The sequence below is a fragment of the Polaribacter sp. 2305UL8-11 genome, from assembly GCF_058147165.1.
Genome location: NZ_JBYVJW010000009.1, coordinates 115344 through 173014, shown reverse-complemented (window position 1 = coordinate 173014; position 57671 = coordinate 115344). Strand labels below are relative to the sequence as shown.

General features: G+C 28.8%; 51 protein-coding genes and 1 pseudogene (2 of these 52 cut by a window edge). 35 read left to right on the top strand and 17 right to left on the bottom strand.

Annotation, left to right across the window (positions count from 1 at the left end):
* The 14 genes from ACY2RW_RS10230 to ACY2RW_RS10165 all read left to right on the top strand — a co-directional run.
* A protein-coding gene (locus ACY2RW_RS10230; RefSeq protein ID WP_490122628.1) for a DUF1800 domain-containing protein crosses the window boundary here: on the top strand, window positions 1–124 show its 3' portion. Its footprint begins 1499 nt before the window's first position; 124 of the gene's 1623 nt are visible here — the last part of the coding sequence; its start codon lies off the left edge, out of view; its stop codon occupies window positions 122–124.
* Window positions 125–126: 2 nt separating this feature from the next.
* Window positions 127–1704, top strand: a complete 1578-nt coding sequence (locus ACY2RW_RS10225; protein WP_490122627.1) for a T9SS type A sorting domain-containing protein — start codon at window positions 127–129, stop codon at window positions 1702–1704.
* Window positions 1705–1785: 81 nt separating this feature from the next.
* A complete protein-coding gene (locus ACY2RW_RS10220) occupies window positions 1786–2736 on the top strand; it encodes a GSCFA domain-containing protein (RefSeq protein WP_490122626.1) in 951 nt (316 codons plus the stop codon).
* A gap of 70 nt (window positions 2737–2806) precedes the next feature.
* Window positions 2807–3511, top strand: coding sequence for a DUF6498-containing protein (locus tag ACY2RW_RS10215; RefSeq protein WP_490122625.1), 705 nt, complete (start codon window positions 2807–2809; stop codon window positions 3509–3511).
* A 75-nt stretch (window positions 3512–3586) separates the two neighbouring features.
* Window positions 3587–4666, top strand: a complete 1080-nt coding sequence (locus ACY2RW_RS10210) for a hypothetical protein (protein WP_490122624.1) — start codon at window positions 3587–3589, stop codon at window positions 4664–4666.
* 5 nt (window positions 4667–4671) lie between these two features.
* The gene (locus ACY2RW_RS10205; protein ID WP_490122623.1) at window positions 4672–5070 is read left to right on the top strand and encodes a hypothetical protein; all 399 of its coding nucleotides are present in this window, start codon (window positions 4672–4674) and stop codon (window positions 5068–5070) included.
* 2 nt (window positions 5071–5072) lie between these two features.
* A complete protein-coding gene (locus ACY2RW_RS10200) occupies window positions 5073–6071 on the top strand; it encodes a hypothetical protein (RefSeq protein WP_490122622.1) in 999 nt (332 codons plus the stop codon).
* A 75-nt stretch (window positions 6072–6146) separates the two neighbouring features.
* Window positions 6147–6626 (top strand): DUF6252 domain-containing protein, encoded by a 480-nt coding sequence (locus tag ACY2RW_RS10195; RefSeq protein ID WP_490122621.1) that lies wholly within the window; start codon window positions 6147–6149, stop codon window positions 6624–6626.
* A 185-nt stretch (window positions 6627–6811) separates the two neighbouring features.
* Window positions 6812–8146, top strand: a complete 1335-nt coding sequence (locus ACY2RW_RS10190; RefSeq protein ID WP_490122620.1) for a hypothetical protein — start codon at window positions 6812–6814, stop codon at window positions 8144–8146.
* 7 nt (window positions 8147–8153) lie between these two features.
* On the top strand, window positions 8154–8453 hold the full coding sequence (locus ACY2RW_RS10185; protein ID WP_490122619.1) for a hypothetical protein: 300 nt from the start codon (window positions 8154–8156) through the stop codon (window positions 8451–8453).
* 13 nt (window positions 8454–8466) lie between these two features.
* Window positions 8467–10344 (top strand): ATP-binding protein, encoded by a 1878-nt coding sequence (locus ACY2RW_RS10180; RefSeq protein ID WP_490122618.1) that lies wholly within the window; start codon window positions 8467–8469, stop codon window positions 10342–10344.
* A 36-nt stretch (window positions 10345–10380) separates the two neighbouring features.
* Window positions 10381–12351, top strand: a complete 1971-nt coding sequence (locus ACY2RW_RS10175; protein ID WP_490122617.1) for a tetratricopeptide repeat-containing sensor histidine kinase — start codon at window positions 10381–10383, stop codon at window positions 12349–12351.
* Window positions 12352–12398: 47 nt separating this feature from the next.
* On the top strand, window positions 12399–13052 hold the full coding sequence (locus ACY2RW_RS10170; protein WP_490122616.1) for a response regulator: 654 nt from the start codon (window positions 12399–12401) through the stop codon (window positions 13050–13052).
* Between the two features lie 72 nt (window positions 13053–13124).
* Entirely contained in the window at window positions 13125–13496 is a 372-nt protein-coding gene (locus ACY2RW_RS10165; protein ID WP_490122615.1) for a hypothetical protein, read from the top strand.
* Between the two features lie 8 nt (window positions 13497–13504).
* Here the strand turns inward: ACY2RW_RS10165 and ACY2RW_RS10160 are convergent, their stop codons facing one another.
* Window positions 13505–13819 carry a rhodanese-like domain-containing protein gene (locus ACY2RW_RS10160; protein ID WP_490122614.1) on the bottom strand — a complete coding sequence of 105 codons (315 nt, stop codon included), beginning with the start codon at window positions 13817–13819 and terminating at the stop codon, window positions 13505–13507.
* On the bottom strand, window positions 13819–15576 hold the full coding sequence (locus ACY2RW_RS10155) for an aromatic amino acid hydroxylase (RefSeq protein ID WP_490122613.1): 1758 nt from the start codon (window positions 15574–15576) through the stop codon (window positions 13819–13821). The genes ACY2RW_RS10160 and ACY2RW_RS10155 overlap by 1 nt, the downstream gene beginning before the upstream one ends.
* Before the next feature lie 195 nt (window positions 15577–15771).
* Here ACY2RW_RS10155 and ACY2RW_RS10150 point away from each other — a divergent pair, with 195 nt between their 5' ends.
* From ACY2RW_RS10150 to ACY2RW_RS10125, 6 genes are read left to right on the top strand one after another with little or no spacing between them, the layout of a single operon-like run.
* On the top strand, window positions 15772–16038 hold the full coding sequence (locus ACY2RW_RS10150; RefSeq protein WP_490122612.1) for a hypothetical protein: 267 nt from the start codon (window positions 15772–15774) through the stop codon (window positions 16036–16038).
* Window positions 16039–16084: 46 nt separating this feature from the next.
* Entirely contained in the window at window positions 16085–17602 is a 1518-nt protein-coding gene (gpmI, locus tag ACY2RW_RS10145) for a 2,3-bisphosphoglycerate-independent phosphoglycerate mutase (RefSeq protein WP_490122611.1), read from the top strand.
* A 17-nt stretch (window positions 17603–17619) separates the two neighbouring features.
* On the top strand, window positions 17620–18147 hold the full coding sequence (locus tag ACY2RW_RS10140; protein WP_490122610.1) for a thioredoxin family protein: 528 nt from the start codon (window positions 17620–17622) through the stop codon (window positions 18145–18147).
* Window positions 18147–18548, top strand: a complete 402-nt coding sequence (locus ACY2RW_RS10135; RefSeq protein ID WP_490122609.1) for a BT0820 family HAD-type phosphatase — start codon at window positions 18147–18149, stop codon at window positions 18546–18548. The genes ACY2RW_RS10140 and ACY2RW_RS10135 overlap by 1 nt, the downstream gene beginning before the upstream one ends.
* Before the next feature lie 56 nt (window positions 18549–18604).
* On the top strand, window positions 18605–19414 hold the full coding sequence (map, locus tag ACY2RW_RS10130; protein WP_490122608.1) for a type I methionyl aminopeptidase: 810 nt from the start codon (window positions 18605–18607) through the stop codon (window positions 19412–19414).
* A gap of 3 nt (window positions 19415–19417) precedes the next feature.
* On the top strand, window positions 19418–20188 hold the full coding sequence (locus ACY2RW_RS10125; protein ID WP_490122607.1) for a class I SAM-dependent methyltransferase: 771 nt from the start codon (window positions 19418–19420) through the stop codon (window positions 20186–20188).
* Here the strand turns inward: ACY2RW_RS10125 and ACY2RW_RS10120 are convergent, their stop codons facing one another.
* Both ACY2RW_RS10120 and ACY2RW_RS10115 read right to left on the bottom strand, forming a co-directional pair.
* Complete coding sequence (locus ACY2RW_RS10120; protein WP_490122606.1) at window positions 20189–21478, bottom strand: hypothetical protein; 1290 nt, start codon at window positions 21476–21478, stop codon at window positions 20189–20191.
* 76 nt (window positions 21479–21554) lie between these two features.
* The gene (locus ACY2RW_RS10115; RefSeq protein ID WP_490122605.1) at window positions 21555–22562 is read right to left on the bottom strand and encodes an FAD:protein FMN transferase; all 1008 of its coding nucleotides are present in this window, start codon (window positions 22560–22562) and stop codon (window positions 21555–21557) included.
* A 102-nt stretch (window positions 22563–22664) separates the two neighbouring features.
* On the opposite strand from ACY2RW_RS10115, the gene ACY2RW_RS10110 reads away from it, so the two are divergent.
* The 3 genes from ACY2RW_RS10110 to ACY2RW_RS10100 all read left to right on the top strand — a co-directional run bounded on the left by ACY2RW_RS10110 (window position 22665) and on the right by ACY2RW_RS10100 (window position 24521).
* Window positions 22665–23510, top strand: coding sequence for an OmpA/MotB family protein (locus ACY2RW_RS10110; protein ID WP_490122604.1), 846 nt, complete (start codon window positions 22665–22667; stop codon window positions 23508–23510).
* Between the two features lie 181 nt (window positions 23511–23691).
* Complete coding sequence (locus ACY2RW_RS10105; protein ID WP_490122603.1) at window positions 23692–24081, top strand: helix-turn-helix domain-containing protein; 390 nt, start codon at window positions 23692–23694, stop codon at window positions 24079–24081.
* Between the two features lie 44 nt (window positions 24082–24125).
* Window positions 24126–24521 (top strand): VOC family protein, encoded by a 396-nt coding sequence (locus tag ACY2RW_RS10100; protein WP_490122602.1) that lies wholly within the window; start codon window positions 24126–24128, stop codon window positions 24519–24521.
* A 149-nt stretch (window positions 24522–24670) separates the two neighbouring features.
* On the opposite strand, the gene ACY2RW_RS10095 is transcribed toward ACY2RW_RS10100, so the two are convergent.
* Window positions 24671–26590, bottom strand: a complete 1920-nt coding sequence (locus tag ACY2RW_RS10095) for an ABC-F family ATP-binding cassette domain-containing protein (protein ID WP_490122601.1) — start codon at window positions 26588–26590, stop codon at window positions 24671–24673.
* 54 nt (window positions 26591–26644) lie between these two features.
* Between ACY2RW_RS10095 and ACY2RW_RS10090 the strand changes: the two genes are divergently transcribed.
* From ACY2RW_RS10090 to ACY2RW_RS10080, 3 genes are all read left to right on the top strand, one after another.
* The gene (locus ACY2RW_RS10090) at window positions 26645–27025 is read left to right on the top strand and encodes a DUF983 domain-containing protein (protein WP_490122600.1); all 381 of its coding nucleotides are present in this window, start codon (window positions 26645–26647) and stop codon (window positions 27023–27025) included.
* Between the two features lie 105 nt (window positions 27026–27130).
* Window positions 27131–29158, top strand: a complete 2028-nt coding sequence (locus tag ACY2RW_RS10085) for an ATP-binding protein (RefSeq protein WP_490122599.1) — start codon at window positions 27131–27133, stop codon at window positions 29156–29158.
* Entirely contained in the window at window positions 29155–29787 is a 633-nt protein-coding gene (locus ACY2RW_RS10080; protein WP_490122598.1) for a response regulator, read from the top strand. Before ACY2RW_RS10085 ends, ACY2RW_RS10080 begins: the two co-directional genes overlap by 4 nt.
* A gap of 222 nt (window positions 29788–30009) precedes the next feature.
* Here the strand turns inward: ACY2RW_RS10080 and ACY2RW_RS10075 are convergent, their stop codons facing one another.
* From ACY2RW_RS10075 to bglX, 8 genes are all read right to left on the bottom strand, one after another.
* Window positions 30010–31050: an NAD(P)/FAD-dependent oxidoreductase gene (locus tag ACY2RW_RS10075; RefSeq protein ID WP_490122597.1), complete on the bottom strand. Its 1041-nt coding sequence runs from the start codon at window positions 31048–31050 to the stop codon at window positions 30010–30012.
* A 311-nt stretch (window positions 31051–31361) separates the two neighbouring features.
* On the bottom strand, window positions 31362–32216 hold the full coding sequence (gene porN / locus ACY2RW_RS10070) for a type IX secretion system ring subunit PorN/GldN (protein ID WP_490122596.1): 855 nt from the start codon (window positions 32214–32216) through the stop codon (window positions 31362–31364).
* An 18-nt stretch (window positions 32217–32234) separates the two neighbouring features.
* Window positions 32235–33764 carry a type IX secretion system motor protein PorM/GldM gene (gene porM, locus ACY2RW_RS10065; protein WP_490122595.1) on the bottom strand — a complete coding sequence of 510 codons (1530 nt, stop codon included), beginning with the start codon at window positions 33762–33764 and terminating at the stop codon, window positions 32235–32237.
* A gap of 45 nt (window positions 33765–33809) precedes the next feature.
* Window positions 33810–34454, bottom strand: coding sequence for a type IX secretion system motor protein PorL/GldL (gene porL / locus ACY2RW_RS10060; protein WP_490122594.1), 645 nt, complete (start codon window positions 34452–34454; stop codon window positions 33810–33812).
* 37 nt (window positions 34455–34491) lie between these two features.
* Window positions 34492–35865: a T9SS ring complex lipoprotein PorK/GldK gene (porK, locus tag ACY2RW_RS10055; RefSeq protein ID WP_490122593.1), complete on the bottom strand. Its 1374-nt coding sequence runs from the start codon at window positions 35863–35865 to the stop codon at window positions 34492–34494.
* A gap of 103 nt (window positions 35866–35968) precedes the next feature.
* Window positions 35969–37129, bottom strand: a complete 1161-nt coding sequence (locus ACY2RW_RS10050; RefSeq protein WP_490122592.1) for a formimidoylglutamase — start codon at window positions 37127–37129, stop codon at window positions 35969–35971.
* 37 nt (window positions 37130–37166) lie between these two features.
* A complete protein-coding gene (gene topA / locus ACY2RW_RS10045) occupies window positions 37167–39665 on the bottom strand; it encodes a type I DNA topoisomerase (protein ID WP_490122591.1) in 2499 nt (832 codons plus the stop codon).
* A 124-nt stretch (window positions 39666–39789) separates the two neighbouring features.
* Entirely contained in the window at window positions 39790–42096 is a 2307-nt protein-coding gene (gene bglX / locus ACY2RW_RS10040) for a beta-glucosidase BglX (protein ID WP_490122590.1), read from the bottom strand.
* A gap of 212 nt (window positions 42097–42308) precedes the next feature.
* Between bglX and miaB the strand changes: the two genes are divergently transcribed.
* The 9 genes from miaB (at window position 42309) to ACY2RW_RS09995 (ending at window position 54150) form a co-directional block, all read left to right on the top strand.
* Window positions 42309–43766, top strand: a complete 1458-nt coding sequence (gene miaB / locus ACY2RW_RS10035) for a tRNA (N6-isopentenyl adenosine(37)-C2)-methylthiotransferase MiaB (RefSeq protein ID WP_490122589.1) — start codon at window positions 42309–42311, stop codon at window positions 43764–43766.
* Window positions 43767–43849: 83 nt separating this feature from the next.
* The gene (locus ACY2RW_RS10030; RefSeq protein WP_490122588.1) at window positions 43850–45073 is read left to right on the top strand and encodes a sigma 54-interacting transcriptional regulator; all 1224 of its coding nucleotides are present in this window, start codon (window positions 43850–43852) and stop codon (window positions 45071–45073) included.
* A gap of 84 nt (window positions 45074–45157) precedes the next feature.
* Entirely contained in the window at window positions 45158–45655 is a 498-nt protein-coding gene (locus ACY2RW_RS10025) for an LptE family protein (protein WP_490122587.1), read from the top strand.
* An 88-nt stretch (window positions 45656–45743) separates the two neighbouring features.
* Window positions 45744–46523 carry a DUF8458 domain-containing protein gene (locus ACY2RW_RS10020; protein WP_490122586.1) on the top strand — a complete coding sequence of 260 codons (780 nt, stop codon included), beginning with the start codon at window positions 45744–45746 and terminating at the stop codon, window positions 46521–46523.
* Window positions 46520–46852 carry a preprotein translocase subunit SecG gene (secG, locus tag ACY2RW_RS10015; RefSeq protein ID WP_490122585.1) on the top strand — a complete coding sequence of 111 codons (333 nt, stop codon included), beginning with the start codon at window positions 46520–46522 and terminating at the stop codon, window positions 46850–46852. The genes ACY2RW_RS10020 and secG overlap by 4 nt, the downstream gene beginning before the upstream one ends.
* A 182-nt stretch (window positions 46853–47034) precedes the next feature.
* Entirely contained in the window at window positions 47035–47310 is a 276-nt protein-coding gene (locus tag ACY2RW_RS10010; protein ID WP_490122584.1) for a co-chaperone GroES, read from the top strand.
* Window positions 47311–47498: 188 nt separating this feature from the next.
* On the top strand, window positions 47499–49133 hold the full coding sequence (groL, locus tag ACY2RW_RS10005) for a chaperonin GroEL (RefSeq protein ID WP_490122638.1): 1635 nt from the start codon (window positions 47499–47501) through the stop codon (window positions 49131–49133).
* A gap of 136 nt (window positions 49134–49269) precedes the next feature.
* Complete coding sequence (locus ACY2RW_RS10000) at window positions 49270–51597, top strand: hypothetical protein (RefSeq protein WP_490122583.1); 2328 nt, start codon at window positions 49270–49272, stop codon at window positions 51595–51597.
* Window positions 51598–51681: 84 nt separating this feature from the next.
* On the top strand, window positions 51682–54150 hold the full coding sequence (locus tag ACY2RW_RS09995; RefSeq protein WP_490122582.1) for a hypothetical protein: 2469 nt from the start codon (window positions 51682–51684) through the stop codon (window positions 54148–54150).
* Window positions 54151–54214: 64 nt separating this feature from the next.
* Here ACY2RW_RS09995 and ACY2RW_RS09990 read toward each other — a convergent pair whose 3' ends face one another.
* The 4 genes and pseudogenes from ACY2RW_RS09990 to ACY2RW_RS09975 form a co-directional block, all read right to left on the bottom strand.
* Complete coding sequence (locus tag ACY2RW_RS09990; protein ID WP_490122581.1) at window positions 54215–54622, bottom strand: heavy-metal-associated domain-containing protein; 408 nt, start codon at window positions 54620–54622, stop codon at window positions 54215–54217.
* Between the two features lie 147 nt (window positions 54623–54769).
* Window positions 54770–57014, bottom strand: a pseudogene (locus tag ACY2RW_RS09985) (TonB-dependent receptor).
* A gap of 73 nt (window positions 57015–57087) precedes the next feature.
* The gene (locus ACY2RW_RS09980) at window positions 57088–57486 is read right to left on the bottom strand and encodes an HYC_CC_PP family protein (protein WP_490122580.1); all 399 of its coding nucleotides are present in this window, start codon (window positions 57484–57486) and stop codon (window positions 57088–57090) included.
* Window positions 57487–57530: 44 nt separating this feature from the next.
* Window positions 57531–57671, bottom strand: partial view of an exosortase F system-associated membrane protein gene (locus ACY2RW_RS09975; RefSeq protein WP_490122579.1) — the 3' portion only. Its footprint extends 291 nt past the window's final position; 141 of the gene's 432 nt are visible here — the last part of the coding sequence; its start codon lies off the right edge, out of view; the stop codon is at window positions 57531–57533.

Sequence of the window (57671 nt, the reverse complement as noted above, 5' to 3'; positions counted from 1 at the left end):
GACTATAGAATACTCAGATTATCTTGCAGATCCCTCAAATACAGCTCTGGCTTTATCAGTAGATAAAAAACTGCGTAATTTAGTTGCAGTGATGGTACAAATGTCTGAATTTCAAATTATGTAAAGATGAAAAAGACAAAAACATTAAATCGTAGAGACTTTATAAAACTGACTTCTGTTGCGTCTGCATCTTTACCAATTGCATTAAGTGGGTTCCCCCTTTTTGCAAATGAAAAACCAAAGAATTATCAATTTACAGAAGATAATGAAAACATCTTAGTTCTAATACAATTACAAGGTGGTAATGATGGTTTAAACACCGTTTTTGATTTGAATCAATATGATAATTTACAGAGCGTTCGTTCTAATATTATTATTTCAGAAGCAGATTTACTAACTGTAAATAGCACCACTCGATTTCATCCAGCAATGCAAGGTTTAAAGAATATTTGGGATGCAGAAAAATTAGCGATTGTCCAAAACGTTGGCTACCCAAACCAAAATAGGTCTCATTTTAGATCATCAGATATTTGGAATTCTGCCTCAGATGCAAATGATTTTATTTCTAGTGGTTGGATTGGTCGCTTTTTTGAAGAAAACAATCCTACTTTTCCAGAAAGTTACCCGAATGAAAATAATCCTGATCCTTTTGCAATAACCATTGGTAGAATTGTTTCAGAAACCTGCCAAGGAAATGTTTCTAATTTTTCTATGGCTTTAGAAGACCCAGAAAATCCTGGAACTGCTTTAGCTTCTAACACAGGAAGTATACCTGACAATTGTTATGGTAATGCTTTAAGTTTTGTAAATGACACCATTGCACAAACAAATGCGTATGCTAGTGTAATTAAAAAAGCGGCTGATTTAGGAAATAATTTATCTACTAAATATAACGAATCAAGTTTATCTGAAAAACTAAAAAACGTTGCAAAACTAATTTCTGGAGGTCTAAAAACAAAAGTGTACGTAGTACAAATAGGTGGTTTTGACACACATGATAATCAAGTTGTAGAAGGAGAATCTAATACAGGAAGACAAGCAGTTTTGCTACAAGAATTATCTGATGCGATTCATGCTTTTCAAGAAGATTTAGAATTGTTAAATATTGATAAAAAAGTTATTGGAATGACGTATTCTGAATTTGGAAGAAGAATACGTTCTAATGCTGGTTTGGGTACAGATCATGGTACAGCAGCACCATTATTTATGTTTGGAACCTGTGCCAATAATACTATTTTAGGAGATGCACCAGAAATTGATACAGCAGTAGATGAACAAGAAGGTGTGCAAATGCAATTTGATTTTAGAAATATTTACAGCACTATTTTAACAGATTGGTTGGGTGCAACAAAACAAGAATCTACAAATATTTTGTTTGATAATTTTGATGCCTTGCCTGTATTTAAATCAGGTTGTTCTGCAGCACTCTCTACCAATGATTTTTTACAAACAGAGTTAGGAATTGATGTATATCCAAATCCAGCTATACAGTTTATAAATATTAAATTTTTAGGTAATAATGAAACTGTAAAGATTTTATTATACAATAGCATTGGTGCCATTGTAAAACAAATTACTCATCAAAAATACAGTGCAATACAGCATATTTTAAAAGTTGATATTCAAAATTTACCAAAAGGAAACTATTTTGTGCATTATCAATCTAAAGGAATTTCTAAAACAAAAAAAATATTGAAATATTAGTTTTTCTCGCAAAAAAAGCTCAAAAAAATATACTTCTTAACGTGTTTGCAAAAAACAAAAAACATTGCATCTTTGTAAAACATGATATTACAAACAAAAATACCCATAAAAAAAGTAACCAGAAATCAGATTACCTACAACTCTAAATTACTACTGCTAGGTTCTTGTTTTTCAGAAAATATTGGCAATAAACTTAATTATTTTAAATTCCAAACTTTACAAAATCCATTCGGAATTTTATTTCACCCTAAAGCAATTGAAAACCTAATTACAAATGCAATCAACGAAAAAGCATATTCAGAAGATGATTTAATTTATGAAAATGAACGTTGGCATTGTTTTGATGCACACTCTGCTTTGAGTGCTGCAGATAAAGATGAGTTATTAGACAATTTAAATACTGCTATTTTAACTACTAAAAAACAACTTAAAGAAGCTACTCATATCATTATCACCTTAGGAACTGCTTGGGTTTACAGATTTATAGAAACTGATGCTATTGTAGCTAATTGCCATAAAATTCCGCAGAAAAAATTCTTAAAAGAAATCCTTTCTATTGATGAAATTACAGAAAATTTAGAGGCAATAGTAGCACTTTTAAAATCAGTAAATAAAAATATACATATTCTTTTTACAGCTTCTCCTGTTCGTCATTTAAAAGATGGTTTTATAGAAAATACCAGAAGTAAATCGCATTTAATTTCAGGAATTCATCACATAATAGATGTTAGAAAAAACATTCACTACTTCCCATCTTATGAAATTATGATGGATGAATTGCGCGATTACAGATTTTATGCAGAAGATATGATTCACCCAAATAATACTGCCATCAATTATATTTGGAACAGGTTTACTGAAACTTGGTTTGCTGATGAAACGAAACCCTTAATGAAAGAAGTAGACATTATTCAAAAAGGAATTGCTCATAAACCTTTTCATGAAAAATCTGAGCAGCATCAAAAGTTTCTTAAAGATTTAGAACAAAAAAAGGCACAAATCATAGAATCCTTTCCTTTTATAAAATTTTAAAAAATAAGTCATTTGTCGTATTTGTAATATACTATTAACATACTTATTTTGTATTTTAAAATAAAAATCAATGTTAAAAGAAATTTTATACCCAACTCGTGAAAATGCATTTATTTGGTTAAGTGCTATTTACTTACTTTTCTTATTGTATTTAGGTAAAGTTACACCAATAATAATACTTTTTGTTTATTTTTTAGAAACTGTTATCATTGGTATATTTAACGTGCTAAAAATGTTTTGGTGTATTCAATTTGGGAAATCAAAAGGTTTTGGTTTGATTCCTTTTTTTATAGTTCATTATGGTTTTTTTGTAGCAATTCAATCTATTTTTGGATTTGCACTTTTTAGCTTTGGTGGAGATTCTGTTATAAAAGAACCTTTTAATCTTTTAGAAAACTATGCAATTATTCTTAATTTAGAAGGAATAAAATATGCGTTACCAGCAATTATATTTACACATTTAGGAAAATTTGTAACAGATTTTACCAATAACAAAAAATATCAAAAATTTACTGTCTCAGAAATTATGTTTAAGCCTTATGTTCGCATTTTTATACAACAATTTGTAGTTATTATTTCTTTCTTTTTTATAGTGTTTTCCAAAACAGGTATTATAGCTGCAATATTGCTAATACTCATAAGACTTTTGGTTGATTTATTTTTAGAATCTATCAAAGAAAACTCAAAAAGCCTAGATTATGTAGCAGAGAAACTTGCCAATGAAAAAGCTACTAAAGAAGCAATAAAAAAACAACTTATCATTTTTACAGAATAAAATATACGTCATTTGACGTATTGTAGACACTTTCATTTTTTTGGAATTTTGTAAAAGAATCCTAAAAACAAAAAGATGAAAAATTTATTCTATTTATCAATAGCCATTTTCTTTACTTCTTTGGCTATGAACGCACAAGATATTGAAAATGTAAAAGTAAAAGCTAGCACTTTTGGTACTAGTAAGTTTAAAAAAGCACCTAAACGAATTTATATCAACTCATTTAATGTAAACTTTGAGTATTATAAAGAAGCAGTAGATTTTAAAGCTGGTGGAAATGGAGGTAGAATAGGTGGAAATACCAGTAATGCAACTGCAAGAGCTGCAGTTGGTTTAGGTGGCATAGATGCAAATAAAATGCAAGAAAAGGTAAATGAAATTTACAAAAACTATGTCAATCGTTTAAAAAATGAAGGATATACACTAATTGATGTAGAAGAAGTTGGCAAAACAGAAGCTTACTCAGATTGGGTAAAAGCAACTGGCCCTTATATGAAAGAAATATACACTGGTATTATAACACTTGCACCTAAAGATTTTAGCTTTTATTATAGAGGACTTAAAAAAAACGGAAAACTTAAAAAAAGTGTGTTTGGAGATGGTCTTGTTAAAAACAAATTATCAAAAGAGTTGGGCAATGCCATCATTGCAGACGTAAATTTATATGTTATGTTTTCTGAAGAAGGTAGTGATATGTTTAAGGGAAAAGCTGCTAAAGTAAAAATAAAAACCAATTTAAGATTGGCAAAAAACTATGCAATTTCCATTCCTGTTAAACCAAAGAAAAAGAAATCTACACTAGGCAAGTTGTTTGGTTCTGTATCTATAAAAGGTGCTGTAGATGTATATCCTGCAAGTTCTAATGTGTCATTTACCACAAAATTAGGTGGTGGTTTTACAGGTAATCTTAAAGATGATGTAGAAATTAATAATGTACTTAAAAAACAAAAAATTGTTGCTTACCAAAAACAAGGTTCTTTTGTACCTACATCTTTTTCTACTTTTTCTACCTATTTAGATGCTAAAGCAGATAGATTTTCTACAACAGCAAAATGGATAGATGTTGATGGCGATAAATTTGCAGAAGGCTTTTACAACGCATGCAACACCTTTTTAACTAAGAATTTAGATGCTTTTTTTAAGAAAATTAAATAAATAGTATGAAATCTATAAAATCTTATTTATTAATTGTTTTTTCTGTATTAATTTTTGCTTGTTCTGGTTATGGAGAAAAGTTACAATACCAAAAAACAGAAGTTTATTATACAAGTAAAGTTAAAAAAGCTGATGCAGAAAAGTTAGGAGATTTTTTAGTACGCTCTCAATTTGCAGATGAAAACAAAAAATCAATTCAGCTTTCTAAGAATAAAGAAAATGGAAATTACCAATTTAGAATGGTAACTACAAAAGAAGCTGCAGAAAGTGAAACTTACGAAACTATTTTTAAAATGTATGCCCAACAAATATCTGATTCTGTTTTTAACAAACAACCTGTAGATTTCCATATTTGCGACAACACTTTTAATACCTTAAAAGTAATTCCATTCGAAAGTAAATAATCATGAAAAAATACATTTACTTATTGGGGGTGTTTGTAATTACATCATTATTCATAGCAAACTCTGCACAACCAGGAGTTTGGAATGCTGGTGGCTCTGGTTCTTTTACGTTATTATATCCAGAAGATAGTATTGCTTATAAAAAAATTCAGATGAAATCTGAAGATATTTTTATGCAATTACACAAAGGTTTTGCAACTGTTAAAGGCAATTATTACTTTAAAAATACTGCAACAGATACTTTAAAAATAAAGGTAGGCTACCCAATAAATAATGTTTTTGAAAATATAGACTTTCATGATAATGTGAATGAAGTTAGAGTTGATGGTTTGTACAAAATTAAAGGTTTAATTAATGGAAATGAAGCACCTATATTCAAAAAACCAAATACAGAAAATGACAATTGGTATGTTTGGGAAATAGCTTTTCCTCCTAATAAAATCACAAAATTTACAGTATACTTTTTAGTAAACACAAACAACGCTAAGATTTTAGAAGGTTATAATTCTGATAAAAAAAATGCATTTATTTATTTAATAGAAACTGGATCTCTTTGGAAATCTCCCATAGAAAAAGGAAATTTTTACACTCAATTAATGGATAATATTTCTGTTGATAACATCAAAACAAGTTCTCCAAGTTCGTTATTTTTTGATAAAGAGAGCGCTATTTTAAAGTTCTCTTTATCAAATTATGGCAAAAAACCAGATCCAAACTTTATAATTACGTATGCAAAGACTCTAAAAAAGTTTAATTTTAAAGAAGTTACAAAAAAAAGCGACTTTTACTTTAATCAGATAGATGAGTTTTCTAAACTAGATTTTACAACTTTTAGTTTTGAAGCAATAAAATTACCTAACGCTTATAAAGTTGGTGGTATTTCTAATAAAACTATTGGACTTCTTTTTTACTTATCAATTTACGCTATTCCAATTTTTGCAACAATAATTATACTGCTTTTACTAATTATACTTTACAAAAAATTAAAAAAGAAAAAATAAATACGCCAAATGACGTATTGTACTGTTTTTTAAATATTTAAATATTTGTAATATCTAATTATAAAAATAAATATTATGAAAAAATTACAAAAAATTTTACTTTTTATTTCTGTAAGTATCCTTTTTTCTTGCAGCAATAGCTCTGATGAAGATTTAGGAATTTCTGGTGAAGGTTCACTTTCTGCAAAAGTAGACGGAAAAACTTGGACTTCATTAAAGGCAACTGTTAGTGGTATAGTAACAAATGGTGTTTTAGCTGTGCAAGGTTCTACCTCTTCTGGAGAATATATCAGAATTAACATTACAAGTTATACTGGTGTTGGTACTTACAAAACTGGTAATAATCTTACAAACGTTAATTCTATTTCTTACGGAACTGTAAGTCCTGTTGCTTCTTGGATTTCTACTTTTAATATTGGTACAGGAACCATAGAAATTACTGGAGATACTGCAACCACCATAACTGGTACATTTTCATTTACAGGCTTGAATGCTAATGACAATAATTCTTCTAAAACTATTACAGAAGGTACATTTAGCGCTCCAAAAAAATAAAATTTCTTTAAAAACACAAAAAATACGGCAGATGCCGTATTTTTTTATCATCCTAATTTTTAGAAGTTTGTATACAACAAAATATTAAGATTGTTTTTTAGGGTTACAGATGGTTGGCGTTTCTAGAACATCAGTCAACCATCTCCTTTAAAAACAATCAAAGTGTAACCTTAAAAACAAAAACAATGAAAAAATTATCTATTTTACTTCTATTAGCTACAGCCATTTCATTTAATGGTTTTAGCCAAACAGAAGCCTACAACTTAGCATCTCAAAACTTGCATAAAAATGTTCGAAAAACAATAGAACACTATTATACTTATGATACCAATAGTGGTGGTTTTGTAAAAAAATCTGTCAATATTAAAAGATATAATGATGATGGTTATTTAATAGAATCTTATTACTTATACAACAGTACTTATTCAGATTCTTCTCCAACTAAAAAGCTATACAATTATAACAATAAAGGTTTGTTAACAGGAACCAAAGATATTAGTGATTCTAGAGGAAAATATTCTACAGAATATGTTTTTAAATATGATAACAAAGGACATTTAATTGAAAGAGCCTCTGTTTATAAAGATGGTAGCAAATACAAATCTGTGTACACAAATGATAGAAAAGGGAGAGTTACTAGCAAAAAAGATTTTTCTAAAGCAGGTAACTTAACTGCAGAAGTAAGTTATACGTATAAAGGTGATAAAAGAACTGAAACCAGAACAAGTTATAATAGTAAAGATGGTAGTATTATTGGCACTTATGTAACCGTTTTTGATGATGACGTAAAAGAGTCTTATAAATCTGATAGTAAATATGGTAGTTCTAAAACTACTTATGAATATGATAAAGAAGGAAATTTATCTAAAACCTATTTTACAGGCAAGACTAGTTCTGTTTCTACTTATGATTATGTTTATGATAAAAAAGACAATTGGATAAAAAAACACAATAGATCTGGAAAATATCAGTATTTCTATTTCAGAGAAATTTATTTTAAAAACGGCGATGTTACTGGTAGTTCAGAATTTGACAGAACATTTATAAATAGACATGGTAATTTTGCCAATGTTGCTGTTGTACCACTTAAAAAGAAAGAGTTAAAGAAAAATAATTCGAATACTACTTATAATAATAGCAATTCTACTCCAATAATAAAAGGCAAAACATTTAATTACGATTATGCCTATATGAAAAAGAAATTGTACAAATTAACAGGTACTTTAAAAATAACTTCTCCAACAAGTAGTTACAAACTAAATACTGGAGATATGGCTTATTTTGCCATTAAGTTTGGTGGAAAAACCTACAACTATAATTTTACTTTAAGAGAATATAAAAACCTAGATGATAAACATCAATGGATTTTAAAAAATACTAATGGTAATAAAGTTGTGTATTGGCAACATAAATCTCCAAAGAAAATGAAAGATGATACAAGTGGAACTGTTATAACTGCTAATGGAACACTTACAGTTTATGAAGTTGGGCAAGATGATATAACTTTTTATTTTAAATAATATATAATTGATAAACAATTTAACCATAATACCAATTCTATTGCTACCTCTAGTATCACTATTTCTGCTATTTTTAGTATTGACTTTAATTATCTACAAGTCAAAAAATTACAAGTACTATAAAATAGCAGAAACTAATAAAATACTGGTTTTAAGTAGAGAAATAGAGAATGAAAAAAAAGTATCTAAACAACTAGAAAGTGTTCCTCAAGAAATAGCACTTCTATCTAAAAACACACAACAAAAACTACAAACGATTAAAGTAGATGTTTTAGATATTAATTTTACTTTGAGTGAAATTTTTTAATGAAATCTAACTTATGAAACTACAGCAAAAGTTACGGGTGGCATTGTTTATTTTTTGTTCCTACAGTGTCTCTGTAAATAGCCAACAAAACCTTGACAAAGAATTATTAAACGCGTATTTAAGTAAAGATTCATCTAATTATCTGTTTAAGAAAACGTACGCTAAATTAAATTCTGAAGCAGACACTGCTAACTATTTTTATTTTAAACTTTTTCAAAAAAACAAGTTAAATGAGCAAGACAGTGTTAATTATTATGCAAAAAAACTTATTCCACTTTTTCAAAAATTAGATACTGTAAATAGATTAAGAAAAGTACATGAAAGATTGTATTATCAAAATTTAAGGAATGGAAATTACGAAAATGCTCTGAAAGAAATTCAGACTACTTTGCAACTAGCAAAAAAACAAAAAGATACAGCGTTTATTTCTCTTCACTATTCTGACCTTGCTGTTTTGTATCATGATTTTAATTTTTTTGAAAAAGGAGTAGAATATGGTAAAAAGGCTTTTTCTGTAATGAGCAAAGCAAAAAACAAAGAGTATAAATATTTAATTTATGCCAACAATGCTATAGGAATTAATTTTGATGACTGGAACAAGTCAGATAGTGCACTTTTTTATCACTATAAAAATTTAAACTATTTAAAAAATGTAAAAGATTCTTTAAATTTTGCATTTATACATAATAATATAGCAAACACCAATTTAAAATTAAAAAATTATGCCAAAGCAAAACAATTTTTAAAAAGAGCTTTGGCTATCAATTTAATTAGAAATAGAGATTATAATCTAGCATCAAACTATACAAATCTTGCAACCATTGCTTACCAAGAAGACAAAACATCAGAAGCTAAAAAATATTTTAAAAAGGCAACGTTTCATGCCAATAAAAGTAATAGCATAGAAAAAATTAGAGACGTTTTAAAACAAGAATATCTATTCTATAAAAAAATTAAAGATTTTAAAAAATCTCTTGAAAAACAAGAAGAATTTTATGTTTTGCAAGATTCTGTATTTAATAAAGAACGAGCAGAAAAATTTTCTAAATTAGAAATAGAATACCAAACCGAAAAAAAAGAAAAAGAAATTGCCCAACAAAAAGAACGTCTTTTAGAGCAAGAATTAGCTATAAAAAACAGAGAAATCTACGCCATTTTATTAGCTGCTGCACTGCTTGTTTTAGGTATAATCTTTTTTAGTATTTACAAAAAAAATCAATTTAAAAGAAAACAATTGCAAAAAGAAGTAGACTTAAAAGATGCTTTAGCTACCATTAAAACTCAAAATAGGCTGCAAGAACAGCGTCTTAGAATTTCTAGAGATTTGCATGATAATATAGGGTCACAGCTAACTTTTATTATTTCTTCTATAGATAATTTAAAATTTATCTCGAAAGACGCCAATCAGAAATTAAAAGACAAATTAAGTAATATTAGCTCTTTTACGTCAGAAACTATTCATCAATTAAGAGATACTATTTGGGCTATGAATAAACCCGCAATTACTATAGAAGATTTGCATACAAGAATTTTATCTTTTGTAGAAAAAGCAAAATTAGCTACTACAGGTATTGAGTTTGAAGTGCATCAAAATATCAATAATCAACTTAGTTTATCATCTTTAAAAGGGATGAATATTTTTAGAGTCATACAAGAAGCTATAAATAATGCTATAAAATATGCAGAAGCAACTAAAATTTCTGTTTCCATATCCAAAGAAAACAATCAAATTATTGCAATTATTTTAGACAATGGTATTGGTTTTAAAATTACTGATGTAAATTTAGGTAATGGTCTAAGCAATATGGAAAAAAGGATGAGCGAAATTGGTGGTAAGGTTAAAATAAGTTCTATAATTGATAAAGGAACAGAAATAAAAATAATTCTGTAATTTAGGGTGCTTAACATTTCTTATTTTGAACAGTTTATGAAGAACAAGTATTCCTCTTTTAATTTTATCTTTTTATTTTTTTTAACACTATCAATAAATTCTCAAAATAAAAGACTTGATAGCCTTATCGTTTTATCAAAAAAAGCCAAAGACACTGCTCTTATTACTGTTTTAAACGAAATTTCTTGGGAGTATAAAAGTTCTAATCCAGATACAGCCTTATTTTTTGGTAAAAAAGCATTAAAAATTGCTCAAAACTTAAATCATAAAAAATCTATTGCAAAATCTTATAATAGTTTAGGCAGTGTTTATCAAGTAAAATCTAATATTGATAGCGCTTTATATTATCATAAGAAAAGTTTAGCTTTAAAAATAATTATTAAAGATTCTGTTGGTATTGCAGACTCTTATAACAATTTAGGAATTATTTTAGATGAAAGTGGTAATTATTTAGAAGCTCTAAAAAATTACTTTAAAGCTTTAAATATTTATGAAAAAAAATCGAAAAGCTTTGATCAAGTTCCAGCTGTTTTAGTAAATATTGGAATTGTATATAAGAAACAAAAAAAATATAAAAAAGTTTTAGAATACTATGAGAAGGCACTAAAAATTTATGAAGAAAACGACTTTAAAATTGGTATTACTATAATTACTGGTAATATTGGCTCTGTACTACTTAAACTTGACAGAAATATTGAAGCGATAGCATATTGCAAAAAAGCTAGAAAAATGTATACAGATTTAGGTTACATAAGATATGTACCTTATATGAATGTAAACATTGCTGCTGCAGAATTTAATTTAAAAAAATATAATGCCTCTATAAATAGGTACAAATCAGTAATTAAAGAATTTGAATCAGACAAAAATCTTTATGAACTTTCTAATGCAAAAATTGGACTTTCTAAACCTTTAATTGCAACTCAGCAATATTTTAAAGCAGAAAAACAATTAGAGCAAGCTTTAAAAATATCAAAGAAAAATAAATTTAAAGAGTTTGAAATTGATGCATTAAATTATTTATCAAAATTAAAATTTGATTCAAAAAAATATAGAGAAGCATATATATATCAAGAAAAATATAATTTAAAAAAAGATAGTGTTTTCGAAAAAACCAAAGTAAAAGATATTAATGAGCTTTTGGTAAAATACGAAACATCAAAAAAAGAAAAAGAAATTGCCATCCAAAAAGAGCAATTGCTAGAAAAAGAACTTGCTATAAAAGACAGAAACTTATACGCCATTTTATTAGCTGCTGCACTGCTTGTTTTAGGTATAATCTTTTTTAGTATTTACAAAAAAAATCAATTTAAAAGAAAACAATTGCAAAAAGAAGTAGACTTAAAAGATGCTTTAGCTACCATTAAAACTCAAAATAGGCTGCAAGAACAGCGTCTTAGAATTTCTAGAGATTTGCATGATAATATAGGGTCACAGCTAACTTTTATTATTTCTTCTATAGATAATTTAAAATTTATCTCGAAAGACGCCAATCAGAAATTAAAAGATAAATTAAGTAATATTAGCTCTTTTACGTCAGAAACTATTCATCAATTAAGAGATACTATTTGGGCTATGAATAAACCCGCAATTACTATAGAAGATTTGCATACAAGAATTTTATCTTTTGTAGAAAAAGCAAAAAGCGCAACTCAGCATACAGAATTTCAAGTCAATTATAACATTGATAAAAACACAACATTCTCTTCTTTAGCAGGCATGAATATTTTTAGAGTCATACAAGAAGCTATAAATAATGCTTTAAAATATGCAGAAGCTACTAAAATTGATGTTCGGCTAGAAAAACAAGATCATTTTTTTAAAATTACTATCAAAGACAATGGGATTGGTTTTGATATTAAAACTGTAGCATTAGGAAATGGATTGAGTAACATGGAAAAAAGAATGAGTGAGATTGATGGAAAGGTTAAAATAAATACAGAACCAAATACAGGAACAGAAATAATTTTAACTGTATCTTTAAAAAATACGTCAAATGACGTATAAATTAAGCTTTTGTTTATATGTAATTTAGTAAAAAACGAACCAACAGAATGAATTTAAAAATTTGCATTGCAGAAGACAACTACTTTTTAGTAAAAGCTATTAAAGAAAAACTTTCTTTTTTTGATGATATTTCCGTGAAATTTCATGCCAATAATGGTGCTGAATTAATTGGTAAATTAGAAGACAACCACAATATAGATGTTATTTTAATGGATATACAGATGCCAGAAATGGATGGCGTAAAAGCTACAGAGTTGGTTAAAAATAAATACCCTCAAATTAAAATAATAATGCTAACAGTTTTAGATGATGATGATTATATTTTTAAAGCTATAAAAGCAGGTGCAAATGGTTATTTATTAAAAGAAATAGATGCAGAAAACCTTTACAAAAGTATTTTAGAAGTTACAAAAGGTGGTGCTCCTATGACACCAAGTATCGCTCTTAAAACTTTAAACTTATTACGCAATCCTAAGACTTTAGATGTAGAAACTACAGAGACAGAAACTATAAAATTATCTAAAAGAGAAACAGAAATTTTAGTTCAGCTTAGCAAAGGTTTAAATTATAATGTTATCTCAGAAAATCTTATCATTTCTCCATCTACAGTTAGAAAACATATAGAAAATATTTACAAAAAATTACAAGTACACAGCAAAATGGAAGCTGTTATGAAAGCACAAAAACAAAATTTAATCTAAGTATTTATTTTTTATAAAATGATATAAAATAAAAATTGTAACTTTATAAAGTACAATCTCCCCTCTGCAAAAATGGTTTTAAAAATAAGTGTTGGTATAATTATGGGAAGTATTATAGGAGTTTGTGTAACTTCTTTATTTTTATTTAACAACCCAGAATTTTCAGAATTATTTTTTAGTAAAATAACGGCTACATCAATTATTACTGGAGTTTTGTGTGGTTTTTACTCACATCTTTCTACATCAAAATTACAAATTTTCTTAATTTCTATTATTATTGGTGCTGTAGTATTCTATTTAAAATACCTGATTACTGGTCATCACTTTGATCCTTTAACCATGGGCATTTTTGTAGGAGCAATGTTAGGATTAACTTTTGCTTTGATTAGAAAAATAGCAACATTTATTGCAATAGCTAGAAATCAAGACAAATTAAGAACGTAATATAGATGTTATTCTTCTAAATATTGACTTACATTTTGCCAAGGACCACCATTAATTACATCAACACCATTTTGAGCAAGAAATTGCGATGCTTGTCCACTTCTACCACCACTTCTACAAACTGCAATCACTGGCTTATTCCAAGATTTTATTTGTTCTATTTCTAAAGGAATTAAATTTAAAACAATGTGTTCTGCTCCATTTATATGAGCTTCTTCCCACTCATCTTTAGTTCTTACATCTAAAATTACAGCTCCTTTTTCCAAGTATTGTTTAATTTCTTCAGATTTATCTTTTTGACTAAACATCCCAAATAACCCCATTATTTTTTACTGTTTTGATGACACAAATCCAATCCGTTTTCAATTAACTTTGTGTAGTTTTTATGCTCTTTTAACTCTTCTAATCTTGATAAAATATCAGATTTAATAGAAAAATTTTCCTGCAAAGCTAATTCATATAATTCTAATAACAATAACCAATCTGCTTGAAAGTGCGTTTTTAACTGATTAAAAATTTCTGTTATTTTTTTATGAGATACATTTTCTTTTTCACGCATACTTCTAACATCTGCGTATAATTTATAAAGTTCTATTTGATTACTAGAATAAATTATTTTTTGTGTTTTGGTTTCAGATACTTTACCTAAAGTTAAAAAAGAATCTACATCTGCGGGTCCAGAATACGCAGAAACAACCTCTTTACCAATTGCCATATCATATAAACCCCATTCTGGTTTAAATAAAACTTCATCCTTATAAGTTACAGTGCAATCTTCTAAAGAAATAATTAAAATTTTACCTCTTAAATCTCTTGTTCCTGTTATTGCTCTTCCTTTAATAACAACCCCACTTTCAAATTCAAGAGTCATAAATTCGCCTTCATAAATACCATAAGCCTTTAAATCTCTAGGACTCATATCTTCTATAGGCAAATTAATTCCTTTTAATTTACCAACTGGACTTCCAAAACCATTAGGATGACGTGTAATTCCATGTCCAATTAATTCTTTATCTCTATTTGCTAAAGCAGTTGCACCTGTAGTTTGGAAATAAGCAACCTTGTTATTTTTATGCTGAATTACTTTTGTAAAAATACCAGAAATTTGAATTCCTGTTGTAAGCTCTATTGTACCTAAATTTTCTGAGTCTATTAATTTCTGAACACCATTTAAACCACCTTTTCTTAAAGCCATTGTATTTGCAAATTCATCTAAAACCAAACTTAAATACGCAAAATCTGGTGTTACAAATAATTGTGGTTGTGGTTTTGTAATATCAAAATTCACATTTGCTGCATCAATAGAATAGCTAACTTTTTTCACTTCATCTTGCATACACCATTTACTCTCTCCAATAGATGATAATAAACCTGCACCATAAATTTTAGGTTTTTCTAATGTACCAATTAAGCCATATTCTACTGTCCACCAATGCAAATTTCTTATTTGAGCCATTTCAGACAATTCTCCCATATTATTTTGAAGATATGTAACCTTTTCTTGCGCAGCTTCAATATCTTTTGCAGAAGAATTTGGGTTTTCTTTTAAAATAGATAAAAGACGTATTGCCTCATACATTTCATAATCTTTTGCAGATGAAATTGCTTTACTACCAATTTCTCCAAATCTTCTTAAATATTCAGAATATTCTGGATTTGCAATTATAGGTGCATGTCCTGCTGCTTCATGAATAATATCTGGTGCTGGTGTATATTCTATATGATCTATAGTTCTCATATCTGAAGCAATGACTAAAACATTGTAAGCTTGAAACTCCATAAAAGCATTTGGTGGAATAAAACCATCTACAGAAACTGCAGCCCAACCAATATCTTTTAAAATACGGTTCATGCCTTCCATATAAGGAATTTTATCAATAGAAATACCTGTTTTTTCTAATCCTGTTACGTACGATTTATGGGCAACTGTGCTCAAATAATTTACATTCATTTTCATCACATATCTCCAAACAGCCTGGTTTTGCGCTGTATATTCTTCATAAGGCTGTTGTACCACAAACTTGTGCAAATGTTTCGGAAGTTTCTTGGTAACATTGTTCAATTCAAAATGAGCATCCATAACACATAATTATAATATTCTTACAAAATTACACATTAAAATACTGATTTAATATTTTTTAACAGTCAAAAGTTTCTTTTTCTGCCTTTATAATAATTCCTTAAAAAATTAAGAATTGATTGTAATGGTAAAAATCAATTTTTGTAACATTTTTATATTTTTTAATACTTATAAATAACTCTTATATTTTCTATTATGCCAGGAGAAGGTTTTATTGCACACATGATTACAAGCTTAAAAGCGAATAAAAGGTCGCGTGTTTCTACTTTTGATAAAATAAAAGATTATAAGAAAAGTACCAAAAGCAAATTGTATTTTAAAAACAAAGCAACTCCAGAAGAAATTGCAAAACTTCGAGAAAAAATGCAGAAAGAAAATAATATCATTTTCTTTCGGAAAGTATTTGTAATAATTATTTTATTAGCAGTTATCCTTTACGCTATCGGTTTCGTAAAAAATTAAAAAAACAGCTAAAATATTTATTACTTTTACTGTATAATTTAAGAAAATGAGCAAGAAAGTTATATTAATGATTTTAGATGGTTGGGGAATTACGCAAGACCCAAAAGTATCTGCAATTTACAACGCAAAAACGCCTTACATTAATAGTTTATACGACAAATATCCGAATGCAGAATTAAGAACAGATGGAGAGCATGTGGGATTACCAGAAGGACAAATGGGAAACTCTGAAGTTGGCCACATGAATTTAGGTGCTGGTAGAATTGTGTATCAAAACTTAGCGCGTATTAATAAAGCTGTCAAAGAAAAGACTTTAGGTAATGAAAAAGTGTTGTTAGATACATTTAAATATGCAAAAGAAAACAACAAAAATGTTCATTTACTAGGGTTGGTTTCAAATGGTGGTATTCATGCTCACATAGACCATTTAAAAGGAATTTTAGATGTGGCAAAAGAAAATAATGTAGAAAATGTATTCTTACATGCTTTTACAGATGGTAGAGATTGCGACCCAAAATCTGGTACTTTTTTCATTAATGATATTCAAAATTATATGAAAGAAACTACTGGAGAATTAGCGACTGTTACTGGTCGTTATTATGCAATGGATAGAGATAATAGATGGGAACGTGTTAAAGAAGCTTATGATGGTATTGTAAATGGTGTTGGTGTAAAAACCACAGACATAATTGCAACAATGAATGCAAATTATAAAGATGGATTAACAGACGAATTTCATAAACCAATTATAGTTACAAATAAAGATGGTTTGCCAAAATCAAAAATAAAAGAAGGAGATGCTGTAATATTTTTTAATTATAGAACAGACAGAGGTAGAGAATTAACAAATGCATTGTGTCAAAATGATTTTCCAGAGTTTGGAATGAAAAAACTAGACCTGTATTACACTACAATGACATTATATGACGATACTTTTACAAAAATAAACGTTATTTATAACAACGATAATATTAAAAATACTTTAGGAGAAGTTCTGGCAAATGCTGGAAAAAAACAAATCAGAATTGCTGAAACAGAAAAATATCCTCACGTAACTTTTTTCTTTTCTGGAGGACAAGAAACTCCTTTTAAAGGCGAGTCTAGAATTTTACGAAATTCTCCAAAAGTAGCCACTTACGATTTAAAACCAGAAATGTCTGCCTATGAACTAAAAGATGCCTTGTGTGAAGATTTAGAAAAAGGGGAAGCAGATTTTGTATGTTTAAATTTTGCAAATGGAGATATGGTTGGGCATACAGGTATTATGCAAGCTGCTATAAAGGCTTGCGAAGCTGTAGATGAATGTGCAAAAGCTGTTATAGAAACTGGTTTAGACAATGGCTACTCAATTTTATTAATAGCAGATCATGGAAATTGCGAAACAATGATGAATCCTGATGGTTCTCCACATACAGCACATACTACAAACCCTGTCCCTTTCATTTTAATTGATAAAGAAATAAAATCGATAAAAAGTGGTATATTGGGCGATATTGCACCTACCATTTTAGATTTAATGGGTGTAGAACAACCTAAAGAAATGACACAACATTCTTTATTATAATTAAAAAAATACTGATAATGAAAAAACTTTTTTTACTTGCTTTTATAATTGTTTTATCATCTTGTAATGCACAACAAAAAGTTACTGCAGAAAAAAATAAAACAGGAGATTTGGTGGGTTTTGCTAACAAAGAATCTTTCAATCAAGCTCCATATAAATCTTGGTTTGACCAAAAATTTGAAGCTTACAAGCCTAACCCAGAATCAATCGCAACACTAAAAAAAGAATTAAAAGGAGTTACTATAAAAGGTTTTATGGGAACTTGGTGTGGAGATAGCAAAAGAGAAACTCCTCATTTTTACAAAATTTTAGAGCAAGCAAATTTTAACTTTAATAAGTTAGAGCTGATAACTGTAAACAGGAGCAAAAAAACTCCAGATAACTTACAAGAAGGTCTAGACATAAAAAGAGTACCAACATTTATCTTTTATAAAAACGGAAAAGAAATTGGTAGATATGTAGAGTATGCTAGAGAATCTTTAGAAAAAGATATGGTAAAAATTGTTTCTGGATCTCCTTACAAACATTCTTACGATAGAAATTAATGTTGCCCAATAATCCTTTAATTATTGCTGTCGATTTTGATGGTACTATAGTAGAAGATGCATATCCAAAAATTGGGAAACCAATGATTTTTGCTTTCGAGACTTTAAAAAAACTTCAGTCTCAAGGACATCGTTTAATTTTATGGACTTATAGAAGTAGTGAAAAATTAGAAGAAGCTGTTGCTTTTTGCAAAGAAAACGGATTGGAATTCTATGCTGTAAATAAAAATTTTCCAGAAGAAAATTACGACGAAAAATATAGTCGTAAAATTCATGCAGACGTATTTATAGACGATAGAAATGTGGGTGGTTTTTTAGGTTGGACAGCTATTTACAAACTTATCTTTAACCACGAACCTCCAGTAAAAAAGAAAAAAGGATTCTTTTCTTTTTTCAAATAATTCCTACTTAATTTAGTAATATAAATATAGTAACTTTGCGGTTCAATTTTTTTAATATGATTAAAATTAAAACCAGAGAAGAAATAGAAATTATGCGCGAAAGTGCATTAATCGTTTCTAAAACATTAGGTATGCTTGCTAAAGAAGTAAAACCTGGTGTTACTACATTGTTTTTAGACAAACTTGCAGAAGATTTTATTAGAGCAGAAGGTGCAATTCCTGGTTTTTTAGGACTGTACGATTTTCCTAATACACTTTGTATGAGTCCAAACTCTCAAGTTGTTCACGGAATTCCAAATAAAGAACCACTAAAAGAAGGAGATATTATTTCTATAGATTGTGGTGCTAAAAAAAACGGTTTTTATGGAGATCATGCATATACTTTTGCTGTTGGAGAAATTGAACCAGAAACCAAAAAACTTTTAGATGTAACTAGACAAAGTTTGTATGTAGGTATTCGCGAATTTAAAGCAGGAAATAGAGTTGGCGATGTTGGTTTTGCAATTCAAAAATTTACAGAAGACCATGGTTATGGTGTTGTAAGAGAATTGGTAGGTCATGGTTTGGGAAGAGAAATGCATGAAGATCCAGAAATGCCAAATTACGGTAAAAGAGGAAGAGGAAAAAAATTTGTAGAAGGAATGGTAGTTGCTATAGAACCAATGACAAACCTTGGAACTCACAAAATAAGACAACATGCAGATGGCTGGACAATTACTACTCTAGACAACAAACCTTCTGCCCATTTTGAACATGATGTTGCTATTGTTAATGGAAAACCAGAACTACTATCTACCTTTAAATACGTTCATGAAGCTTTAGGTATAGAAACTAATGAAGAAGATGAATTTAGAGTAAACTCTTAATTTGTGTCTATATTTAAATCCATATTAAACACTATACCAAGACCTTGGTTAATTAAGGTGAGTTACTTAGTTCGCCCAATAATTGCAATGTCTTTAAAAGGCGATAAATTTACAGATCCTATAGATGGAAAATCTTTTCGTAAATTTTTACCTTATGGATATGGAAAACAAAGAGAAAATGCACTTTCTCCTTCAACACTATCTTTAGAGAGACATCGTTTAATGTGGCTTTTTTTAAAAGATGAAACAGATTTTTTTACATCAACAAAAAAACTAAAAACCCTACACATTGCACCAGAACAATGTTTTTTAGATATTTTTAGGAAACAAAAAAATTTAGAATATATCACATCAGATTTAGAATCTCCAATTGCAGATGTAAAAGCGGATATCTGTAATTTACCTTTTGATGATAATTCTTTTGATATCATCTTTTGCAATCATGTTTTAGAACATATACCAGATGATACAAAAGCAATGCAAGAATTATTTAGAGTGATGAAAAAAGGTGGTTTTGGTATTTTTCAAATTCCACAAGACTTATCAAGAGCAACCACTTTTGAAGATGATTCTATCACAGACAAAAAAGAAAGAGCCAAAATTTTCGGGCAATATGACCATGTAAGAGTTTATGGTAGAGATTATTTTGACAAACTTCGTGCTGTTGGTTTTCAAGTAGATGAAATAGATTATACAAAAAAAATCGCTCCAGAAAAACTAGAACGATTTTGTTTGATGAAGAATGAAATTCTTCCTGTATGTTATAAGAAATAATTATTCTTTAGAGTTGTTTCTTAAAAAAACAGGTAGTTTTTCTAACTTTTCAGATCCTAAAATAATAACTCCATCTTGCTCAATCTGATAAGCGCCATTCTCTAATTTTGTTACTTTAGACAACCCTTTATAAGAACCAGATTCATCTTTTGCATCAGAAACTTTTGTTCCGTTTTGATTTATCCAAACCACTTCAGTTCCAGAAATTGCCTGAAATTTATTATTATGAAAAGCACCAATATATTGGTATTTAGAAGCCTCTATAAATTTACCATCTATAGAGCACAAAAATCCCTTTAAATCATACGTTTCTTCTCCAAACAAAGGATGAATGCCACCTCCTAAATGTCCGCCAAAACTATACCAAACTTTATTTATTTTAACTTCGCCATCTTTGTTGTATTTATCAATTTTATCAGACTTTTTTAAAGATTTTAACAACTCTTGTTCATTAGCAATTTTAATCGTTTTTTTAAGATTTAAATCGTACACAAAAGGCGCATAAGAATTATTTGGATAGGTTACTAAACGTCCATTTCCTCTAGGCAACATTACTTTTCCATAATGGGTAGATAGTGGGTTTATGTCTGATAGATTTGGCAATAAAAAACCTGTTTTATTATTGGTGTTAAAACAGTAAATTTTTGTTGGTTCAGTTTGTTTGTTTTGCATTAAAATAAAACCATCATATTGTATTGCTACTGGATATTCGTCTGCATTAACAATAATTTCTCCTTTATCGTTTATGACTCCAAACTTTCCTTTATCTTTAAATAAGGCTAAATTATTTTTATTAAAATTATATATGGAGTCTAGTTTTAAAGAAAGTGCGTCAGAGGTATTTTGCCATACAGTTTTTAAAGAATCTATTCTTTTAAGTTCTTTCTCTTTTTTAATACGTTCTTCTTCTAACCTTTTTTCTTCTGCTTCTTGCAATTCTATCTCCTCATCTATGGTTACAGACAATTCTAATTGATTTTCGTACTCTTCAGATTTTCTATTTTTTGCAAGTAAAAAATATTGTTTAGAATATTTTTTAGAAAGTTTATACTCCCCCAATTCAAAATATATTTCTGTACCTAATCTAGCAATTTTAGAATCTGTTATGGTATCCATATACTTCATTCCTTTTTCGAAAAGTACTTTGGCTTCTTTAAAATCGATACTTTCTTCTATGGCTTTTTCTGCTCTTTTTATATAAACACCAGCAATTTCATTTTTAGATTGCCCATTGGTTATAGTTATATTAAAAAAAAGCAAACATAAAAATGCAAGTAATATTTTCTTCATAGTAAAAATTAGTTGTTTTTAATAAGTAGGGATTGCAATATAACAAAATTAGTGATTATACAATGTATTATTCTACTCACTTATAGGTATAATTGGTATATTCTTGTAAATCTCCACTTTTATCAATATATAATAATATGACTTTTAAATTTTTATGCTTTTCTAAAAAAAGCTTTGTTTTTTCTAAACCCATAGCCATAAAAGTAGTTGCATAAGCATCTACATCTGCGCAATCTAAATTAGCTATAACAGAAGCACTTAGCAAATTGCTTTCTGTAGCATAACCTGTTTTTGGATTAATAGTATGCACAAACTTTTTACCCTCTTTGGTTACTCTAAATTTTCTGTAATTACCAGAAGTAGCCATAGATTTATTTGAAAGATTTATTGTTTTAAAACCATTATTAGTATCAGATTTAAGTGGATCTACCAATTTAATAAGCCAAGGTCTATCTTCTTGTTTTTTGCCTTTTGCTCTTATCTCTCCTCCTATTTCTACCAAATAATTGTGTATCTTTTTATCATCAAAAAATCTGGCAATAACATCTAAACCAAATCCTTTGGCTATAGAATTAAAGTCTAAATAAATAGTATTATACTTTTTATAAATTTTGTTATTCTTAAGAGTAACCATATCAAAACCCACAAGCTTCATCTGCTCTTTAACTTGTGCATCTGTCAAGTTATTTTTTTCTCTTTTAGGTCCAAAGCCCCAAGCATTTACTAAATTACCTACAGTTGGATCTAAATAACCATTGGTTTCTTTGTAAATTTTTTTTGATTTTTGAAAGACCTCTACAAACAAATCATCTACAATAACAGAAGAATCTCCTTTGTTAATTTTAGAAATATAAGACTCAGAAATATAGGTAGATAAAGATTTATTTACCAAATTAAATAGGCTGTCTATAGATTTTTGATAATTCTTTGTTGCTTGTAAATAAGTAATTTTATAAGTGGTTCCAAAAACATTTCCTTTTAAAGTATAATCATTTAACTTTATTTCTTTTTTACAACTAAATAAAGCTAATAAAAAAGTAAGAAAAATAACTTTTAAAACAGATATGGTTATCTTTTTAATCATAAAACAAAAATAGTGCATAAAGTTTTCATAAAAAAAAGCTATTTACCACTTTTGTTAATACATTTTGTTAAATTTGTGAACTGAATTTAATTTTTAATAAAAATGAAAAAAGTATCACTTGTATTATTGTTAACAATTTTAATAAGTTCTTGTGTTTCTAAAAAAGAATATGCTGCTTTAGAACAAAAACACGAAAAAACAGAAGCAGAGTTGCTTGCAGTTAAAACCAACTTACAAAAATGTTTAATTGAAAAAGAGAAAGAAGACACTAGAGTCTTTGCTCTTGAGGAACAAGTAAAATATTTAAAGCAAGACAAAAAACAAGCTTTAAAACAAGTTGAAAATTTAACTGTTTTAACACAGTCTTCTTCAGATAACATTAAAAATGTTATTTCTCAACTAAGTGAAAAAGATAAGTATATTAATGGAGTAAGAAAAGCGATGACTCAAAAAGACTCGTTAAACTTAGCTATTAAATACCACTTAACTAAAAACTTAACAGAAGGTATACAAGATAAAGATATAGAAGTAAATGTTGAAAAAACGGTTGTTTTTATCTCTATTTCTGATAAATTATTATTTAAAAGTGGAAGTTACAACGTAACTGAAAATGCATATACTGTTTTAGAAAAAATTGCAAAAGTAATTAACGACCAACCAAAGATGGAAGTTATGATTGAAGGTCATACAGATTCTAAATCTATTAAAACTGAATTTTTACAAGACAACTGGGATTTGTCTGCAATGAGAGCAACTTCTATTACAAGAATTTTACAATACAAATTTGGTGTTAAGCCACAAAGGTTAATTGCTGCTGGTAGAAGCCAATATGTTCCTTTAGTTGCCAATGACAGTCCAGAAAATATGGCAAAAAACAGAAGAACAAAAATTATTATCATGCCTAAATTAAATCAATTCTTTGATTTGTTAGAGCAAGATGCTGAGTAATTTTTCTGCTTTTTAAAAAAAACTAAAGCCATCTGATTTTTCAGATGGTTTTTTTGTTTTGCTTAGGTACAAATACCTATTGATTTTCTCGTTATAAAAATATAACTTCGCTAACTCATCATAAAGTGAATTAAAACTCACCTTATCATTAGAGTTGGCAGTAATGTAGGAAAACGAAATAATGACATCTTACGAAAGAGAAATAAATAGAATTAACAATATTATTTACTCAAACAAAGAGCAAATAGAAACTGTAATTGGTGTTCGGAATTATATTGATAACAACTATGACTCTGATTTGAATTTGGATTTATTATCTCATTTACGCTTTATTTCCAAGTTCCATTTATTACGCTTATTTAAAAAACATTATGGTCAAACACCAAGACAATACTTAATAGACAAGAGGATTGAAAAATCTAAAGAACATCTAAAAAATGGAATATCGGTAACTGAAACCTGTTTTGCTGTTGGATTTGAAAGTTTAGGTTCCTTTAGTACTTTATTTAAAACTAAAACAGGAAAATCACCAAGTGAATTTCGAAATGAGCAACTTTCAAGAAGTAAATAATATCAAAAGTTCTCAACTTTGAAAAACAATAAAAAATATCAAAGATGAAAGTAACACTAATTAGCATTCCCGTTCGAGACCAAGAAAAAGCATTAAAATTTTATACGGAAATACTTGGTTTCATAATAAAGAAAGACAAACCATTAGAAGGCGGAAATAGATGGGTAACTTTAGTTTCAAAAGAAGCTCAAGACGGACCAGAATTATTATTAGAACCAGGACCAAATCATTTTGAACCTTGTAAAATCTATCAAGATGCACTGATGGAAGCTGGAATTCCACACACTCAATTCAATGTTGAAAATGTTGATACGGAATATGAAAAATTGACAAAACTTGGAGTAGAATTCAGCATAAAACCATCAAAAATGGGAACGTGGAAATATGCAGTATTTAACGATACCTGTGGGAATAATATTGAATTAGTAGAAGACTTATAAAAAACACTACTGCCAACACCGTTTATAATTAATTGCTATGGCAAGTGCTTATTTGGAAAATTCCTTCGGAATTTTCTCTGGCAAGTTTTTGTTTACTAAATTAGAAGCTTAAACACGCCATTAATTATATACAAAACCGTTAGCGAACATTAAGAAAAACTAGAAACCAAATCTTCTACTTTTTCCCATTCTTCCATAAGTGTATCTAGCTTTGCTTTTTTAGCTTTGTATTTCTCAAAAAAATTAGGTCTTGCAGCAACTTCATCATAATTTTCAGCCAATTCTAAGTCTATTTTTTCAATTTCTTTTTCTAAGTCTGCAATTTCAGTTTCTATATTAGACAGTTTATTATTAAGTTTTTTTAATTCCTTTTCTTGCTCTCTAGAAAGTTTATGTGCTTCTTTTTTAGAAGTATCTTTCTCAACTTTTACAACCGTTTTCTTTTCTGCTTCTCGCAAACTTTCCATTTTATGTTGCTCTAAAAAATAGTCTATATCACCTAAATATTCTTTAATTTCTTTGTCTTTAAAGCCATACACAGTGGTTGTTAATCCTTGTAAAAACTCTCTATCATGAGAAACAACAATTAAAGTTCCATTAAAATTATTTAAAGCTTCTTTTAAAACTGTTTTAGATGCAATGTCTAAGTGGTTTGTAGGCTCATCCATAATAAGCACATTAAATGGTTGTAGCAATAATTTACAAAGCGCTAACCTGTTTCTTTCTCCTCCAGAAAGTACTTTCGCTTTTTTATCTACAGCATCTCCACCAAATAAAAAAGAACCCAACATGTCTCTAACACGCATTCTGTTAGAGTCTGTAGCTGCATCTTCCATAATTTCCAGAACCGTTTTTTCTGGTGGTAAATATTCTGATTGATTCTGAGCAAAATACCCAACTTCTACATTATGACCGAGTTTTAAATGCCCTTCAAAAGGAATTTCTCCCACCATCATTTTAGCTAAAGTAGATTTTCCTTGTCCATTTTGCCCAACAAATGCAATTTTGCTATTCCTTTCTATCAATAAATCTACACCTTCTAAAACATGTTTATCTCCATAACTTTTACAAAGATTTTCTGCTTCTACAATAATTTTACCAGGTTCTTTAGAAATGGCGAAACGCACATTCATAGCTGCATTATCATCTTGATCTACTTCAATCAACTCAACTTTATCCAATTGCTTCATTAAAGATTGTGCCATAGATGCTTTACTAGCTTTTGCTTTAAATTTATTAATTAAATGTTGTTTTTGTTTGATTTCTTTTTCTTGATTTTTCTGAGCCTGCAATTGTTTTTCTTTGATTTCTCCTCTTAATAACAAGAATTGAGAATAAGGCTTTTTGTAATCGTAAATCTGACCTAAAGAAATTTCTATAGTTCTGTTGGTTACATTATCTAAAAACATTTTATCATGAGAAACCAATACAATTGCACCTGCGTAAGATTTTAAGAAGTTTTCTAACCATATAATAGATTCGATATCTAAGTGGTTTGTAGGCTCATCTAAAAGTAAAATATCATTATTTTGTAAAAGTAATTTTGCCAATTCTATACGCATTCTCCATCCACCAGAAAAGGTATCTGTAAGCTTGTCAAAATCTTCTCTTTGAAAACCTAAACCTTGTAAAATTTTCTCTGTATCTCCTTGATAATTATAACCTCCTAAAAGTTCGTAACGTTCTGTTTTATCTGTTAAATCATGAATTAATTGTGTATAACCTTCACTTTCATAATCTGTTCTTGTAGCTAATTGCTCGTTTATTGTATCTAGTTCTAATTCTATTGCTTTTATTTCTTCAAAAGCTTGGTAAGCTTCTTCTAAAATAGTTCTTCCTTGTACAAAATCTATATCTTGTCTTAAAAAACCAATTTTTACATCTTTATCAAATGCCATTGTTCCTCCACTACTTTCTATGTCTTTAGAAAGCACTTTTAAGAGTGTAGATTTTCCTGCACCGTTTTTACCAATTAAACCAATTCTATCTCCTTTATTTAGTTTAAATGTAATGCCAGAAAACAGATCTGTTCCCATAAAGGAAACCGTTAAATTATGTACGTTTAACATTTATATTATGTAAATTTGTGGTCTGCAAAACTAACTAAAAAAAAGCAGTTACAAATGCTTAAAAAGGGATCTAAATTTTACAGTGTTTTTAAAGGAAAATGTCCTAAGTGCCAAGAAGGTAATTTTTTTAAATATAATTTTACTTTTAACCCTTCTAAAATTACAAAACTACATGATAATTGCCCAAACTGTAATTTAAAATACATGTTAGAACCTTCTTTTTTTTATGGTGCCATGTATGTAAATTACGGTATAACAGTAGCTTTGTCTATCATTATATTTATAGTTAGTAAACTTATTTTCAACCTTACTTTAGTACAAAGTTTTGTATTTATTATTATAGCTTTGTTTGTTTTAGCTCCTGTTAATTTACGTTTATCTAGAATTCTTTGGATAAATATGTTTGTTGCTTATGACAACAAAAAACAACATTAACTCATAGATTATTAAGCTTTTATATTTTACAATTTTTCATATTTGGGTATTAATACGATGGTATTTACACGTATTTTATAGATATTTGTATTTCAACCAACCAAAATGAAAAAAATTAGATTATTTCTTTTTTTAATATTTTTTAGCGGACATTTTTATGCTCAAAAAAAAGAGGCATACTTTCAAAAAATTATTGATACCACTAAAAATAAAGAGCTAAAACTGGCCTCTTTAGATAGTTTAATTTATAATCATAGAGAGCAAAAAGATTTAAATAAATTTGCTGATAGACTAGAAAAATATGTAGATCTAGCAATAGAACTTGGTAAATATGACGAAGCTTTTGAATTTACTATTAGAGGTTTTTACAATGTTAACAACAGATTAAATCAAAAAAAAAGAGCTCTTAAACTAATTGAGAAAGTAGAAAAATATAAAGATAAAATAACTGATTCTTATCTTATTGGTGGTTTTTATGTAAAAAAAGCAGCTTCTTATTCTGGTACCAAAGAGTATGAAAAATCTATAGAAAATTATACAAAAGCAATAGAAAATTATTCTAACAAAGATTCTGCATATATAGCAGACGCCATTTATTTTAGAGGAAATCAAAAGTTTAGTAATGGTAATTATTTAAATGCAATTCAAGACTACCAATTAGCGTCTAAATATTACGAAAATATTGGAGACAAACAATATTATTTTTATACAAAAGCAAGTATTATTAGTGTGTATGGTGTTAATGGTTTTGACAAAAAAACCATTGATGAGAGAGAAAAATTAATACAGAAAAAAATAAACGAGAACTATACTTCTGGACTTTATCTAGACTATTACAATCAATCTTTAAACTATAAAAAACTTGATAGCACCAAACTGCAAGAACAATCTCTATTAAAATCTAACGAGATTGTATCTAAATTAGGTGAAGGTGAAGTAAATCAAAATCATTTGCTTATATTAAAGAGTACAATTTCTAGCTTCTATTCTCTTCAAAATAATTTACCAAAAGCAAAAAAATTTTTAGATGAAGCTGAAAATGCTTATCAAAAAATTAATAAGCAAAGTATTTATGCCTCAGAATACTTAAGGGCAAAAGCCAGATATTATTTTAAATTAAAAAAATATAATATTGCCATAAAATTAGCTAACGATTCTTATAATATTGCCAAAAAAACTGCAAGTGTAACTTCTATGATGTATAGCAGCGAATTACTTTCCGATATTTACTCAAGCATTGGAAATGATAAAAACTCTTTACGTTTTTATCAAAAATACAGCAAAATTAAAGACTCTATTTTTAGTGTCTCTAAAACAAATGCGTTTTCTTATTATCAAACATTATATGAAACCGAAAAAAAAGAGAAAGAAATTAATGCACAAAAAGCATCTATAGAAATTTTAGATAAAGAAAACAAAGCAAAACAAAGATTATTATTATTTGGTGGCTTAGGTTTGGTTTTTCTTTTTACATTGATTTACTTGTATAGAAATAAGGTTCTATCAGAAAAGAAGAGAAAAATGCAAGAAGAATACTCACAAAAACTATTAATTTCTCAAGAAGAAGAACGTAAAAGAATTTCTAAAGATTTGCATGATAGTTTAGGGCAAAGTTTATTGCTTATTAAAAATAAAGTTTCTTTAAAAGACGACTCTAAAACCAAAGAATTGGTTAACAACGCTATAGAAGAAATGAGAAGTATTTCTAGAGTTTTACATCCTTTTCAGTTAGAAGAAATTGGTATTTCTAGAGCTTTAGAAAATTTAATTACTCAATTAGATGAAAACTATAAAGACATCTTTATATTTGGAGATATAGATAATATAGAAGGTTTATTAGAAACAGTTCAAGAAGTAAATCTTTTTAGAATTGTACAAGAGTGTTTGTCTAATATTATTAAGCATGCAAAAGCAGATTCTACTAAAATAACCTTAATAAACAACAAGAAAAATATTATTTTAACGATTAAAGACAATGGAATTGGTTTTGATTTTTCTGAAAAATATAACGACTTTAAAAGTTTGGGTTTAAAAACAATTAAAGAGCGTGTTAAATTTTTAAAAGGAACTTTGAAAATCGATTCTGAAAAAGATAAAGGAACCACTTTTACTATTCAATTTCCATTAGTTTGAAAAATTTAAAAATTTTTATTGCAGATGATCATCCTATATTGTTAAAAGGATTAGAAGATCTATTGCTTGAAAAACAGTTTAAAGTGGTTGGAAAAGCTACAGATGGACAAAGTGCTTTAAATTTTATTACAAAAAACAAACCAGATATTGCCATTTTAGATGTGCAAATGCCACTAAAAACAGGAATAGAAATAGCCAAAGAGTGTAAAAAAAATAAAATTGAAACTAAAATTGTTCTAATTACACTCTACAAAGAAATTGATTTGTATTTAATGGCTAAAAAAATTGGTGTTTATGGTTACATCTTAAAAGAATTTGCTTTAGATGAAATTGAGAATTGTATAGAATCTGTTTCTGAAAACATCCCTTATTTTAGTGAGAAACTAAAAAAACATATAGGTTTTACAGAGGAATCTAAACAAATATTAAAAGATTTAACACTTTCAGAAAAAAGAATTTTAAAACTAATTTCTCAGCACAAAACAAATAAAGAAATTGGACGCTTGTTGTTTATTTCTTCTAGAACTGTAGAAAAGCATAGAAGTAAAATAATACTAAAATTAGATTTACCTCATGATACTGGCTCTTTGCTAACATGGGTTTTAAAGAACAAACACTTATTTAATTAGGGTATCTATACCTAACGTTTTTTCACTTTATTTCTTGAGATTTGCAATACACAATCAAAACTTAAATTTTTGAAATTATGCTACTCAACTTTATTTCAAAAAAAATTGCTAATTATAGACAAAGAAGACAGTTTAGAAAACAACGTAGAAGAGCTAATTCTATAAAAAGAATAAGGTATTATATTTCTGAACATGAAAAAGTAATCAATTATAAAGAGAGCACTAGATAAACCTATTAATATCTATTTCTTTATCTAAAGGTTCGTTATTTTCTAGATAATTAAAAAGATTTTTAGCTACAGTTGGTGCTATCATTACTCCACGAGTTCCTAAACCATTTAATACAATTAGTTGAGAATGTTCTGGGTGTTTACCCACCAAAGGTCTTCTACCTGCAACTGTGGGTCTTATTCCTGCAGTTTGGTCTACTATTATAAAAGGAATATTAATTACTTTTTTAAGTTTTTCTATCAACTCTTCTTTTCCTTCTTTTGAAGGATTAGAGGTTTTGTCTGTCCAATTAAAAGTAGCTCCAACTTTGTAATGATTATTGCCTAATGGAAGCACAAACAATGTAGATTTTAATAAAAAATCGATTTCCAATTCTGGAGCATAAATAGTTAACAGCTCTCCTTTTGCTTCATTTAAAGGTAAGTAGTTAAAATACGGATTTTGTTTGATGCCAAATCCTTCACAAAAAACAATTCTTTTGGCGTGGATATTTTTATAAACCAACCCTTTTTCTTCTAATACTATTTGTTGATGTTTAAATTGCTGGAAATAGATTAAATTTTTATCTGCCAAATATTTTCTGTAAGCTTCTACTAATTTTTTAGTGTCTATTCTACCTGCATTTTTTACATTTCCAAAATTAAAATCTGCAATTACTCCTTTGTAGTTATTATGATCTAACTTTGCATCTAAATAATCTACTAATTTCGGGTTGTCTAAAACAGAAAACCAATTATTTTGATCTTCTATAGATTTAAAAGCTTTTTTAATCGTAAATTTTTCGTCTATAGATATGTTTAACTTTTTTTCTAGATGTTCGTAAAAAGGTAGTGCAATTTCTAATTGTGCAGTAGCATTCCAAACTGGTGTAAATCTTTTTAAAATAACAGGATTATAAACACCACCAGCTACTAAAGAAGAGGTTTGAGAGTCATCTTCAAAAACTACAAAAGTTTTCTTAGCTGCAATGAGTTCTTCGCAAAATGCAAGACCAGCTAATCCTAAACCAACTATGATATAATCTACTTCCATAGGACAAAAATACGCAAGTTTACCTTTATTTTTCTTAGTATTCTAACAAGTTTGCAAACTGGCTTAACTCAAATTAAACTGAGTTTTTGAACTCATTTTTAATTGTCAGTTCGAGTAAATTTGTGAAGAATAAACAAACTTGTACCAAAAATAAGACTAAAACAAGTTTTGCACAAGAAGCAGGAAATAGATTCCATAAAAAAACGCTAGCTTTCGCTAACGTTTGTATTGTATATTTTATGGTTTCCTGTTTATAAAGAAGTGAAAACTTTAATTGAATGACGAGCTGAAACTCGTGCAACTTTTTTCAATTAATAGTTCCACATATCCATTTCTCGATTTCTAATATCTTCTTTAATTTTGTTAGCTTCTAGCAATTGAAATAAAGAATTACCACGAACATAATCTTCTATAGCTCTGTTACCATAAATATTTTCTTCTCTAACAATGGTTGAGCTAAATCTTCTAGCATTTAACATGTGATCGAATGAAATAGGTTGTGATGCATTTTTAGGGTTGAATACTTTTGCATCGTGTAAAACTTCTCTTGTAGATGGGTAAAATACCCAGAATAATTCGTATAAATTATCGTCTTCTATATCTTCTACACCAATAGTTTGTACATCTTTACCCATTGGTGCTAATGCCAATAGTCTGTACTTTAATTCTCCTTGACGTTTGTCAAAATACCACATTCCTTTAATCATATACCCTTCTACATCTTGTGTTTGAAGATTAAGAGTGTCTGTATAACCGTTTTCTTCTCTAATACTTACCAATCTAGAATCAATTTCATTTTGAGTGATTTTTGAAGTAAAGAAAGAGTCTGAGTAAGCGTCTTTAATTTTACCTTGTTTGATTCCTTTAATTAAAGTATCGAACAGAGATCTTCTATCACTAGAAATATTAGTGGTATCTATTGGAAAGTAATAAGGCAAGTTTATCTTTTGATTTAAATCGATAAATTCCCAAACTACTTTAGACCACATTACGTCTCTATCGTCTACATATCCGTAAGGAATAGGACCATCATTATCTGCAGCTAATTGCTGTTGACTTTTTACACCTATTTGATCTACACTTTTCGCATTCAATAAATTGGCTTGCGCATGTATTGAGCTACTTAGTAGTAAAGTGAAAAATAGTATGAAACAATTTTTAATCATATTTTATTTTTTTAACTTCTAGTTTGTTACTTCTATATTAACTGGCAAAACTCTTTTTAAATTGTATCCATTAGCTTTGGCTTTGATAGCGTAAATATTTACGATATCTCCTCTTTTTGCTTTTGATAGTTTTTGTTTGGCAGCTGCAGTTAATGTTGAACCATTTACAACAATGGTTAATTGTCCTGGTATTTTTATTTTGAAGCCTGTTACTTTAATATTTAAATCGAATTCAAAATCTGGAATACCAGCAGTTATAGGAGCTCTAGCTAATGCAGATTTTGGCATTCTAACAGTACCAAATTGTCCTCTAACCATTCCAGTAGCTGCAGGGATGTCTTTTATTCTAAATGTTGCTTTAGAGGTTACTGTTTTACCACTACTTAGTTTTGCGCTTACGTTTATTGTAGCAATATTACCAGCTCCAGGTCTTATTATAAAACCTTTACCTCTTTTTGTTAATTTACCACCTGAAGCAGAAACTCTTAAATCGTTTGCACCAACTCCTGGTAAAGACACAGATATTGGATTGTCTAAACCACGATATACCACATTCATTTTATCTGCAGATACAACTGCACTACTTGGTTCTGCAATTACAGAGTATTTACTTTCAAAATTTACTGGAACATCTTTTCCATTTTCTGTAAAGAAAATTGTTCCTTTTATAGTTTTTTCTCCAACATTACCTGCTGGCATATCTATAATAACTTGACCGTCTTTTACTTTATCTGTAGCATCTTTTCCATTTAAGGTAACTTTGTTTGGCACTAAAGTTGCGTCATAACGTCCTAAAACTACTTGACCTGTGACCTTCTCTCCAGCAAAATAGGCAGTTTTATTTAAACTTACTATACCTTCATAGTTGTTTAAAGATAGAGCTTCTTCTATTTTACCTCCTAATAAATCTGCAACAATATCTGCTTCTGTATTTTTAACATCGGCTTGCATTTGAGTAATATTTGTAAGAGAGGCTACTAAAGGAAAACCTTTAAACCTATAATCTAACCAATCAATTGTTTTCCCATCTCTATTTTCCTCAGGTTCTGTTGAAAATCTTTTATTTAAAATTGGTACAAATTTGCTATCATTTCCTAAAACACTTATAACATTTCTTCTGTAACCATTAATTTTGTCTAAAAACTCTTGTCCTTCTGCAGTATAATTATCTCCTTTAAAAAAATATTCATCTAGAAAGTCTGTTTTATCCATTCTTTCATAATCTTTCTTATCTTCTACATCTGCAGTCATTTTAGTTTTTAAATCACCTAAATATGTATAAAAATCAGATGAATATCCTTTAATTTTATCTGCTTGTTTTTTTAATGGTCCAAATTTTGCAGCTTGTTCAGAAGCTTTTCTTGCTAAATTAGCATAGGCTTCATTATTTTTTTCTGTAGTAGATTTATTGTTTTCTACCAATTTTTCATTCATAAAACCAAAAGCAGATAATACTTCTTTACTCATATTTAATGCTAACATTGCAATAAATACAAGATACATTAAGTTAATCATCTTCTGCCTTGCAGACATTTTTCCTGACGCCATTCTAATTAGTTTTTAATTTGTTAAACATTTATTTTTAACTAATTATTATTTTGAAGACATTGCAGAAAGCATACCTCCATAAACTCCGTTTAAAGATGACATATTTTTTGCTAAAGCATCCATTTGTTCTTTTAATCTTTCTGTATTTTCTACAACAGCAGTGTTTAATTCTGCTTGTTTGCTAGAGTTTTCTACTTGTATTCTATATAAATTGTTTAAAGACTCCATTTGTAAGGCAGCTTTAGACATTTCTTCGTTATATTTATTGGTAGAAGCTACAGATTCTGATGCTGCAGACAAACCTTCTGCTGCACTTTGAAAGTTTTTCATACTGCTTCCTAAGCTTTCCATTAAGCTTGAGTCTATTTTTGCTTCTTGTAATAAATTGTCTAATTTTTGAGACAACATACCATCTGCACCTAGTTTTTTATCATCATTGTCTGATGATATTCCAGCATCTCCTAACTCTGGATATACTTTAGACCAATCTAAATCTTCGTCTGGTGTATCAAAAGCAGATATAAAAAATACAATTGCTTCTGCAATTAAACCTACTGTTAACATCATACCTCCAGTTATTCCAAAAATTTCGATATGCTGAATTTTAAATAAAGCTCCAATAATTACAATTGCTGCTCCAATTCCGTAAACGAAATTCATGTTTCTTTTGTATGCTCTTGACTGTGCCATAATATCTATTTTTAAAAATTTAGGGTTTTAAGTAAATTTATTTATTTGTTGTACCAATGTAGTTTTGTACAGTTCTAAAGCCTATGTAACTTCTTGCTGTATCTGCGTATTCAAAATCTCTAGAACCAACTTCTAAGAAATACGCAACGTCTTTCCAAGAACCTCCTCTAATTATTTTTCTTTTATTTTTTCTATCTTCTACATTTGGATTCATTGTAGATGCCATATAGTAAGAAGATAAGTTGTAAGCTGAATTTGTCCATTCAGAAACATTCCCAGCCATATTATATAAACCATAATCATTGGCATTAAAAGATTTTGCTTCCATTGTATACAAAGCACCATCTACTGCATAATTACCTCTTACTGGTTTAAAGTTGGCTAAGAAACATCCTCTATCACTAGTTGTACCTCCTGTACCCCAAGGATATGTTGCAAATTCTAAACCTCCTCTTGCTGCATACTCCCATTCTGCCTCTGTTGGTAATCTAAAATCAGGAACAGATGTTGCATTTTTTCTGCCTCTTAAATAATCGTTTTTCTTTTTTGTTCTCCAGTTACAAAATGCGTTTGCTTGCCCCCAAGTAACTCCTACTACAGGATAATCTCCATAAGATTGATGGTAAAAATAATCTTGGTGCATTGGATCATTATAAGAATAATTGAAATCTTTTACCCAAACTGTTGTATCTGGATAGATATTTAAAACTTCCGTTTTTACAAAATCTTTTCTATTACCACCTTTTCTTGCTGCATTGTCTCTATCAAACCAAGAGTATCTGTATTTTAAAAACTTTGTATTAAAAGTTCTGATACCATCTACTGCTTCTTCTCTAGGTATATATAAAGAATCCATAACCTCTACATAGTCTACATCAGGAAAATCTTCTTTTTTCCAAATAATATCTGCATCCCAATTTAAAGGTTTTATAGAATCTATACCATCTCCTAAACTCCAGTAGTTTTCGTACATGTATTTTTGGTAGGCTGTAGCATCTGTTGTGTCTGCAACTGCGAATTTAAATTCATGTATACCTCCAGAAAGAGGTGTACCATCAGGATTTGCTGTACTAGACATTTCTGCAAATTCTTGTTGGTATCCTAACCTTGTTCTAACTACAGAGTCTCTAACCCAATATACAAACTCTTTATATTCATTGTTTGTAATTTCTGTTTCATCCATGTAATAAGGTCTAACAGTTACTGTTTTAGGTGGTGTATTTAGTGTACCTAGAACATCTTGATCTTGTTTACCCATTGTAAAAGAACCTCCAGGAATTAAAGCCATCCCAAATGGTTTTTCTGAAAACCACTTCTTTTTCACTTTTACTCCCACCAATTCTCCTCTATCATTAGAGCCACAACTATAAATAACTGCTATTAAAAGTGCAAATACTGCTGCTTTTTTCATATTGTAATATATCTTTACTAAAAAGTTCGTAAACCTATTATTTTTTTTGCTAAAAAACAATCTTGAAATTGAATTTAACGTACTATTTTAAATATTTATTTAATTATAACAACTTTCTCATTGCTTTGTACCATTTTTCTGGCATTTTTTGATTGGTTGCTTCTACATAATCTTTATATGTACATGGTATTAACGCATGTCTTTTGTATTTATTATCTGATAAAATATTTATCTCCATCCACCATCTGCCAGATTTATTACTTTTATAAAACACAATTGGATCATCATCTTCTAATAAAACCGTAAATTTTTGGTAATTTTCTTTTCCTGAAAAAGGATAATCTTTTACTCTAAAATTAACACCTTCTATAAAATACCATATCATTTGCGCTATTAAATTAGCGGTTTGATGATTGTTATCGTATTTAGAGTTGTACTCGTAAATACCAAATGATGATACTTTATCACTTAAACCTGCATACCTAGAAATGGCGCAAATTTCTTCGCCATAAAAACCATTTGGTGATGCATTATTGTTAGCAGGAGCTTCACTTTGCCTAACTGCACCTAAATCTATAGAAACAATATCTGCATTTCTAAAAGCGGGTTCTATGCTTTCTAATTCTTTTGCATTTCCTAACCTGTAGGCATCAAAAAATAAATTATCTAACAACTGAATTTCATCTTGAGGATTAAAATACGTTTGATACCCAACATTACTGTAATTAAACAAATTATTAGGTTCTTGCATAATAATTTTGCTCAAATAAGACTGTGAAGTTAGCTCATCATCTAAATTACCCAAATCAAACCTACTATCTACAGCTGTTATATTTACAGTTTGCTCTAAAGTATCATAAGCCCTGTAATTTACGTAAGTAATATCTTGACCTCCTCCAATAATAATTGGTATGATGTTCTTTGTTAAAAGTGCTGTTATGGTTTGCTGTACTGCAAAATAAGTATCGGAAACTGCATTTCCTTTTAAAATATTCCCTAAATCTGCAATTTCTGTATGCCAATTACCTGGAAATAATTGATACAATTTCCTTCTAATGAACTGTAAATTTTCTCCACATCCAAAATTATTTTCAGAGTTTCTGTCTTCTTGAACTCCAAAAATAGCAATTTGCACATTTTCTAAATCTGGGAAACCTTCTTGATTTGAGTGAAATCTAATTTTCTTTCCTAAGCATAAAGAAGACTGCAACACTAAATGTGCTACAACCGAATCTTTTATAGGGGTTAAAAAATCTTGGTTCATCAATTTTTTTTCTAATGGAATGCAATATAAGAAATACTTATTTCTTTTTTGTAGTTTTTTTAGCTGTTGTTTTTCTTTTTGTTACTTTTTTCTTTGGGGTTTTTGCCTCAATCATTTTAACAGCTTCTTCTTTAGAAAGTTTTTCGATTTTGGTAGTCTTAGGCAATTCTATCTTAATTTTTCCTTTTAAAACGTTAAAACGTCCCCATCTTGCTTTTTCTACACGAATACCAACATCTTCCCAATTATGGATAACTTTGTCTATTTCTTTCTGCTTTTTTACTTCGATTAACTCAACAATATCGTCTTCAGACAAATTATCAAAATCGTATTTTTTACTAACGTTGATAAACATTCCATTCCACTTAATAAAAGGCCCAAAACGTCCAACACCTTTTTGCACAGGCAATTCTTCATAATGCGCAATTGGTGCATCTGCTTTTTGTTTTGCAACAATTAGCTCTTGTGCTCTTTCTAAATCTACTTCCATTGGATTTTCTCCTTTATCTAAGGAAACAAATAGTTTACCAAAACGAATATAAGGTCCAAAACGTCCATTAGAAACAATTACTTCTTCGCCTTCGTAAGTTCCTAAGGTTTTTGGCAATAAGAACAACTCTAAAGCTTCTTCTAATGTTATTGTACCTAAATTTTGATCTTTATTTAAGCTAGCAAATTGCTTTTCTTCGTCTTCTGGAGCTCCAATTTGTGCAATAGGTCCAAATTTACCTAAACGTACCAAAACTGTTTTTCCACTTTGTGGATGTTTTCCTAAAATACGTTCTCCACTTTCTCTATCTGCATTCTCTTTTACGTCTTCTACATTATCATGAAACTTGGTGTAAAAACCTTTTATCATTTCTATCCAATCTTCATCACCTTCAGAAATATCATCAAAAGAATTTTCTACTTTGGCTGTGAATCCGAAATCTAAAATATTAGAAAAGTTTGCTACTAAAAAGTCATTTACAATATTTCCTATATCAGTAGGAACTAACTTATTTTTATCTGAACCTGTTTTCTCTGTTAAAGTTTGACTTTTTACATTTCCAGCAGATAAAATTAATTGTTCGTAATTTCTTTCTACGCCTTCATTTGTTCCTTTTTCTACATAACCTCTTCTTTGCACTGTAGAAATTGTTGGTGCATACGTAGATGGCCTACCAATACCCAATTCTTCTAATTGTTTTACTAAAGATGCTTCTGTAAAACGATAAGGTGGACTCGTAAAACGTTGTGTAGCATTTATAAATTCATACTCCAATTTATCATTTACCTTTAGATTTGGCAGCATTCCTGCTTGCTCTTCTTCCTCATTATCAGTCCCCTCTAAATACACTTTTAAGAAACCATCAAACTTTATCATTTCTCCATTTGCAGTAAAGATTTTATCGTTTTCAGAATTTTCAATCTTTACATTGGTTCTTTCTAATTGTGCATCACTCATTTGAGATGCCAACGTTCTTTTCCAAATTAAATCATACAATCTGTTTTGATCGTATTCTGTATCTATAGAATGCATTTTCATGTTTGTTGGTCTAATAGCTTCGTGCGCTTCTTGCGCTCCTTTTGCTTTCGATTTAAAAACACGTTGTTTGCTATATTCTTTTCCGTAAGAATTTATAATTTCTTCTGCTGCTTCGTTTCTTGCATCTACAGATAAATTAACACTATCTGTTCTCATATAGGTTATTAAACCTGCCTCATACAAACGTTGTGCAACTTGCATGGTTTTTCCTACAGGATACCCTAATTTACGTGATGCTTCTTGTTGTAAAGTTGATGTTGTAAATGGTGCTGCTGGCGATTTTCTTGCTGGTTTTTTGGTTAAATCTGCAATAGAAAAATTAGCGTTTGCACACGATTTTAAAAAGTCTTCTGCTGCTGTTTTAGAAGAGAAATTCTTTGGAATTGTAGCCTTAAACTTCTTCCCTTCATCATTTAAAAATTCTGCAACTACTTTATAATGTGTTTCTGCTTTAAATTCTTGAATACTTCTTTCTCTTTCTACAATTAATCTTACAGCTACAGATTGTACTCTTCCTGCAGACAAACCTCCTTTTACTTTACGCCATAAAACTGGTGAAAGCTCATACCCAACAAGTCTGTCTAAAACTCTACGTGCTTGTTGTGCGTTTACCATATTATAATCGATATCTCTTGGATTTTCGACTGCTTTTAAAATGGCTTTTTTGGTAATTTCATGAAAAACAATACGTTTTGTATTGGCATCTTTTAAATCTAACTGCTCTTTTAAATGCCAAGCAATTGCTTCTCCTTCTCTATCTTCATCACTTGCTAACCAAACTGTTTCTGCTTTTTTTGCTAAACTTTTTAGTTTTTTTACGACTGGTTTTTTATCATCAGAAATTATATATTTTGGACTAAAATCTCCTTCTACATCAATACCTAACTCTTTGGATGGTAAGTCTGCAATGTGCCCATAACTAGATTCTACTTGAAAATCTTTTCCAAGAAATTTTTCGATGGTTTTTGCTTTTGCTGGTGACTCTACAATTACTAAATTCTTTGCCATTTATCTTTCTTTTGTCGTAATTACTGCAATTAAAAACTGCGTGTTTTCGGATTGCAAAAGTATGTAGTTTTTTTTTATTAAAAATTTAAAGATTGATTTTTACATCACTTTTAACAGAAAAAAATTATTCTACAGTAATTTTTTGCATGAGATTTGTTAGCGAATTCCCACCAACAAAAAGATGAAAATCTCCAGATTCTACTTCCCATTTTTTGTTAATTGTATAAAATTGGAGTACTTTTTTATCAATCGTAAAAGAAACCGTTTTTGTTGTTCCTGCTTTTAATTCAATTTTTTGAAACCCCTTTAATTCTTTTACAGGTCTAATTATACTACCTACTAAATCTCTTATATACAACTGTACAACTTCTTCTCCTTTTATATCTCCTGTATTTTTTACATCTACAGAAAGTATGATTTTATCTTCTGGTGTCATTTTTTCTTTATCAACTTTTAAATTATCATAAGAAAAAGAAGTATAACTTAAACCAAAACCAAAAGGATATAAAGGTGTTTTTTTAGCATCATCATAGCCAGAATAAGTTACATGAACATCATTATTAGGTCTACCTGTATTTTTTTGATTGTAATATAAAGGTTCTTGCCCAACGTTTCTTGGAAACGAAACTGGTAATTTTCCTGACGGATTGTAATCTCCAAACAAAACATCTGCAATTGCATTTCCAGATTCACTCCCTAAATGCCAAGTAACTAAAATTCCTGGTAAGATTTTATGTACATTAGAAATATCCATTGGTCTTCCATTTGATAAAATTAAAACAATGTTTTTATTTACTTTGTAAACAGCCTCTATCAACTCATTTTGCAAGCCAGCAAAACCAATATTTGTATAACTTCTTCCTTCTCCAGATTGATATGCATCTTCTCCTACTGCTAAAAAGACAACCTCTGCTTTTTTAGCAATGCTAACTGCTTTAGCAATACCTGACTTATTTTTGGTATTTATTTTTAAAGGAATCATAAACTGATTATCTCCTGGTTTTACAGTGGGTATAGTTAAATCAATTCCTTTTTCATAATATACTTTTGTATTTTTACCAGTTTTATTTTTTACTCCCTCTAATAACGAAACTGCAGAATTGTAAACTCCTTTTCCACGCCAATTGCCTAACGCATTATTTTTATCATTTGCAAAAGGACCTATTACTGCAATACTTTTTATGTTTTTAGAAATTGGTAGAACATTGTTTTCATTTTTTAACAATACAATCGATTTTTTTGCAGCTTCTTTTGCAATTGCTAGATGTTCTTTGGTATAAATATTATTTTTTTCATTTTCTGCATCACAATATTTAAAAGGATCATCAAATAACCCTAATTTAAATTTTAATCTTAAAATTCTTCTAACTGCATCATCTATATAAGTGATGTAACTTTTATTTTCTGATACTAATTCTTTTAAATAATTTTCATAAGAATTAGATTCCATATCTACATCAGAACCCGCTTTTAAAGCAATTTCTGCAGCTTGTTTTTTATCTTTTGCAAAACCATGATCAACTAACTCACCAATAGAACCCCAGTCTGAAACCACAAAGCCATCCCATTTCCAATCTCCTTTTAAAATATCTCTTTGTAATATTTTATGACCTGTTGCAGGAATGCCATCAATATCATTAAACGCATTCATAAAAGTGGCAACACCAGCTTCTGCAGCAGCTTTAAATGGTGGTAAAATTGAATTGTGTAATTCAAATTCTCCTACAGTTATTGTATTGTATTCTCTACCAGCTTCTGCAAAACCATAACCTGCAAAGTGTTTTGCACATGCTGCTATTGTGTTTTTATTAGAAAGATCATTTCCTTGAAAACCTTGAATTCTTGCAACACCAACCACAGCATTTAAATACGGGTCTTCTCCTCCACTTTCCATTACTCTACCCCATCTTGCATCTCTAGAAACATCTACCATTGGTGCAAATGTCCAATTTAACCCTGAAGCTGCAGACTCTTTAGCTGCTATTTTAGAAGCTCTTTTAATCAATTCTAAATCCCAGCTTGCACTTTCTGCAAGCGGAATTGGAAAAATTGTTTTTAGCCCGTGAATAACATCAAAAGCAAAAATTAGTGGAATTTTTAAGCGAGATTGCATTGCTAATTCTTGAGCTTTGCGAACTTCTTTTACAGAAACCACGTTTAATACAGAACCCACCAACCCTTTTTTAATTTTATTGGCTTTAGCTTTATTACTTTTAGAAGATGAAGGCCCTGTTAAATCACCACCTGCAGAATACTGCACCATTTGTCCAATCTTTTCATCTAAATTCATCAAACTTAACACAGAATCTACTTTGGATTCTATTTTTGAATTTAAAGTAGCTTTTTTAGATTGTTTCGTAGACTTATTACAACTTATTACCACTAAAAAAACTAATAATAGCTTTACAATAATGCTTACTTTTTTATTCATTAATAGGGTTATTTTAGTTAAAATTAGGTATTGAAAAAAATCATCAATGCTTAAATGTATAAAAATCAAATCTATAAAATATTTACTTCAAATGATAAAAGTGCTTTCTTTTCTCCAAAAAATGAATAAAAAGAAATTTGTTTTCTGCCAATTTGTCATTAATTTTCATTTTTGGTTGTATATTTGCAAACCTTTTAATGATACATTGATAGATGGAACCCATAGAAAAAATTATAGACGAAAAAATACAAGGCAAAGCACTTGTAACCGAAAATAAAGAACAAAATTCTAAGAAGTTATTCATTGAAAGCTATGGCTGCCAAATGAATATGAATGACAGTGAAATTGTAGCTGCAATTTTAGATAAACAAGGGTATAATACCACTCAAATTTTAGAGGAAGCTGATTTGGTTTTGGTAAATACGTGTTCTATCAGAGAAAAAGCAGAAACTACAGTCAGAAAAAGATTGCAAAAATACAATCGTGTTAAACGAGAATCTAACAAAAAAATGAAGGTTGGTGTTTTAGGTTGTATGGCAGAACGTTTAAAAGAAAAATTCTTAGAAGAAGAAAAAATTGTTGATTTAGTTGTTGGACCTGATGCTTATAAAGATTTACCTAATTTATTAGAAGAAGTAAATGAAGGTAGAGATGCTGTAAACGTTATTTTATCTAAAGAAGAAACGTATGGAGATATTGCCCCTGTTCGTTTAAATTCTAACGGAGTTTCTGCATTTGTATCGATTACCAGAGGTTGTGATAATATGTGTACGTTTTGTGTGGTGCCTTTTACTCGTGGACGAGAAAGAAGCAGAGATCCAAAAAGTATTCTAGCCGAAATTCAATCTATGGTTGATCAAAACTTTAAAGAAATTACACTTTTAGGACAAAATGTAGATAGTTTTTTATGGTATGGAGGAGGCTTGAAAAAGGATTTCAACAAAGCTTCAGAAATGGCACAAGCTACAGCAGTTGATTTTGCACAATTGTTAGACATGTGTGCAACTCAATTCCCAAAAACACGTTTTCGTTTTTCTACTTCTAATCCTCAAGATATGAGTTTAGATGTGATTCATACAATGGCAAAACACAAAAACATTTGCAAATACATTCACTTGCCTGTGCAAAGTGGAAGTAATGCAATGTTAAAAGCAATGAATAGACAACATACGCGTGAAGAATATATGGAGTTGGTAGATAATATCTACAAAATTATCCCAGAAATGGCTTTATCACAAGATATGATTGTTGGTTTTTGTGGAGAAACTGAGCAAGATCACAAAGATACTTTAGATTTAATGGAATATGTAAAATATGATTTTGGTTTTATGTTTGCGTATTCTGAAAGACCTGGAACTTTAGCTGGTAAAAAAATGAATGATGATGTCCCAAATGATGTAAAAAAACGTCGTTTAACAGAAGTCATCGATTTACAACAAAAACACGCTTTATACAGAACACAACAACATTTAGGAAAAACGGAGGAAGTTTTGATTGAAGGGACTTCTAAAAAAGACCCAAATCAATGGAAAGGAAGAAATACACAAAACACTGTAATTGTTTTTCCTAAAGAACATTATAAATTAGGTGATTTTGTAAATGTTAAGATAGAAGACTGTACTTCTGCTACTTTAATTGGTAAAGCAGTTGGGTATTCTGATAATAATTAATTTTTAGAAAAGAGAAGCAAGAGATAAGAACAAAGAACGAATCTTTTCTCTTTATTCTTTTTTCCCTATTCTAAAGAAAAGAAATGGAAAATTTACAAGCTTTAAAACAACGTTTTGGAATTATCGGAAACGATATTCAGCTAAATCGTGCTTTAGAAAAAGCAGTAAGAGTTGCTCCTACAGATATTTCTGTTTTGGTTACAGGAGAAAGTGGTGTTGGTAAAGAAAATATTCCTAAAATTATACATTCTTTATCACACAGAAAACATGCAAAATATATTGCTGTAAACTGTGGTGCCATTCCTGAAGGAACTATAGACAGTGAATTGTTTGGACACGAAAAAGGAGCTTTTACAGGTGCAACACAAGATAGAAAAGGGTATTTTGAAGTGGCTGATGGTGGAACCATTTTTTTAGATGAAGTTGGGGAATTACCCTTAACAACACAAGTACGTTTACTACGTGTTTTAGAAAATGGAGAATTTATAAAAGTGGGGTCATCAAAAGTTTTAAAAACCAATGTTAGAATTGTAGCTGCAACCAACGTTAATATGCAGTCTGCTATTGAAAAAGAGAAATTTAGAGAAGATTTATATTATAGATTAAGCACAGTAGAAATTCACTTACCAGCGTTAAGAGAACGTAATGATGATATTCATTTGTTATTCAGAAAATTTGCTTCAGATTTTGCTCAGAAATACAGAATGCCATCTATCAGATTAGACGAAAATGCTGTAAATGTGCTATTAAATTATCGTTTTCCTGGAAACATCCGTCAATTAAAAAACTTGGCTGAACAAATTTCTGTAATTGAAGAAAATCGCACAGTATCTGGAGCTAAGTTACAACAATACTTACCTGATAATAAAGGGAATTTTCCTGCAGTAATTGGAGGTAAAAAAGAAAATGATTTTTCTACAGAACGTGATATCATGTACAAAATTTTGTTTGATATGCGTAATGATATTAACGATTTAAAGAAATTGACGTTAGATTTGATGAAAAATGGGAATGTTGAGGAGGTACAAGAAGAGCATCATCAATTGATAGAAAAAATCTATAGAAATCAAGAAAATCAAAAAACAAATATTGAAGTTTTAAATATCCCTCAAGAAACATCTACAGAAAAAAATTATGATTTTATTGAGACGATTGAAGAAGACGAATCTTTATCTTTACAAGACAAAGAAATAGAAATGATTAAAAAATCTTTAGAGAAAAACAATAATAAACGTAAGTTAGCAGCTAAAGAATTGGGAATTTCTGAAAGAACTTTGTATAGAAAAATTAAACAATACGATTTGTAGGATTAAGGTTTTCATTATAAGATTCAAAAATTTTTAAATTTGAATATAGAATTTTGAAACCCATTTTCTTTTGAATAAATAAAAATGAAAAAAATAATTTTATCATTACTACTAGTTTCAACATTTATTGGATGTGGTATATACTCATTTTCTGGAGTTAATATAGGAAATGCACAAACTGTACAAATAGATTTTTTCCCAAATCAAGCACCTTTAGTAGAACCAACTTTAAGTCAAACTTTTACGGAAAACCTGAGAGATTTATTTACAAGACAAACCAACTTAACTTTAACAAATTCTAATGGAGATTTATATTTTAGTGGAGAAATCACAGGATATCGAATTAACCCAATGAGTGCTACTGCAAACCAGACTGCTGCTCAAAATAGACTAACAGTAACTGTAAATGTTCGCTTTGTAAACAAATTAAACGAAAAAGATGATTTTGAAAAGCAATTCTCATTCTACTCTGATGTAGATGCTACAGTACAATTAACAGGTGGTATTTTAGAATCTGCTTTAGAAGAAATTTTAGAAAGAATAACACAAGATATCTTTAATGCTTCTGTAGCTAAATGGTAATAAAAGTTAGAAGTTAGAAGTTAGAAGTTAGAAGTTAGAAGTTAGAAGTTAGAAGTTAGAAGTTAGAAGTTAGAAGAAAAATACAAATTTGAATAAAAACACATTCATAGAAATCTTAGAAAAGAAGCAAAATATCCAGCAACTAGAAACTGTTGAGTTAAAATCTATTGTAGATGAATTTCCTTATTTCCAAGCTGCTAGAACTTTGTATTTAAAAGGATTAAAAAATCAAGATAGCTTTAAATACAACAATGAATTAAAACTAAGTGCAGCTTACACAACAGATAGAACAGTTTTATTTAATTATATCACTTCTGATGATTTTAACGCTCAAAAAGAAGATATACATCAGCAGATTTCAGAGAAAATATCCGAAGAAAACATTGTTGAAACTTCTTTAAAAGCCATCCATCCTTCAGAAAAAGAAACAGCAACAGCAACATCAAAACAATCTGTTTCTACTATTAAAGAAGCATTAAATATTGGAAAACCTATTACTTTCTACTCATCAGAAAATCATTCTTTTGGAGAATGGCTGCAACTCTCTACAAAAAAAACAATTGTTAGAACTGCCTCAAAACAGCATATAGAAACTGAGAAAAAAGAAGCGATTATAGATAAGTTTATAGAAAACAATCCAAAAATAGAACCTTTATCAAAAGATAAAAAAATAAGCATTCCTGTGAAAGCAAATAAGCAGGATGCTGCTTTAATGACAGAAACTTTAGCTAAAGTTTATTTAGAGCAAAAAAAATATGAAAGTGTTATTCAAGCTTACAGAATTTTAAGTTTGAAATATCCAGAAAAAAGTGGTTACTTTGCAGACCAAATTAAAAAAGTAAAAATTTTACAAAAAAATAAATCATGAGTTATAACTTATTTTTAGGTGTCATATTATTAGTAGCTGTGGTATTAATATTAATAGTTATGGTACAAAATCCTAAAGGAGGTGGATTATCTTCTTCTTTTGGTGGTGGTGGAGCACAATCTTTAGGTGGTGTTCAAAACACAAATAATTTCTTAGACAGAACTACTTGGACCCTAGCAATTGCTATGTTTGCATTAATTCTTTTATCAAACTTTGCAATAGAAAGAGGTGATGGAAATGGTTTTGAATTAAAAGACAAGTTAGATGGTGTAGAAACCACTACTCCTGTAGATAATACAATACCTTCAACAACAAAAGACAGCATTTAAACTTCGATTTAAATAATAAACTAGAGAATGCCAACGTAAATGACACGTTGGCATTTTTTTTATTCTATTTTTCTATAAAAAAATCAATCAAAGAAAAAATGTCAGTTTTGTATTCATGGCATAATTTCTGACTATTTATAGAGTGAAAACACAATTTAATTAATCAAAAAAAATTATATAAAATGAGTTTAAATATTAAACCTTTAGCAGACAGAGTTCTTGTAGAGCCTGCTCCAGCAGAGACAAAAACAGCTTCTGGATTAATTATTCCAGATAATGCAAAAGAAAAACCACAAAAAGGAACTGTAGTTGCAGTTGGTAATGGTAAAAAAGACGAGCCATTAACTGTAAAAGTTGGTGATACTGTTTTATATGGTAAATATGGTGGAACCGATTTAAAATTAGATGGTGTAGATTATTTAATGATGCGTGAATCTGATATTCTTGCAATTATTTAATAGCTTTTGGCTTTATGCCTTAAGTTATAAACATAGTTATGAGAGGTTTTAAAAGATTTAAATTATATTGATAAAACTACTTTTATCAAATTAAATCATGAAATTAATATAATTAAAAGAAAAATTAAAATAATAGCCAATTGTATAAAGCATAAAGCTTAGAGCAAATGGCACAAAGCGTAGTAAAAATGGCAAAAGACATAAAATTTGATATAGAAGCTAGAGATGGCTTAAAACGAGGAGTTGATGCTTTAGCAAATGCAGTAAAAGTAACTTTAGGACCAAAAGGAAGAAATGTAATTATCTCAAAATCTTTTGGTGCACCAACAGTAACTAAAGATGGTGTTTCTGTTGCAAAAGAAGTAGAATTAGAAAACGAGCTTGAAAACATGGGAGCTCAAATGGTTAAAGAAGTGGCTTCTAAAACCAATGATTTAGCTGGTGATGGAACTACAACTGCAACTGTATTGGCACAAGCAATTGTAAAAGAGGGCTTAAAAAACGTTGCTGCTGGCGCAAATCCTATGGATTTAAAACGTGGAATTGACAAAGCAGTTGAAGCAATTGTTGCAGATTTAGAAAAACAAACCCAAAAAGTTGGTAATTCCTCAGAAAAGATAAAACAAGTTGCAGCAATTTCTGCAAATAACGACAATACTATTGGAGATTTAATAGCAACCGCTTTTACTAAAGTTGGTAAAGAAGGTGTTATTACTGTTGAAGAAGCAAAAGGAATGGATACTTATGTAGATGTTGTAGAAGGTATGCAATTTGACAGAGGTTATTTATCTCCTTATTTTGTTACAGATGCAGATAAAATGATTGCAGATTTAGAAAATCCATATATTTTATTATTTGATAAAAAGATTTCTAACTTACAAGAAATTCTTCCAATTTTAGAGCCAGTTTCTCAATCTGGAAGACCTCTTTTAATAATTGCTGAAGATGTAGATGGACAAGCGTTAGCTACTTTAGTAGTAAATAAATTAAGAGGAGGCTTAAAAATTGCTGCAGTAAAAGCACCAGGTTTTGGAGATAGAAGAAAAGCAATGTTAGAGGATATTGCTATTTTAACTGGAGGAACAGTAATTTCTGAAGAAAGAGGTTTTTCTTTAGAAAATGCAACCTTAGATTTATTAGGAACTGCAGAAGGCATAACCATCGATAAAGACAATACCACAATTGTAAATGGCTCAGGTGATGCTTCTGCAATTAAAGCAAGAGTAAATCAAATTAAAACTCAGATAGAAACAACAACATCAGATTATGATAAAGAAAAACTACAAGAGCGTTTGGCTAAATTAGCTGGTGGTGTTGCAGTTTTATATGTTGGTGCTGCTTCTGAAGTAGAAATGAAAGAAAAGAAAGATAGAGTTGATGATGCTTTACATGCAACAAGAGCTGCTGTAGAAGAAGGTATTGTTGCTGGTGGTGGTGTTGCTTTAGTGCGCGCTAAAAAAGTGTTAGAAAAATTAGCTACAGATAATTTAGACGAAACCACTGGTGTGCAAATTGTAAACAAAGCCATTGAATCTCCTTTAAGAACTATCGTAGAAAATGCTGGAGGTGAAGGCTCAGTAGTTATCAACAAGGTTTTAGAAGGTAAAAAAGATTTTGGTTACGACGCAAAATCTGATGCTTATGTAGACATGTTAGATGCAGGAATTATTGACCCTAAAAAAGTAACTAGAGTAGCTTTAGAAAATGCAGCTTCTGTTGCAGGTATGATTCTTACAACAGAATGTGCTTTAATAGATATTAAAGAAGATGCTCCTGCTGGTGGAATGCCTCCAATGGGTGGTGGAATGCCAGGAATGATGTAACCCACAAGCGTGGGTTTGCAAGCATCTTACTCTTGCTAAAATTATATTTGAAAATAAAAATCCGATAGAATTTCTATCGGATTTTTTGTTGGTATAATTTTTGATATTAATTCAGAAATATAAACCAACCTATACTATGAAAAAAAACATCTCTATCCTACTAATCTTACTAAGCCTATCTATATTTAGTCAGCAAAAAATTGATGCATTATACAGTAACTATTTTAAAGATAACAGAGAAATTCCTTTCTTACATCTTAACAAAACCATTTTTATTGTTGGAGAAGAACTTTGGTTAAAAGCCTATGTTTTAAACCAAAAAAATAAAAAATTATCAGACTTTACTAGAAATCTTTACTGCCTTATTTACGATAAAGACGGAAAATTAAAGGATAAAAAATTACTGTATGTAGAAAATGGAATTGCTAAAGCTAATTTTAAAATAGATTCTACATTTACCAAAGAAACTTACTTTTTAAAAACGGCTACCAATTGGATGAGAAACTTTAAAGAAGACTTTTCCTATAACCAAAAAATTACAGTGTTCAACCCTAAAGATTTAGAAAATAAAAAAACAGAAAAAATTACTGATAATTATGAAATACAACTGCTCCCAGAAGGTGGTCATGCATTAGAAAATTTTAATAATAATTATGGTATTGTTGTAAAAAATAAATCCAACGTAGGTATTCAAATTAAAAAAGGAGAAATTTTAGATGAACAAGAAAATATAATTACAAAATTTAATACAAATAATTTTGGTTTAGCCAATTCAAGCTTCTACTACAAAGAAAATAAATCATATACTGCAAAAATTACCCTAAATAATGGAAAAATTATTAAAAAAGAAATTCCAAAAGCAGCAAAATCTGGAGTTTCCCTTCAAGTAGAGAATAAAGCAACTCCATTTATTAGAATTGCTGTAGGCACTAATAATAGAAGCTTAAGTAGTTTGAATGGTAAGCAATTCAAAATTTACATACACAACACAAATTCAGTACTAGAAAAAACTATTACTTTTAATAAAAAAGAAAATTTATATAATTTAATTATTGCCACCAATAAATTAAATAAAGGAATTAATATAATTACTCTTTTTGATGATAATAATAATCCTGTAGCAGAAAGACTGCTTTTTAACTATGATAAAGAAATTGTTGAAAATATAAAAATAGACTTTTTAAATAAAGAAAATGATTCTTTATCTATTTCATTAATTAAAAAAAACACGAAAGATGTTATTTATTTAAGTGCTTCAATTTTACCAGAACAAACTAAAGCATACAAACCTTCAAACTCTATTATTTCTCAATTTTTACTAAAGCCTTTTATAAAAGGTGATATCCAAAACCCTGCATATTATTTCACACAAACCAACAGAAAAAAATTAATTGAGTTAGATTTATTACTACAAACTCAAGGATGGAGCAAATATGATTGGAAAGATATTTTTTACTCGCCAATTAATTACCAATATGAATCTGAAAATGGAATTACTTTAAATGGAGTTTTAAATACTAAAAGAAAAGCAAAAAAAGTATACTTAATGGTTTCTGGTAACGATTCTTTAATTACTGAAAAGGTAAAAAACAACAGGTTTTCTTATAAAAACCTTTACTTAAAAGATAAGGATGATATAAATTTTATATCATCAAATGATTCTAAAATTATTAAAACAAAAGGATATATAAGGCAAAAAAATATTAACACACCATTTACAATAAATATCAAAAGAAGAGCAACTTCTAACCCTGATTTTAATTTGATTAAAGATTTAGAAATTTCTAAAGTTTTTGATGAAAAAAGAATTAAACTAGATGAAATTACTTTAAAATCTGAGTTAAACAAACCTAAGTTTAGACCTTTTTGGCTAAATAGTTTAAACAGAAGAATGGTTAAAATTAATGAGGATTATATGGGTACTTTAGACGTTTTTATATTTTTAAGGCAGTTAGGTTACTTTATACCTGCTATCCCTTATGGCTCTGATGGTAATATTGTAGTTTATAGATCTGCTGCAAGATCAAGATATGCTGGTGCTCCAATAACTTTATTTTTAAATAACATACCTCTTAGACTAGGGGCAGGTCTTTTACAAGATTTTAGAGTAACAGACTTTAGTGAAATCCATTATGGAGAAAACGAAATATTCTTTTACATAAACACAGAAGGCAGAAGAAGTAAAACTAAATTTGGAAAAATCTTAACATATAAAATACCTTTAGGTTTTACAGAAAGTAAAAAATATTACAGTCCAAAATACGATACAACCTCAAAAAGTTTTCAAGATTTTGGAGCTATTTATTGGAAATCAGATATAGAAATTTCTTCAAAAAAAAGCAATATTTCATTTAAAGTTCCAACACTAAATCAAGATAAAATGATTTTGTATTTAGAAGGTATAACAAGCTCTGGAAGGTTAATTTCAATTCAGAAAAAATTAGATATTCATTTAAATAACTAATAAAAAATCCGATAGAAAATTCTATCGGATTTTTTTGTGGCATAAAACTTGATACTTTTTTTCAAATTTAATCAACCAAAAATTATGAAAAAAACAACTACTTATTTTCTACTTTTCTTAAGCATTTCTCTTTTTAGCCAACAAAAATTAGACACATTATATAGTAAATACTTTGAAGCCAATAGAGAAATACCTTATTTACACTTAAACAAAACTACTTTTACAATTGGTGAAGAAATTTGGTTAAAAGCCTACGTTTTAAATCACAAAGATCAAAAATTATCTGACTTTACCAGAAATTTATATTGTCTTATTTATGATAAAGAAGGAAAACTGAAAGAAAAAAAACTACTTTACGTAGAAAACGGAATTGCTTATGGTAACTTAAAAATAGACTCAACATTTGTAGATGATTATTATTTTATTAAAACTGCAACCAATTGGATGAAAAACTTTAAAGAAGATTTTTCTTTCACACAAAAAATAACAATTATAAAATCTAATCATTCTAAAAAAGATAATCAGTTAACTGATGTAAAAATTGAAACACAAATATTACCAGAAGGTGGGAATGCTATCACTAATTTCAAGAATACTTATGGAGTTGTTGTTAAAAACAGCAATAATATTGGAATAAAAATAGACAAAGGTGAAATTATTGATGACAAAAACAATATCGTTTCTACTTTTACTACAAATAAATTTGGTTTAGGTAAAGTTAAATTTTACTATAATAAGGATAAGCAATACTATGTAAAATATACAATAGATAATAATACTGTAATTAAAAATAAAATACCAAAAGCAGAAAACTATGGTATATCATTTAATATAGAAAACAACGGAACTCCTTTTGTACGATTTATGGTTGGCACCAATTTTAAAAGTTTAAAAAATTTAAGTTCAAAAAAATTTAAATTATATATACACAATACTAATCAAGTCTTAGAAAGAACAATTCTATTTAATGAGAACGAAAATATTTACAATTTAGTTATCGCAAAAAAGAAATTAGCTAATGGAATTCAAATAGCAACATTATTTGATAACAACAATCAACCTATTTCAGAAAGGATATTTTTTAACTACAATAAAAACCTTCTTGAAGATATTCAAATTAAAACCTCTTCTATTAATAATGATTCTATAGAAATATCTTTATTAAAAAAGGAAAAAAATAATGATATTACTTTTCTGAGTGCATCAATATTACCTGCATCTACAAAAGCAACTAATTATGCAAATTCACTTATCACTCAATTTCTACTTAAGCCTTACATAAAAGGTAATATACAAGAACCTTACTATTACTTTACAAAAACGAATAGAAAAAAAATTAGTGAATTAGATTTATTATTACAAACCCAAGGATGGAGTAAATATAATTGGCAAAACATCTTTTATCCAACAAATAACTATTCTTATCTAAACGAAAATGGAATTACAATAAATGGTGCACTAAATATAAATAGAAAAAAAGATTCTGTAAAGGTCTATTTAATTTCACCTTCTAATAATTTATTAATTACAAAAAAAATAAAAGGAAATTCTTTTAGTTTTGAAAATCTTTTTCTTAAAGAAAACTCTAACCTAGCTTTTGCAGCATTCGAAAACAATAAGATAAAAAAAACAAAAGGATACATTAAAACCAATTCCTTTAATACAAGTGCTTTTAAAGTTATAGATAATTATATCAATGTAGAAAATAATTTAGCAAACAATATTAATAGTTATAAATTTGATAGTTTTAATAGAGTCTCTTTAGACGAGATATTTTTAAAAACAAAAATTAGCAAAACAAAATACAATCCTATATTTAATCGTGTTTCACGCAAAAATATTATCATAGACAAAAGTTATAAAGGCACAAAAAATTTATCTTTTCTATTAAGAAATTTAGGATTTTTACCTAGAAACTACAGAAATTTTAACAATACACAAGGAACAGCAAATATTGCAAGAGAGTTAGCTGCTGATGATATGGTAAGTCAAGGAATGAGTATAGAAACAAGAGAAAGATTTACAAATATTGGTGTTAATGACTTAAATGGTGAATTAAATCAAATATTACCTCTAACATTTGGTATAAATCCTACCCCTTTTGTTAGGTACAGAACAGCAACTAGTTTAAGAAAAAGAATTTATTTTGATGATGTTGATATTAGTTATGACCCATCTCAATTAAATGGAGTTAGCGTTGATGATTTGACCGAAATTCATTATTCTGATAAAGAAATTTATTTGTATACTAAGGACACTTATAGGTCTAAAAACAAGTTTAACAATAAGGTTTTACAATACAATCTTAAAACTGGTTATGTAACTTACAAAGAATATTATGATCCTCTTTACGATACTAATTCTAATTATTTTAAAAACTATGGATCTATATATTGGAGTGATGGTATAGAGATCGAAGCCCAAAAAAGTAAAACTAAATTTAAAACACCAACATTAGATCAAAAAAACATAATTATCTTTTTAGAAGGTATTACAAGCTCTGGAAAGTTAATTTCAATACAGAAAAAAATAAACTTGAACCTAAATAATTAACGCTAAAAAAATCCGATAGAATTTCTATCGGATTTTTTTATACATGTAAAATATCGAAATTAATTTACTGTTTTTTCTGCTTTTTTAAACCTCCTTCATGATCTAAAATAATTTCTTCATCTCTATATTTACAACAAGGATGTACAGAGTTATATGCTTCCGTTTTTGCTTCTAACTTTTTGTTCTCGGCTAAAATTACATCATGACCAACTTTTAAAATATTTTTTTGAACGGTTGAAACATCTGTTTTACGCTCGTCCATAATTAAATTTAGTTGATGTGTTTTTACACTCCATAAAGCAAACTTTACACCCTTTGTTTTTAAGGCAGCAGTTTCAATTCGCTTTTTACACATTCCGCAAATACCATCAACCTCAAAAGAAACTTTAGCGTTTTTTTTCTTTTTTATTTCTTGTGATTGAGTAGTAAAGACAATCAAGAACAAACTGAATATGAATACTATTTTTTTCATTTTTTATTGTTTTTTTTATGAGTCAATTCTAGTCTTTTATTTTATTGAGAAGGAAAAGAAAAAGTATTGAGAAAAGCAAAACTTCTCGATACAAATTTAATCGTTCCTCATAAATTAACTCGAAGCGACAATCTGTTAATTTATTATTTATTTTATTTTAAATCTTAATCCTGCATAAATTGCGCGTCCAAAAATGGGTGCATATACAATTGTGGTATCAAAATTCGAACCAAAAGGATTATCACTTGCTAAAATAGGATTTTTCTGTTGAACATTTGTTAGGTTCTCACCTCCTAAATATATTTCGAATTTATCTGAAAACACTTTAGTTATTTGCGCATTAAACAATTGAAAAGATGTTGCAAATTCTGGCAATTGATACTGAATAGGGTTTGTACTTGTATTTGGCAAACGTTGTTTACCAATATTATTAAAAGTTGTATCAAACTTCCACTTAGCTCCATTTTCTTTTGCTTCTGTTTCATAAGAAAGATTCGCAAAAAACCTATTTTGAGGCTGAATGGGTTTCTGCAAATTGCCACTTTTATAATCTGTAGAAATATCAAAATATTTATACGCTGTTCTTAAATTAAAAAAAGGTGCAATATTATAATTTAACTCTACTTGAAAACTATTGGCAATACTTTTTCCATCTAAATCATAAAAAAAGATTTCTTGCGAATTTTCCCAATCTACAACCACTTGATTTTGAAAATCAGTTTGATAAAAATCGAAGGTTATGTCTCCTTTTTTATCAAATAAATTAAATTTCTGCATATAAGAAACACCGTAATTCCAGGCAATTTCTGGATTTAAACCGTAAATATTTCCGCCAACATTATCAATATTTATTTGTCTTGAACTTGCAAATAATTGCTGGTTTTCAGCAAAAATATTGGCGCTTCTTTTTCCTCTTCCAACAGAAGCTCTAAAAACACTGTTCTCCCAAGGAACATATCGTAAATGCAAACGCGGAGTTAAAAATGTTCCTAATAAATTATGTGTATCTATTCTTAAACCAGCTGTAAAACTAAAATTGTCTAAATTATCAAAAGCATATTCAAAAAAAGCACCTAAAGAATTTTCATTTCTATCAAAATTATTTGCATTCACCAACTCATCATATTTATCATAGGTAAAACTTAAACCCGTTTTAAACTTGTTTCTGGTATCTCCAATTATCGAATTAAAAATCAAATTAGAATACACACTTTGATGATTGATATCATATCCATTCAGCCCAAAATAAGCATTTTGTTGATGGTTGCTATATGCCATTTGAAAACCAATACTTTGAAAAGGCAATTCTGGAAAAACATAGCCCAATTTTGCAGAAGCATCAAAACGTTTGGTTTTAATTTCGCTTCCCCAAGCATTGGTTGTTCCTCTATCTGTATCTGGATTAAAATTGAGTTCTCCAGTTTGTTTTTCATCATTTAAAAAACGAGCATTTATAAAACTTACCCATCCTTTTTCTGCATCTGTAAACTGCCAACGATTCATTACATTTATCTGGTTTGCTAAAGGAGCATCTAAAAAATTATCCTTATTTCTATCAAATTTTTCGCCTCTATAATTGCCATGAACATACAAACCTGTTTGCCATTTTTCTGATACTTTCTGATTAAAATGTGTATTTAATTCCAATCTTCCGTTTAAAGAAGAATAGGCGTTTAAAAAAAATTTATTATCCGAAAAAGGCTTTACCAACTTCTGCGTTTATCTGACCAGAAATACTTTCAAAACCATTAACAACAGAACCTGCTCCTTTGGTTATTTGAATACTTTCTACCCAAGTTCCTGGCGTAAAAGTCAATCCAAAAACTTGAGAAGCACCTCTTACAGAAGGAATATTTTCTTGCGTGATTAACAAATAAGGACTTGTTAAACCCAACATTTGTATTTGTTTTGTACCTGTTAAAGCATCAGAAAAACTAACATCTATAGAAGGATTTGTTTCAAAACTTTCTGCTAAATTACAACAAGCTGCTTTTAGCAATTCTTCAGAATTTACCGTAAACATATTTGCTGTAGTTAAAGTAGATTTAAAAGTCGCCTTTTTTTGAGCTCTTACTGTAACTTCTTCTAAATCGCTATCCAAAGTTAAAAAATGATGGATTGGCTTTAAACTATTTATTGTAATTGTATCTGTTTTATACCCTAAATAACTAACAACCAATTTCTTGTAAGATGCTTTATACGGAATTGTAAACCATCCTTTCTTGTTGGTAATTGCACTAACATTAGTATTTAGCCAATGTACACTTGCACCTTCTACTCCTAAATTATCTTTAGGATTACTTTTGTCCATAATCATTCCCTTAAAATCTGTTTGTGAGAATATTATGATTGGCATAAGTAGTAAAAAACTACTTATAATATATTTTTTCATTGTTTTTGTTTTTATTTAATAACGTAACTACTTATCATCTAAATAGATGAATTTTCTTGTTAAAAAATAAAAATCAAATTAAAAAAGATTGGAATAAGACCTGATAATCTTTTGGAATATCTGGTGGAGAAAAATCTCTGTAAAGAATATTTTTAGATTCATTTTTAATAAATAAATCTTTATACGATATAAAAAAGGCGGCAACAAACTGCTGCTTTTCTAAGTTAAAATCTTGCACAGAATTTTGCTGTAATTCATCTTGCCCTTCTATATGATGAACTTCGTCTTTACAGCAACTTTTCTTTTTTACAACTTTTTCCATTTGCATGCCACAATTATCAGCATCACCCATAAAAGAAACATCCATTAAAAACTCTCCACAATAATGTTTTTCTACAGTAAAAGAAAACGTAGAAAAAAGCACTAAAAAGGCTAATAAAGTAGATAATATTTTAGAAAAAGTTGATTTCATTTCTTCTGCAAATTTACAATAAGAAAAATTAAAATACTGTTAAATTATTGATTACTCATTTTTTGATAATAAAATGCAGGCAGCAATAACAATAAAAAAAGTGGATGAATTATAAACCTTCTAATATAAAAGATAAGTAAATAACCATTTTTAAATTTATCTTGAAATAAAAAGATAAATACTGC

What these genes read in the sequence shown, in the direction of transcription:
- ACY2RW_RS10225 (WP_490122627.1), top strand. Translation starts at nt 127, where the DNA reads ATGAAAAAGACAAAAACATTAAATCGTAGAGACTTTATAAAACTGACT.
- ACY2RW_RS10220 (WP_490122626.1), top strand. Translation starts at nt 1,786, where the DNA reads ATGATATTACAAACAAAAATACCCATAAAAAAAGTAACCAGAAATCAG.
- ACY2RW_RS10215 (WP_490122625.1), top strand. Translation starts at nt 2,807, where the DNA reads ATGTTAAAAGAAATTTTATACCCAACTCGTGAAAATGCATTTATTTGG.
- ACY2RW_RS10210 (WP_490122624.1), top strand. Translation starts at nt 3,587, where the DNA reads ATGAAAAATTTATTCTATTTATCAATAGCCATTTTCTTTACTTCTTTG.
- ACY2RW_RS10205 (WP_490122623.1), top strand. Translation starts at nt 4,672, where the DNA reads ATGAAATCTATAAAATCTTATTTATTAATTGTTTTTTCTGTATTAATT.
- ACY2RW_RS10200 (WP_490122622.1), top strand. Translation starts at nt 5,073, where the DNA reads ATGAAAAAATACATTTACTTATTGGGGGTGTTTGTAATTACATCATTA.
- ACY2RW_RS10195 (WP_490122621.1), top strand. Translation starts at nt 6,147, where the DNA reads ATGAAAAAATTACAAAAAATTTTACTTTTTATTTCTGTAAGTATCCTT.
- ACY2RW_RS10190 (WP_490122620.1), top strand. Translation starts at nt 6,812, where the DNA reads ATGAAAAAATTATCTATTTTACTTCTATTAGCTACAGCCATTTCATTT.
- ACY2RW_RS10180 (WP_490122618.1), top strand. Translation starts at nt 8,467, where the DNA reads ATGAAACTACAGCAAAAGTTACGGGTGGCATTGTTTATTTTTTGTTCC.
- ACY2RW_RS10175 (WP_490122617.1), top strand. Translation starts at nt 10,381, where the DNA reads ATGAAGAACAAGTATTCCTCTTTTAATTTTATCTTTTTATTTTTTTTA.
- ACY2RW_RS10170 (WP_490122616.1), top strand. Translation starts at nt 12,399, where the DNA reads ATGAATTTAAAAATTTGCATTGCAGAAGACAACTACTTTTTAGTAAAA.
- ACY2RW_RS10165 (WP_490122615.1), top strand. Translation starts at nt 13,125, where the DNA reads ATGGTTTTAAAAATAAGTGTTGGTATAATTATGGGAAGTATTATAGGA.
- ACY2RW_RS10160 (WP_490122614.1), bottom strand. Translation starts at nt 13,819, where the DNA reads ATGGGGTTATTTGGGATGTTTAGTCAAAAAGATAAATCTGAAGAAATT.
- ACY2RW_RS10155 (WP_490122613.1), bottom strand. Translation starts at nt 15,576, where the DNA reads ATGGATGCTCATTTTGAATTGAACAATGTTACCAAGAAACTTCCGAAA.
- ACY2RW_RS10150 (WP_490122612.1), top strand. Translation starts at nt 15,772, where the DNA reads ATGCCAGGAGAAGGTTTTATTGCACACATGATTACAAGCTTAAAAGCG.
- gpmI (WP_490122611.1), top strand. Translation starts at nt 16,085, where the DNA reads ATGAGCAAGAAAGTTATATTAATGATTTTAGATGGTTGGGGAATTACG.
- ACY2RW_RS10140 (WP_490122610.1), top strand. Translation starts at nt 17,620, where the DNA reads ATGAAAAAACTTTTTTTACTTGCTTTTATAATTGTTTTATCATCTTGT.
- ACY2RW_RS10135 (WP_490122609.1), top strand. Translation starts at nt 18,147, where the DNA reads ATGTTGCCCAATAATCCTTTAATTATTGCTGTCGATTTTGATGGTACT.
- map (WP_490122608.1), top strand. Translation starts at nt 18,605, where the DNA reads ATGATTAAAATTAAAACCAGAGAAGAAATAGAAATTATGCGCGAAAGT.
- ACY2RW_RS10120 (WP_490122606.1), bottom strand. Translation starts at nt 21,478, where the DNA reads ATGAAGAAAATATTACTTGCATTTTTATGTTTGCTTTTTTTTAATATA.
- ACY2RW_RS10115 (WP_490122605.1), bottom strand. Translation starts at nt 22,562, where the DNA reads ATGATTAAAAAGATAACCATATCTGTTTTAAAAGTTATTTTTCTTACT.
- ACY2RW_RS10110 (WP_490122604.1), top strand. Translation starts at nt 22,665, where the DNA reads ATGAAAAAAGTATCACTTGTATTATTGTTAACAATTTTAATAAGTTCT.
- ACY2RW_RS10105 (WP_490122603.1), top strand. Translation starts at nt 23,692, where the DNA reads ATGACATCTTACGAAAGAGAAATAAATAGAATTAACAATATTATTTAC.
- ACY2RW_RS10100 (WP_490122602.1), top strand. Translation starts at nt 24,126, where the DNA reads ATGAAAGTAACACTAATTAGCATTCCCGTTCGAGACCAAGAAAAAGCA.
- ACY2RW_RS10095 (WP_490122601.1), bottom strand. Translation starts at nt 26,590, where the DNA reads ATGTTAAACGTACATAATTTAACGGTTTCCTTTATGGGAACAGATCTG.
- ACY2RW_RS10090 (WP_490122600.1), top strand. Translation starts at nt 26,645, where the DNA reads ATGCTTAAAAAGGGATCTAAATTTTACAGTGTTTTTAAAGGAAAATGT.
- ACY2RW_RS10085 (WP_490122599.1), top strand. Translation starts at nt 27,131, where the DNA reads ATGAAAAAAATTAGATTATTTCTTTTTTTAATATTTTTTAGCGGACAT.
- ACY2RW_RS10075 (WP_490122597.1), bottom strand. Translation starts at nt 31,050, where the DNA reads ATGGAAGTAGATTATATCATAGTTGGTTTAGGATTAGCTGGTCTTGCA.
- porN (WP_490122596.1), bottom strand. Translation starts at nt 32,216, where the DNA reads ATGATTAAAAATTGTTTCATACTATTTTTCACTTTACTACTAAGTAGC.
- porM (WP_490122595.1), bottom strand. Translation starts at nt 33,764, where the DNA reads ATGGCGTCAGGAAAAATGTCTGCAAGGCAGAAGATGATTAACTTAATG.
- porL (WP_490122594.1), bottom strand. Translation starts at nt 34,454, where the DNA reads ATGGCACAGTCAAGAGCATACAAAAGAAACATGAATTTCGTTTACGGA.
- porK (WP_490122593.1), bottom strand. Translation starts at nt 35,865, where the DNA reads ATGAAAAAAGCAGCAGTATTTGCACTTTTAATAGCAGTTATTTATAGT.
- ACY2RW_RS10050 (WP_490122592.1), bottom strand. Translation starts at nt 37,129, where the DNA reads ATGAACCAAGATTTTTTAACCCCTATAAAAGATTCGGTTGTAGCACAT.
- topA (WP_490122591.1), bottom strand. Translation starts at nt 39,665, where the DNA reads ATGGCAAAGAATTTAGTAATTGTAGAGTCACCAGCAAAAGCAAAAACC.
- bglX (WP_490122590.1), bottom strand. Translation starts at nt 42,096, where the DNA reads ATGAATAAAAAAGTAAGCATTATTGTAAAGCTATTATTAGTTTTTTTA.
- miaB (WP_490122589.1), top strand. Translation starts at nt 42,309, where the DNA reads ATGGAACCCATAGAAAAAATTATAGACGAAAAAATACAAGGCAAAGCA.
- ACY2RW_RS10030 (WP_490122588.1), top strand. Translation starts at nt 43,850, where the DNA reads ATGGAAAATTTACAAGCTTTAAAACAACGTTTTGGAATTATCGGAAAC.
- ACY2RW_RS10025 (WP_490122587.1), top strand. Translation starts at nt 45,158, where the DNA reads ATGAAAAAAATAATTTTATCATTACTACTAGTTTCAACATTTATTGGA.
- secG (WP_490122585.1), top strand. Translation starts at nt 46,520, where the DNA reads ATGAGTTATAACTTATTTTTAGGTGTCATATTATTAGTAGCTGTGGTA.
- ACY2RW_RS10010 (WP_490122584.1), top strand. Translation starts at nt 47,035, where the DNA reads ATGAGTTTAAATATTAAACCTTTAGCAGACAGAGTTCTTGTAGAGCCT.
- groL (WP_490122638.1), top strand. Translation starts at nt 47,499, where the DNA reads ATGGCAAAAGACATAAAATTTGATATAGAAGCTAGAGATGGCTTAAAA.
- ACY2RW_RS10000 (WP_490122583.1), top strand. Translation starts at nt 49,270, where the DNA reads ATGAAAAAAAACATCTCTATCCTACTAATCTTACTAAGCCTATCTATA.
- ACY2RW_RS09995 (WP_490122582.1), top strand. Translation starts at nt 51,682, where the DNA reads ATGAAAAAAACAACTACTTATTTTCTACTTTTCTTAAGCATTTCTCTT.
- ACY2RW_RS09990 (WP_490122581.1), bottom strand. Translation starts at nt 54,622, where the DNA reads ATGAAAAAAATAGTATTCATATTCAGTTTGTTCTTGATTGTCTTTACT.
- ACY2RW_RS09980 (WP_490122580.1), bottom strand. Translation starts at nt 57,486, where the DNA reads ATGAAATCAACTTTTTCTAAAATATTATCTACTTTATTAGCCTTTTTA.